The sequence below is a fragment of the Acinetobacter sp. C13 genome (assembly GCF_016809775.1).
GTDB classification, from domain to species: Bacteria; Pseudomonadota; Gammaproteobacteria; order Pseudomonadales; family Moraxellaceae; genus Acinetobacter; species Acinetobacter pittii.
The window spans coordinates 403,206-459,126 of record NZ_JAFBJL010000003.1; the positions used below are offsets into that span (position 1 = coordinate 403,206).

A 55,921-nucleotide genomic window follows, 5' to 3' on the forward strand; every position below is an offset into this window, starting at 1 on the left:
AAACAAAATGGTAGTTCTGATGAAGAAAAACACTTGTTGTCAGAAACAGCTGATATTTTAGGTAAGGTTTATGTCGCTGCTCGCAAACAGCAACTTACGGAAAAAACAATTCAGAAGTTAAAACCTGAACATAATGAATTTATTGATTATGAGATTTTCCGAGATGTTTATAAGCAGATGGTTACAGCTAAAAAATAATAGATGAGATAAAAAAAGAACCTACTTCGTGTAGGTTCTTTTTTTGACTTATAGAAAATCTTTTAATTCTGGCTTTACGCCATTCCAGATAAAGAAAGCTTCAATGGCTTGGCCAACTAGCATGCCAAAACCTTCCGCATAAGGTACATTGCGCTGTTTCGCTTGATCAAGGAAGCTAGAGCGCTTGCCATAAGCCATTTCATAGGCATATTTGAACTCTAGACTTTCTGGTAGTTGTAATGCATCACCAGACAGGCTTGCAGAAGTTGCATTAATCACAATATCAAATTTCCCTTCTAGCTCATTTAGAGAAACTGCTTGCAATTGAGCTTGAGGAACTGCTGCTTTTAGGTCATTTACAAGTTGTTCAGCACGAGCAAGAGTCCGGTTTGCAATCACAATCTTTTTAGCACCAGCCTGCACAAGCGGGTAAATAACACCGCGAGTTGCACCACCAGCCCCTAAAATTAAAATAGCTGTATTTTCTAAGTTCCAATCTAAAGCTTGAATTGCGGCAACTAAGCCTTGGCCATCTGTATTGTCACCATGCAATTTGCCATCTTCCATCCAAAGTGTATTTACAGCTTTGGCAATTTGAGCACGTTCAGTCAGTACATCACACAAAGCAAAAGCCTGTTCTTTAAATGGTATGGTAACGTTCATGCCAATCCCGCCATTTTCAAAAAAACTACGCATACTCGGCTCAAAACCATCAAGAGGGGCAAGACGTTTTTGGTAGTCTAGGTCAACACCTGTTTTTTGAGCGAAAGCATGATGCAATTCAGGAGAGCGTGATTGTTCGATGGGGTTGCCAATTACTGCAAACTGTTTGGTCATTCTTATATCCAAAATTTTAAAATGGCATGAGGCAGATAAAGTCTGTACTGAATTTTCAGCAGGCCTCACTATAAGCCAAATTTTAATAAGAAAAAATATTTGAATGAAACTCAGAAAATTGGAAATAAAAAAGGAGATTCTTTAGGGTGGAAGCCAAAGAATCTCCGAAAAGCAAAAAATTAAGCAACTTTTTCTTTTAGGTTTAACCAATCACGTGGTTTTAAGTAATAGTCGGTTAAACGTTTCTCTGGTGAGTCTTCATCCCATTCTGGACGATACGACCAACCTGCAAGGTTAGGGAGGCTGACTAAAATAGACTCAATACGTCCACCTGTTTGTAAGCCAAACAATGTTCCGCGGTCATAGACTAAATTATATTCGACATAGCGACCACGACGGTACAGCTGGAACTCTCGTTGAGCTTCGGTATAAGGCTGTTCACGATGTTTTTCAAAAATTGGCAAAATGGCATTTAAATAACCATTACCTACAGCTTGAATATATTTAAAGCAGGTTTCGAAATCCCAGCAATTTAAATCATCAAAGAATAAACCACCGACACCACGCTGTTCATCTCGATGTTTTAGATAGAAGTAATCATCACACCATTTTTTATGTTCAGCATAGACATTGTCACCAAAAGGCTGGCATAGGTCATGTGCGGCTTGATGCCAATCGATAACATCCTGTTCATCTGGATAGAACGGTGTTAAGTCAAAACCACCACCAAACCACCAAATTGGATCTTGTCCTTCAGGCTCTGCAACGAATAAACGTACATTGGCATGTGAGGTTGGAATATTCGGGTTTTTAGGGTGAATCACTAATGACACACCAAGCGCTTGTGCTTTAGCACCAGCAATTTGAGGATGTCTTTCTGTAGCAGAAGCGGGCAGTTTACTAATATTGATGTGAGAAAACATCACACCACCTTTTTCAATCACGGTGCCATTTTGTAAAACTCGAGAACGACCGCCACCACCTTCTGGACGTTCCCAATCATCAATAATGAATTCACCCGTACCACCACCAGCTTTTTCTTGTTGTTCTAAACCAGCACAAATACGAGCTTGTAAATCGAGGAGAAATTCGCGGACACGTTGAATATCTGTTGAAGTCGGATGTTGCATAGTGACCCTCAAAGATGATTGAGATAGGAGATAGATACATCAAAACACAAAACCATAAAAAAAGTAAGGGATTTTTAAGAAATGTCTTAAAAATCCCTTCCAATTATTTTTAAATTTATAATTTTGTTCTAGAAATCATCTTTTTGATAAAGGTGATCCATGCGTTCACGTTTAGTTTTTAAATATTGTTCATTAAAAGGATTACGTCCAACCGTTAATGGAACACGACCAACCACATTAATACCTTGATCCTTGAGTGCCTGAATTTTCAAAGGATTGTTAGTAATTAACTTAACTTCTTTTACTTTTAAATGATCAAGCATAATGCTACACATGTCATAACGGCGTGCATCAGCTGGCAAATTTAAAAGTAAATTTGCATCTACGGTGTCATGACCTTGATCTTGTAAGGCATACGCACGAATTTTATTTGTAAGTCCAATACCACGGCCTTCTTGGCGTAAATATAAAATAACGCCTTGACCTGCTTCGTTAATAAGCTTTTGAGTTGCCTGTAATTGAGGGCCGCAGTCACATTTTAATGACGCAAAAGCATCACCTGTTAAGCATTCTGAATGAACACGTACTAAAACAGGGCCTGTGGGTGGATTTTCTAACCCTTTAGAAAGTGCCACATGTTCTTCACCTGATACTGGATCTTGAAACACAGAAATATTGAATTCACCAAAAGCGGTCGGGAGTTTTGATGTTGCAATGAACTCTATAGGCACAGATTAACTCATCTTTTAACCGAAAACGGTTTAAAGTATAGCGTAATGCTGGGAGATTGGTCGAATTGTCATAATCATTTTGAGCACTAAGGTTTTCTTTTTTGTATAAAGAAGACGATAATAGTTGATAAATAGTCAGATTATTCAGGATAATCTGCCAACCATACCCATACTGTATGAGAGACTGCTTTGCATGACCTCGTTCGCAAATGTGGCTGATTGAAGGTGACTTCATTCGATTGTATGATCGACCCATTTTGACCCAGCTTAGGATTTGCCAGGCTTATAAAGGCTTTGCCACATATGTTGTATACCGAAATTCCAACTCAACGCCCTGTTACGCCATTGTTAGATGCAATTGATCATCCTCAACAATTACGTCAGCTCGAGCATAGCCAATTGTTTCAAGTGGCTGATGAGTTGCGTCAATATATTTTATATGCAGCAGGCCAGAGTGGTGGCCATTTCGGTGCTAACCTCGGCGTGGTTGAGCTGACGGTTGCGCTGCATTATTGCTTTAATACTCCAAATGACCGATTAGTTTGGGATGTAGGACATCAGGCGTATCCACACAAAGTCTTGACTGGTCGCCGTGAGCAAATGACAACAATTCGTGCTAAAAACGGTTTAGCAGCATTTCCAGCTAGAGAAGAATCAGTTTTTGATACTTTTGGTGTAGGGCATTCATCAACTGCAATTTCGGCAGGTTTGGGAATGTCTTTAGCACGTCGCTATCAAAATGACCCATGTGAAGTCGTTTGTATTGTGGGTGATGGCGCAATGACAGCAGGTATGGCATTTGAAGCCATGAACGATGCTGTGGCACACGATGCCGATTTAATTGTTGTACTTAATGACAATGACATGTCGATTTCTTGCAGTACAGGTGGTTTTGCTAAGCATTTAGCTGCAATTTGGGAAAAAGGCCATTTAGTTAATGTCGATGAACATGGCGAGGCGTATGTACAGCCACATCCGAAATGGACGTACAACTCTCGTTTACATCAATCGGCAACAGATGCGGCCGATAATTTATTTAAAGCGATTGGTTTTGATTACTTCGGTCCTTTCGATGGACATGATGTAAATCAACTTGTTCAAGTATTTAATGCTTTGAAAAAACGTAAAGGTCCACGCTTAGTCCACGTTTATACTAAAAAAGGTAAAGGCTTTACTCCAGCAGAAGCAGACCCTATTACCTATCATGCAATTGGCAAAATTAATGCGGCTTCTTCAGGTAAAACGCCACCAAAATATTCTGATGTATTTGGTCAATGGTTGTGTGACGAAGCTGCACAAGATGAACGTTTATTAGCGATTACTCCAGCTATGTGCGAAGGCTCGGGCATGGTTAAGTTTGCTAAAGAATTTCCAAAGCGCTTCTTCGATGTTGCAATTGCTGAACAGCATGCAGTAACACTTGCAGCAGGCATGGCGTGTGAAGGTTTAAAACCTGTTGTTGCGATCTATTCAACATTCTTACAGCGTGGTTACGACCAGCTTATTCATGATGTTGCATTACAAAATCTTGATGTAACTTTCGGGATTGATCGTGCTGGTTTGGTGGGTGAAGATGGTCCAACTCATGCTGGTGCATATGACTATGCATATATGCGTACAGTTCCGAACATGGTCATCATGGCACCAAAAGATGAAAATGAATGCCGTCAAATGCTACATACAGCCTATGCTTATAATGGGCCAGCAGCAGTACGTTACCCTCGTGGTGCTGGGGTAGGCGTTGAAATTCAGCAAGAGCTAACTGCTATTGAATTAGGTAAGGCAGAAGTCGTTGCTGAAATTAAACCTGCTTGTGATGAGCAGATTACGATTTTAGCGTTTGGTAGTCGCGTTATGGTTGCCATAGAAGCTGCTGAGCAATTTTCACAAAAACATGACGTTGGTGTGCGTGTTGTAAATATGCGTTTTGTGAAACCACTTGATGAAAAAATTATTCGTGATTTAGCTGAACATACACAATTATTTGTAACTGTTGAAGAACACGCAATTATGGGTGGTGCAGGCAGTGCAGTAAATGAGTTCATGGCACAAGAACAAATTGTTAAACCTATCATTAATTTAGGTCTGCCAGATTTGTTCTTGCAGCAAGCGTCACATGGTCAAATGCTACAAGATTGTGGGCTAGATGCTAAAGGTATTTTGAGCTCAATTGAACGAGCTTGGCTTAAGCTAAATCAGGTGGTTTAAGCCTTTAATAAAATTTTTGAAACATTTTTTCCCATAAAGCGCATTCATTTGCTAAAATGTATGCGCTTTTATGCATTATTCTTTGTCAAAATCTTCAAATTTGTATTGTAGTGGGTGTTCAATGGAACCTATGGTGGTTATGGCTGCGCGTGCGGCTCAAACAGTTGGTCAAGAGCTTTTAAAAGCGCATCAAAATCGTCATAAACTCGATTTGCAAGTTGAAGAGAAAGGCATTGATGGCCCAGTAACACGTGTAGATCGTTATTTGGAACAATTGACGATTGATACATTACGTAAAAGTTATAAAAACCATAGCTTCTTAGGTGAAGAGTTCGGTTTGCAAGAAGGGAAAGGCCACGATGCAGACTGGTGCTGGGTAATCGACCCGCTTGATGGCACGCAAAACTTTATTAATGGATTTCCTCATTTCTGTATTTCTATTGCAGTTCAGCATAAAGGCGTTACTCAGCACGGTGTAATCTACGACCCAGTGCGTGACGAATTATTCTCTGCAAGTCGCGGTCGCGGTGCAGTTATGAACCAACGCCGTATCCGTGTAAATGTAAAAGATACTTTAGAAAATACATTCTTGGCAGTAGGCCATCCTTACCGTGCTAAACGTGCTGGTGAGATTGTATCTTATGCAGAACAACACTTTGCTTCATTATTAGCTGTGACTCAAGCAGGCGCACAAATTCGTCGTGGTGGTTCAGCTGCCCTAGATTTAGCATATGTTGCTGCTGGTCGTTTTGATGGTTTCTTTGAGCTGGGTTTAAAACCATGGGATATCGCTGCTGGTGAGCTTATTATTAAAGAAGCGGGCGGTGTAGTGGTTGACGCACGTGGTGGTAATGAGTCTCTTGAAAACGGTCAAGTGCTTGCAAGTTCACTCAAAATGCTAAAACCTTTAATGCAAACTGTAGTTCCAGCTTGGGGTCAAGCCGCAAAATAATTTAATTATTTATAAATAAAACCCTCTATTATCAGAGGGTTTTATTTTTTTAAGCCACGGGTAAATTTTACTGAGTTCAATAAATATGAAGAAAGTTGATTAAAACACATGACTTTTAATTTCTTTCTGCTATAATCCGCCCACGCACTTAAATTTCCGTTCATTACCTGAACATTCTGTTCTATTCATTGTAAGCGCACGCTGTCCATAGAGAGGACCATTTCTTGCGCCCCGATCGCTCAGCGATTCTTCAGGTTCGGCCGTAATCAAGCGTGCGTTTAGTCCACATCGTCGTTACTCGGATTGCTGCTGAAAAAAACGTTTCAGCTAACTTTGCTTTGCCGCTTTGTGCCGATGTCTATTTTGTATTTATTAAAAATGGAGCACCCACTAGGGTGAAACTCTCTATGAGCAAAACTTTTGCCGAATTTTCTTTGCATGAAACCTTACAACAAGCGCTTGAAGGTTTAGGTTTTACTACCCCGACTCCTGTGCAAGAACAATCTATTCCTGCAGCTTTAGAAGGAAAAGACCTTCTAGTATCTAGCCAGACTGGTTCTGGTAAAACTGCGGCATTTTTATTACCGACATTACATAATTTAGCTGGTCAAGAAACTTTTGTTCCGTTCAAAGAACGCATGAAAGCTGTGACCCAACCTAACATTTTAGTTTTATGCCCAACACGTGAATTGGCTCAACAAGTTAGCCAAGATGCGATTGCTTTCGTACGTCACATGAAAGGTGTTCGTATTGCTGCAATCATGGGTGGTATGCCTTTTGGTAAGCAAATCCAACAACTTAAAGGCGCGCAAGTTATTGTTGCGACTCCTGGTCGTTTATTAGATTTAGTAAACCGTCGTCAATTAAAGTTAGATAAAGTTGAAGCTTTAATCGTTGACGAAGCTGACCGTATGTTAGACCTCGGCTTCTCTGAAGATTTAGAAGCGATCAGCGATTTAGCTGGTAACCGTCGTCAAACATTAATGTTCTCTGCAACTTTCGCTGACCGTATTATTCGTCTTGCTGAGCGCATGATGAATGAACCTGAGCGTATTGCAATTGAAACAGGTCACAGTACAAACACTGACATCACCCAAACTTTACACTGGACAGATGGTTTCGAACACAAGAAGAAACTTCTGACTCACTGGTTGGCTGATGAAACTCTTGATCAAGCGGTTGTATTCGCGAGCACTCAAGAAGATACAGATATGTTGGCTGAAGAACTTGCAGAAGCAGGTCACTCTGTAGTTGCACTTCACGGTGCAATGCCACAAACAGTTCGTAACCGTCGTTTACGTAGTATTCGTGAAGGTCGTGCAAAAATCTTGGTAGCGACAGACGTTGCTGCACGTGGTCTTGACGTACCGACAATTTCTCACGTAATTAACTTCGGTTTACCAATGAAACACGAAGATTATGTACACCGTATTGGTCGTACAGGTCGTGCTGGTCGTACAGGTCAAGCAATTACTTTAGCGACTTATCGTGAACGCGGTAAAATCCGTGCGCTTGAAGACTATTTAGATGCACGTTTAAGTGTTTCTGAAATTGAAGGCTTAGAGCCATCTCCACCTCCTGCTCGTTCAGGTCGTGATGGCGGTGGTCGTGGTCGTGGCGGCAACGGTGGTCGTGATGGTCGTCGTGGTGGCGGTTTTGGCGGTGGTCGTCGTTTTGAAGGCGAAAGCAACTTCAAACGCCGTGAAGGTGGTCGTGATGACCGTCCACGTCGTAGCTTTGATGACAAACCACGTGGTGAACGTCCATTCGGTGGTGAAGATCGTCCACGTCGCGAGTTCAATTCAGATCGTCCACGTCGTGAAGGTGGTTTTGAAGATCGTCCACGTCGTGAGTTCAACTCAGATCGTCCGCGTCGTGAAGGTGGGTTCAACGATAAACCGCGTTTTGACTCAAATGATGACAACCGTGGTAACCGCGTAGATTACAAACCACGTCGTGAAAATGGTTTTGGTGATCGTCCAAAACGTAGTTTCGGTGGTGAAGATCGTCCACGTCGTAGTTTTGATGATAAACCTCGTGGCGAGCGTCCATCATTTGGTGGCGAAGATCGTCCACGTCGTGAGTTCAACTCAGATCGTCCACGTCGCGAAGGTGGTTTTAACGATAAACCGCGTCGTAGCTTTGATGATAAACCACGTGGTGAGCGTCCAGCGTTTGGTGGCGAAGATCGTCCAAAACGTAGCTTCGGTGGTGAAGATCGTCCACGTCGTAGTTTTGATGATAAACCGCGTCGTAAATTCGACCGTTAATCAAAAGTTTGTTTAAAGAAAGGCCAGTAGAAATACTGGCCTTTTTTATTTTCCAGTTTTGTTATAAAATAACAAAATGTGAATTGGTTCAATTTTTTATTAAATAATGAGTAAAAGTAAACGAAAAGAAACAATAATGGCACAGTTGAAGAACTTATTAGTTCAGCACGGCTTGCCTTATCTTTTTATTGCACTTGTTTTGTGTAATGGGGTTTATTTTGCCTATGCTTTTATAACTGGAAGTTCTATTGAGCAGTTTCAAATTTCTGAATTAACCTCTTTTTACGAACATACCTCGTCTATTTCTACCAACTAACTTAGCTTTGCTTTTGTCAAAATAACAACAAGTTTGCCAATTTTCAGTGTTATAGTATGCGTGCATAAAAGTGCAGGAACGATTGCCATTATGAATAATAAAACTCCTCTCTCGACTCAACCACTTATTGAAGTGAAAAATTTGAGTTTTAATCGAGGGGAACGCGTCATTTATGACAATATTAGTTTAAATATACGTCGTGGCCAGATTACGGCCATTATGGGACCTTCTGGTACAGGTAAAACAACATTATTACGTCTGATCGGTGGACAGTTAGTTCCTGATCAGGGCGAAGTTTTGCTCGACGGTAAAGATATTGCAAAAATGTCCCGTCAGGAGCTTTTTTCAGCCCGTGCACGTATGGGAATGTTATTTCAGAGCGGTGCTTTATTTACGGATATGTCGGTCTATGAAAATGTGGCATTTCCAATTCGAGCACATACCAAACTCCCTGAAAATCTAATTGCTGAACTGGTTGCATTAAAACTGGAATCAGTTGGTTTGCGTGGTTCTGAACAATTAATGCCTACAGAACTCTCAGGTGGTATGAACCGTCGTGTTGCTTTGGCACGTGCGATAGCGCTTGACCCTGATTTAATCATGTACGATGAACCTTTTGCGGGGCAAGATCCTATTGTAAAAGGCGTGTTGACACGTTTAATTCGTTCATTGCGAGAAGCTTTAGATTTAACCACAATTATTGTTTCGCATGATGTTCCCGAAACCCTTTCTATTGCTGACTACATTTATGTTGTAGCAGAAGGAAAAATTCAAGGGGAAGGAACGCCAGAAGAGTTACAGGCATATGCTTCTCCATTTGTGCGCCAATTCTTAACAGGTTCGGCAGAAGGACCAGTTGAATACCAATTTAGTCATCAAGCCTATTTAGATAACGAGGTTCGTCCATGAATACGATTGCCTGGTTAGGTAGACTCGTTATTGAGCGGATTCGAGGGATTGGTGTTGCGGCACTAATGCTCTTACAAATTGTTTTTTCTTTTCCTTCATCTGGTGGGTTTGGACGATTTATTTACCAAATGCATCGGGTAGGAGTGATGTCTTTGTTAATTATTACTGTATCGGGCCTATTTATTGGTTTGGTACTGGGTTTACAAGGATATTCAATTTTAGTGAACGTCGGCAGTGAATCAATGCTAGGCACCATGGTGTCTTTAACATTGCTGCGTGAATTGGCACCTGTGGTTGCTGCTTTATTATTTGCTGGTCGAGCAGGTTCTGCATTAACAGCAGAAATTGGTTCAATGAAGCAAAGTGAACAACTTGCCAGCATGGAAATGATCGGGGTTGACCCATTAAAACAAATCGTATCACCACGTCTTTGGGCGGGAGTGGTCAGTTTACCGATGCTAACTGTCATTTTTGCTGCGATTGGTATTGTGGGCGGTAAAATGGTAGGTGTCGATTTTCTTGGCGTCGATGAAGGCTCATTCTGGAGCGGTATGCAAAACAACGTGCAATTTGGGCATGATGTCGTAAATGGCATTATCAAAAGTATTGTGTTTGCTTTGTTATGTACATGGATTGCGGTATATCAAGGATATGCATGTGATCCAACTCCAGAAGGAATCGCAACTGCAATGACGAGAACAGTTGTATATTCTTCATTATGTGTTTTAGGTTTTGATTTCGTGTTGACTGCGGTCATGTTCGGAGGGATTTAATGAAATCACGTAGTAGTGAGCTGGCCGTAGGTATCTTTGTTATTATCTTCGGTATTGCCTTGTTCTTTTTAGCCATGAAAGTTAGTGGCCTTGTTGGTACTAATTTAAATGATAGTTATACCATGAAGGCTCAGTTTGATAACGTCAATGGTTTAAAGCCTCGTGCTAAAGTAACGATGAGCGGTGTCACAATTGGTCGTGTTGATTCAATTACCCTTGATCCAGTTACGCGTTTGGCTACGGTAACCTTTGGTTTAGATGGAAAATTGACAAGCTTTAATGCTGAGCAGCTAAAAGAAGTTCAAAAAAATGCTTTAGATGAACTACGTTATAGTTCTGACTATACGCAGGCTTCTCCAGAGCAACAAAAAGCAATGGAACAGCAACTGATCAGTAACATGTCCTCCATCACCAGTATTGATGAAGATGCTTATATAATGGTTGCAACCAATGGTTTGTTGGGTGAGAAATATTTGAAAGTCGTTCCAGGTGGTGGTTTAAACTATCTTAAACGTGGCGATACAATTTCAAATACCCAAGGAACCATGGATTTAGAAGATTTAATTAGTAAATTTATTACTGGTGGTGGCGCAGGTAAAGTTGCCGCTGGTTCATCCTCAGCAGAAGAAAAAGCTCCTGCAAGTACCGACAGCAGTGCACAGCCGTCATTTGTTGAGTAAGAGTTTATTTGAAGGAGTGGTTCCAGGTGAATACGTTGTTTAAACAAACCCTGACAGCAAGTCTTTTGTCTACTATGATTGCAGGTACAGCTTTTGCTGCACCTTCAGAAGCACCGCCTGATTTTATTAAGCGCGTTGCTGATGGCTTGATCGCTCGTTTAAAAGCAGATCATGCTAAGTTGCAGAACAATCCTGCTTTAGTAAAATCAATTGTACGTCAGAACTTAGACCCATATGTTGATTCACAAGCGTTCACTCGTATTGTGATGGGTACTTATGCGACGAATCAGTATAGTACAGCTGCACAGCGTGCTCAGTTTGAAACAAACTTCCGTAATACATTAATTGAAAATTACGGTAGCGCATTTGCTAAATATACAAATCAAAGCTATACCATGCGTCCTTACAAGGCAACTGCGGGTAAAAACCCTGTAGTGACATTGGACTTTAATCACAATGGTGAAAAAATTCCTGTTTCTTTCCAGTTGGCTGACAAAGGTACTCAATGGAAAATCCGTAATATCAATGTCTCTGGTATTGATCTAGGATTACAGTTCCGTAATCAGTTTGCTGCAACAGTGAAACGCAATGGCGGTGATTTAAATAAAGCAATTGCTACCTTCCAACCTGATGCAGACGCTGCTGTTAATCAAAACAAAAAGAAATAAGTAGGTGACGTGTGGTTCAGTATCTCAACCAACAATTGGTTGTTTCGGGAAAAATTGATTTTGAAAATGCGGAACAACAGTATCAAGCAGGTTTGGCCATCATAAAGAAGCAGCAAAGCTTCCCACTTGTGGTGGATTTAACTGAGCTTGAGCATGGCAGTACCTTGGCATTGGCTGTTTTAGTTCAATGGTTACGAGTGACTCCAAAAAATACTGGTTTGCATTTTAAAAATGTCCCTGAAAAAATGCTGAAGATCATTCAAGCCTGTCATTTGCAGGACGATCTGCAAATGATCTGATGTTTTTGATGTAAAAAAGCACCTATATTTAGGTGCTTTTTTATACTCGAAATTAGCATTTTATTACAAAGCTTAGATCCATTTTTTCCAGCGGAAATAAATGATCGGCCCAATAAAGAAACCCATAATAATCAGCAAAACAACGAAGAAACTGGTCGTACCATGTGCAAAAGGTAATACGTCTGTGTTCATACCATAAATACTGGCAATAAGCATCGGAGGAGCTAACATACTTGGTAAGATCGAGAATCGACGAATCGTGTCATTCTGTTCTGTGTTAATGAATCCAGACGTCGTATCAAGTAAGAATCGTACTTTTTGGAATAAGAACGCATCATGTTCTACCAGTGAACGCACATCTTCACTGAGTTCTCGAATGTCTGCATCATAAATATGACTGCCTAAAGCACGTGGACGCGATAAGAAAGTAAGTACACGTCGTAAGTCAATGAGACAAAGCTGTGCTTTTCCTAGCATGTCTTCTTGTTGAGCTAGGCGTGTAATCATGTCATCGAGATCTAGAATTTTTTCACGTTGGTGGTTATTAAGAACCTCGGTGGAGTATTTTTCTAAATCTTTGTGGATATCTTCTAAGATATCCGCAAGCTCATCAAGTTTTGCTTCAAGAAGACCTAATAAAATCCACGTTGGATCTTTATAGTCCATGTCATAGTCATTTCGGCGAGCACGGGCACGAAAGGCACGAAACGCAACTAGTTTTTCTCCGCGCATCGTAAAGAGGCGGTCTTTATGTAAAATAAAAGCTACGGTTTGCACCATGGCCAGCATATGTGATGACTCTTCAGCGTCGCCATCCACCTGATAATTTTTATTTTTCGTTAAAAAATAAGTACTGATGTGCAAAATACCGTCATCATCACGGTAAAATCGTGCAGAAGATGAAATGTCTTCAAGCGACTTTAGTGTTGGTAAATTTTGGTCATAGGCATCTAATACCCATTGTTGCTCTTCTTGCGAGGGTGCAATAAGATCAAGCCAGACTAATTCGGGATGTAGATCAAATCCACCATTGATGGTGGCATCTTCCAGACTTCCGCGTTCTGTGGCATAAAAGGCTTCAAGCATGTGTCTTTTTTCCTCACGCAGTCTGATGGAAATGGATGGGTGTATTTTAGACAAGGATTTGCCGAAAAACACTTGCCAATACGCTATTTTGCAAAAAAAAACTCTATCGATAGTTTAGTTTGTCAGCATGACAGTTCAATAAAACGGTTTTTTACACTATGAAATCAATTTGTATTTTCTGTGGTTCATCTCTTGGTTCAAACCCAATTTTCCAAAAAATTGCCCAAGCTACAGGCGAGGCTATTGCAAAACAAGGGAAGACCTTGGTTTATGGTGGTGGTCGCTCAGGCCTAATGGGTGTAGTTGCCGATAGCGCCTTACAAGCAGGTGGACAAGTCATTGGTGTGATCCCTCGTGCTTTAGTTGATCGTGAGTTAGCTCATCCGGGCCTAACCAGATTATATGTGGTTGAAAATATGCATGAGCGTAAAACCAAGATGGCGGATCTTTCAGATGGCTTTATTGCTTTGCCGGGTGGCGCTGGTACATTGGAAGAAATCTTTGAACAATGGACGTGGGCGCAATTAGGGATTCATCAAAAGCCATGTGCTTTCTTAAATGTAGCGGGCTTTTATGAAGATTTACTTAAAATGATTCAAGGAACGGTGGATAATGGATTCAGCCAAGCACGGTTCGTTGATAAATTGATCGCATCAGACAAAATTGAAGATATTCTTCAACAATTCGAGCAATATCAGGCTCCTGCTCCAAAATGGACAAATGCAGATGTTCAACCATAAACGAGGTTAAATAGGTGAAAACAATTACGGTCGCTGCCGCAGTGATCTTAAATGAGCAAAATCAGTTGTTGCTTGTAAGAAAGCGTAATACACACACTTTCATGCAAGTGGGTGGCAAGCTGGAACCTAACGAGGCGCCAGAGATCACCATGCAGCGAGAAATTTTAGAAGAAGTCGGAAGCTCTTGTGTGATTGAGCAATTTATTGGTCATTTCGAAACAGCAGCTGCCAATGAGCCAGATCATATTCTGGTGAGTCATTTATATCTAGTTCAGCTCGACCAAGCACCTAAAATTGCAGCCGAAATTGCAGAAATGAAGTGGATAGATTTAAATGATTCGGAAACTCAACTTGCACCATTGACCCGAGAAATTGTCATTCCTTGGTGTGAAGAGTATTTATCTACAGTGCAATAGCTTAACTCTTCGGCGTCGCTGCTAGGCACGCCGTATGAATGGATGTGCAGCCTAATTGTTTAAGTGCCTGACTGAGCGCATGAACGGAGCTTCCTGTGGTTATCACGTCATCAATAATGAGAACGCGGCGATAACGTCGTTTCTCTTGATGATGAGGTAAAAATTGTTGTTCTATATTTTCAAAGCGTTCTAGCCGAGTAAGCCCTTTTTGAGAGTGCTCATTTAAGCGTTGGATTGGTTGCCAAACAGGTATTTTTAAGTGTCTGCTTAAGATATTGGCAAGTAATAATGACTGATTGAAACCACGTTCAATTAAACGTTGATTGGAAATAGGCATAGGTACAATAGCTTGTACCTTGGGAAATTTTAATTGTTTTAAAATTTCACCTAATAAGATTTGATAATGTAACTTTTGTTCATATTTAAACTGCTGAATAATCCGGTTAACTGGATAAGCATAATTACAGGCTACAAGGACAGATTGATTATTACGTTGAATCGTTTGTTTAAGCCAAGGTAGCTGTTCCCAACAGTCTTTACAGAGCGAGTATTTTTCTCGCATGCCTAACTCGCACAATGAGCAAGGTGAAAATAACTGAATAAGATGCTGGAAGTTTAAAAAATTAAACATACGCGTAGCGAGGCGCCTCAGGAAGCCAACGTTTTAATAGAGCATCTGCCTGTTCTGGATAATCTTTTAAAACTTGCTGTGCCACATAGTGAGCTTGACTCAGTAGGTGATCATCTCGCTCTAAACGAGCAACTCTAAATCCCATATCCCCAGTTTGTTTAGTCCCTAGTAATTCACCTGGTCCGCGTAATTCCAGATCTTTTTCCGCAATCACAAAGCCATCATTACTTTCTCTTAAAATAGAAAGTCTCTCTTGTCCATTTTGAGAGAGAGGCGTTTTATATAAAAGTACGCAAAAACTAGCTTGAGCACCTCGACCTACGCGACCTCGTAATTGGTGTAGCTGAGAAAGCCCTAAACGCTCGGCATTTTCAATGACCATAATGGAAGAGTTAGGAACGTCTACTCCAACTTCAATCACTGTCGTTGCGATAAGAAGTTGTAATTCATTATTTTTAAATGCTTGCATGACGGCTTGCTTTTCATCGGCTTTCATTTTGCCATGCACCAAACCAATATTGAGTTCAGGGAAACGTTCTTTCATCTCTTGGTAAGTTGCTTCTGCTGCTTGAGCATCTAAAGTCTCAGACTGCTCAACCAATGTGCATACCCAATACGCCTGTTTCCCATCTCTGCAATTTGAAGCAATACGTTGAAGTACTTCTTCTCGACGATCAAGAGGAATCGTAACTGTTTGAATTGGGGTACGGCCTGGAGGTAACTCATCAATTATGGATGTGTCCAAATCACCATAAGCACTCATTGCTAGAGTTCTTGGAATGGGGGTTGCCGTCATCACGAGTTGATGGGGGGTGAACTGCTCAGCACCTTTATTGCGTAAAGCTAAGCGTTGATCTACCCCAAAACGATGTTGTTCATCAATAATCACTAGCCCTAATTTAGCGAAGCCAACATTGTCTTGAAATAAGGCATGGGTACCGACAATAAGTTCCGCGTGGCCTTCTTTAATCTGTTGTTCTGCTTGGGCACGGGCTTTACCTTTTTGTTTGCCAGATAACCATGCCACGGTTACACCTAATGGTTCAAACCAACGTTTAAAGTTTAAATAATGCTGTTCTGCAAGAATTTCAGTAGGAGCCATTAATGCAACCTGCCAATCTGCTTCTAAAGCATGGCAAGCTGCTACAGCGGCAACTAAGGTCTTTCCAGCACCTACGTCGCCTTGTACTAGACGTAGCATAGGTTGGTGTTGTTTTAAGTCATTTAAAATTTCTTTAGATACACGTTTTTGTGCATTGGTCATTTGAAATGGTAAAGCTTCTAATAGTTTTTTAGCTAATACTTTACTGCTTGAAAAAGCAGGTGACGCAATTTGTCGAATATAAGCACGGCGATTAAGTAAACTAATTTGGTGCGCAACCAACTCTTCAAAAATAAGCCGTTGCTGAGCAGGATGCGAGCCTTGAGCCAATTGGAGCATATTGGCATCAACGGGAGGCTCATGAATATAATATAAAGCCTCTTTAAGCGCATAGCCATTGGTATATTGCTTTGGGAGTAGTTCTGGTAAGGCGTCGCTATGATGTTTTAAAGCTTGTTTAACGTATTCGCGTAATTTGGGTTGAGTTAACCCATCCGTACTTGGGTAAATTGCTGTAAGCTGAGTTTTTGGTAGAGGCGTATGTTCATGAATGAGCTGAATTTCAGGATGATACATCTCAAGGCCACGAGCACCTACGCGGACTTCACCAAAAATACGTAAGCGATGACCGGGTTTTATTTTATCAGTCAGGTTTTTATAAATATGATAAAAGCGTAAGGTGACTTTACCGAATTCATCTTGCACCAAGGCTGCCATAGATTTTCGTTTTCCCGGAGGGAAATCAATTGATTTGACTTCTCCTTCGAGTAAATAGCTCCGCCCAACCACCAGTTGATTCATTGGAATAATCGTACTTCGATCTTCATAATCACGTGGCAGATGAAACAGTAAATCATCTGTGGTAAAAATATTTAGTTTTTCGAGCAGGGCTGCTGAAGCCGATCCAACGCCTTGTAACTGATGGACTGAAGTCATGTCCCCTCAACGAGTTTTCTATGCATATATTATTTATCGGTTATGGTAAAACATCTCAGCGTGTTGCTAAACAACTATTTGAGAAAGAACATCAAATTACCACAATCAGCCGTAGTGTAAAAACGGATAGTTACGCAACACATCTTGTTCAAGATATCTTTAAACTTGATTTAAGTAAAATTGAACCTGTGGATGTCGTATATATTTTACTTTCTTCAAATGAGAGTACGGTTGAGGGCTATCAACATACTTATGTAGATAGTATTGAACCGATTCGAGAAGCATTAAAAATACATCCAGTAAAAAAAATAATTGTTGTCTCTTCTACGCGGGTGTATGGTGAAAATGCAGGGGAGATCATTGATGATTTTAGTGAAATTCATCCAAATGATGCACAAGGCCATATATTGCGTAATATGGAGTTACTCTGGCAAAAATATTATCCAACTCAATCTGTAATTGTTCGTCCTACAGGTATTTATGGAACTTCCATTGCCCGCTTAAAGAAAATGGCTGAAAATAATCAAAGTTATCCAAATATACATTATAGCAATCGAATACATATTGATGATTTAGCAAGATTTTTAGCTTTTATGGCTGATTACGAAAGTCATCAAGCAAGCTATATTGTGACTAATAATCAACCATTGCCTTTGCATGAAATTATTGTGTGGTTTCAAAAACAATTGGGATTGCCAGAATTAACTTTAGAATCAAACCAAATTTCAGGTAAAAGAATTTATGCAAAACATTTATCTACAACAGGTTTTCAGTTGGAACATCCAATTTGCTTTAATGACTATTTATTATGTTTAAATGTTCATAGCACTAAATGAAATTTTGATTAAACTTTAAATAAGAACATAAATACCTGATGAGGCAGTCAAATTGCCGATAAAGATAAAAAGGTTGAAAGTGAAAAAAATTTGTTTAGCTCTTATCTTGAGCGTAACAGCTGTTGCGAGTTGGGCTGAGGATCAGGTGTGGTGTGCCTATGATCCTATCGGGTCCCAAGGGGATATTACTCGCCGTTTAAATGACATTCGACTTTATGCCCAGCAATACCAAGTCAAATTTAAAGTGGTTACCTATCAAAAAGAACAGCAGGCCATACAAGCTTTTGATGATGGAAAATGTTCAGGTTTAGCTGCATCCAATTTCAATACTTATCGTTATAACCAATTTATGGGAAGTACCGCGGGTATAGGGCTTATTCCTAATAACCGTACGGCCAAAAGCTTTTTGCAGCTTTTAAATCATCCTACAATCGAGAAAAGGTTAGTTTCTAAGAATTATGAAGCTATAGGAATGATTCCAATTGGAACTGCTTACATGGTTCTAAAAAATAAGAACCTCTCTAGAGTCGCTCAATTAAGAAATCAGCGTATTGGGGTGCTACCCAACAATCCACCACAACAAGCACTGGTGCGAAGTGTAGGTGCTCAGCCAGTTTATGTCGATTTATCTAACGCGATTGCGCAGTTTAAGCAAAATAAAATCGATATTATTGCTGCCCCAGTGTATGGATTATTGCCGTATAACTTACAAAAAGAATTTGGACCAGATACTCAAGTCATTAATTTTCCTTTGGCATATTTCGGTGTTAATTTAATTATTAAGCCGCAAGCTTATCCCGCTAATTTTGGCCGGAAAATTCGAGGATGGTTCGTTCAAAATAGCCAATTGCTGACGAATCGTGCGACACAATGGGAAAATCATTTACCTGCTTATTATTGGGTAGATGTCTCTTTTTATGAGAAGCAAAGTTATGACGTAATGGTTGCCAAAATACGTAATCAGTATGTTCTTTCAGGTTATTACGATGCTTATTTTGTTCAGCTTATGAAGCGCTTACGTTGTATGGACGATCCACGTTATTTTGAATGTCCAATTCGCTAATAAAATAAAAGGCAACCGAAGTTGCCTTTTATTTTGACTAAAGACGTTAAGCTTTTTTACGTTTTAAACGGCGTTTAGCTTGTTGAGATGCCATTGCTTCAAGAGCATCTTTCAATTCTTCGTCAGTAAAGGTGGTGATGTGCTGCAACATTTGCAAGGTTACTTCATCAAGCACCAACTGTGCGCCAGCAGCCATTTGACGGAAGTTATCATCAAACTCAATTTGGCCTTGGTCATTGGTACGAATGTAATTTTGTTGTGTAAGTACTTTTAAGAAGCTTTGGAATAAAGCTTTATCGAAGAACTCTGGCGAATTAAATTCATAGAGAACTGATAAACGTTGTCCTAATAAATGACTTAATTCTTCAACTTGTTTAGCAGAGATATTACCTGAACCACGTTGAGTAATGAGCGCAAGTGTCATGTAGTAACGCTCAAGACTTTGCTTAACTGGCGTTGCTAAAACAACAAGCTGATTATGCTCTTCTGTATTTGGCGCAGAGCTAATCAAGTTACCTTCATCGTCTTGTTGAATAAGGTTAGATTGAACTAGAGCATCTGCATATTGCTCAACTTGTGCTTTAAGCTCGCTGCTCTTCCATTTAAGGAATAACTCAGCTTTCAAGAATGGATAGAGCGTATAGATGACATTAGTTAAATCTGAACGACTGATTTTTCCATTATGCTCAACAAGCGATGCTACTAGAGAAGGTAAAACAAAGGCGTGCAAGATGTTATTACGGAAGTAAGTCAGAAGAACAGCTTGGTTATCTTCAATCGCAATAATATCGCCAAGCGCATGCTGAACGCGTTTAATGAGTTTAAGCTTTAAACCATACGCAATAATTTCTTTACCAGAAAGTGGCGTTACTTCCATACGTTGGTCATATGGGAAGTTTGATGCCAAGTTGCGGTAAGCTTCAAGTTGCTTAATACAAATTTCTTCATCAAGCGTATGCTTTGGAGTCGCAAGCAAAATAATAGAAAGTAAAGAAACAGGGTTAATCACCACAGCTCGGTTAATATTTTCTAAAATTGCATGTGCAGAGCTATTTACTGCATCTGAAACAGCTTGAGGAATTGGGTCGTCATTTTTCTCGATGTAAACATTTTCTGCATTATGTTGCTTAAGCAGATCATCAAGGAAAACAGGTTCACCAAAGTTCACGTGGACTTTACCAAAAATACGTTCAATTTTTCGTAAGGTTTTCACAATACCAAAAATAGATTCGGCTTCTTTTGGCTTACCTTGCATTTCGCCTACGTAAGTTGAGCCTTCCATGAGTCGTTCATAACCAATATAAGTTGGTAAGAAAACGATCGGTTTAGCACGGCCACGTAAATGGCTGTGAACTGTCATGGCAAGCATACCGGTTTTAGGTGGTAATAAGCGTCCAGTACGTGAGCGTCCACCTTCAATAAAATATTCAAGTGGCGTGTTGCGTGACAAAATACTATATAGATATTCTTTAAATACAGTAGTGTAGAGTCCATTTCCACGGAAAGAGCGGCGAATGAAGAATGCACCGCCACCACGTAGAAGCTGTCCAACAAAAGGTAAGTTTAAGTTGTCACCCGCAGCAATATACGGAACCATTAAGCCACGTTTATAAATGACATATGACAATAATAAATAATCAATGTGACTGCGATGGCACGGTGTATAGACAACTTCATAGTCTTTAGCCAGTTCACGAACGGTACTAAAGTTATGCACTTCTACGCCGTCATAAAGCTGGGTCCATAGGCGTGTTAAGGCAAGATCGGCAAAGCGTACTGCTGAGTGTGAATAATCCGATACGATTTCATTCACATAGCCAATCGCACGGCGTTCAGCTTCAAGCATGCTCACTTTTCCGCGAATACTTTCACGGCGGATTGCTTCTTGCACATCACGAGATTTAACAACCGATTGCATGACATTGCGGCGATCCGACAAATCGGGGCCTAACACGACTTCACGCTGACGGTCTAAATAATCATTTAACGTACTTACAATATAAGTTGCTGGTGAAAGATTTGGATAATGCTGCTGTGCATATTCAACCAATTCACGTAGCGATTGTGGTTCATGAAACTCTAAATAAGACTGACGGCCATGCAAACCAATATTAACTAGTTGCTTAACTGTGCTTGGTGTTGCCCATGTGTCTGAAAATAATAATTTAAACCAAGAATCTTCTTTATCTGGCGAACGGCCCCATAAAACTGTAACCGGAACAAGCTCTATATCAAGTTCAGGATTTTCTTGTAAAACTTCAATCAGTTTTAATAAGCGTGGTGGAAAAGCATGAGGAGGCGGATTCAGTAAATTATTTTCATCATTGTGCTGTAAAAATAAAACTGATGCTTTTTCCTGATGTGTACCTACAATGAGTGGGTCTAACGCAGGTTTTAAATTTAAACGACGCGTTTCTCCATCAACCACCAGAGCATTGCTTCGAGAGTGGTTTTGTAAGACGTAACAAACCACTTTTGGGCGGTCAGTTTTTGCTTCTGTTTCTGTTGTTTCTGATACTGGTTCAGTAGGAACTTCCCCAAGAACATGTGGTGTTACCACGAGGTCAAGTAGTTTACTCGAAAGCCGACGATACATTTGACCAAACCCACTCTTGGACATAAGAACTCCTACTTCTTAAAGACAAATCCCAGCACCAAATGCAGAGGGTAATTATTTTGCGGCATTTATTAAAAAAAACAATATGCTACTTTCTTATAAATTATAATGCTTTTGGCATATTTTATCGTTAAAAATCGTATTTTTAGCTGTTATATGAGCAATCTTCATCAGAAGTTGACTGATTGTTCCATGTTCAAATAGTTTTTTATGGCACAATAGATTCTACACATCTGTACTTTAATACGATTTTTTACCTGAAATATGAAGGTATCTCTCATGAATGCGTTAACCCAAGAACTTGTCGATCTTCTTACTTTAGAGAAGCTAGAAGAAAATATTTACCGTGGCATAAGTCGTAATCTTGTCGGTAAACGTGTCTTTGGTGGGCAGGTTTTGGGGCAGGCCTTACGTGCGGCATCTTATACAACCGATCGCCCAGCGCATTCTTTGCATGCATATTTTTTATATGGCGGCGATATTAATGCCCCAATTATTTATGAAGTAGACCGTTTACGTGATGGGAAAAGTTTCGTAAGTCGTCAGGTTCGTGCAATTCAGCATGGACGAGTTATATTTTCGGCGATGGTTTCTTTTGCTAACCCCGAAGAAGGCTTGAACTATCAACATCAAGAACCAGAATATCCAGCACCAGAGACTCTTAAATCTGAAAATGAGCTCAAAGAAGGTATTTTAAACTTCGTACCTGAAAATGTTCGTGCTAGTTTCATGCGTGAGCGCCATGTTGAAATCCGCCCAATTGATCCAGTAAATCCGTTTCAGCCTCAACCTGAAGCGCCGTATAATGCGCACTATATTCGCACACATGACCGTATTCCAAAACAATTAGATGATATTGCTCTACATCAAGCGATTGTTGCGTTTTATTCAGACTTTACCTTAATGACAACCGCCTTAAGACCGCATGGTTTAAGCTATATTTCTCCAAGTTTGCAGTGTGCAAGTATTGATCATGCCATTTATTTTCATCGCCCGCTGCGTGCTGACGAATGGATGCTTTACGATATGGAAGCAACAGTCAGCGCAGCTTCTCGCGGTTTAAACTTTGGACGTATGTGGCAAAATGGTCAGTTGGTATGCAGTACCGTACAAGAGGGTTTAATTCGTTTGCGGGAAATTGAAACGCAATAAACTTATTTATAAAGCCATCTCATCAGATGGCTTTTTTATTTTTAATTGAAACGATGTGACAAAAAATTGCTCGTATGAATAGCGCGCTCATGTCATATTTGCAAAAGGATTGCCAACTGAAAAAAAATAATGCTGATATGAACTTAAACACACAAATTCTTATTGCGGCCATTTTAGGCTTAGCCTTTGGTTTTATATTAACGTTGTATCCCGATACTGCGTTTGTAAAACATAGTTTATATGGGTTAGGCATATTAAGTAGTGTCTTTATTGGACTGCTTAAAATGTTGTTGGTGCCTTTAATTTTTAACTCGATTGTTGTGGGTGTCTCTAATTTGCAGGCGGGAGGGCAGTTAGGTCCAGTCTGGAAAATTACCTTTTTATGTTGTTTGACCACAACAACATTGGCTTTAATTTTAGGTATAAGTTGTGCTCATCTATTTGAAGTAGGGCGTGGTATAGATATCTCTATTTTCCAAACGTCTATGCAAAACTATCAGGCACCAGATAGTTTAAATCCTGCAAGTTTTTTCACTAATTTTATTCAAAATACATTAATTAACCCATTTAAAGCATTTAGCGATGGTAACGTTTTAGCTGTTGTGGTGTTTGCACTATTCGTTGGTGTTGCTTTAGTCCATGGCGGTGAGCGTTTTAAAAGTATTCGCGTATTGAGTCATCAATTTTTTGAAATGATGATGATGCTAGTCGGCTGGGTAATGAAGCTAGCACCTTTGGGTATTTTTGCTTTATTAGCAAAGTTAATGGCAACGGAAGATATTTCGGTACTCAGTCGTTTGGCTGAGTTTGCTGTTGTAGTGACAGGGACTACCATTTTTCATGGTGCTGTTGTTTTACCGTTACTACTTTGGATTTTTGGCCGCATGAGTCCTTGGACTTTTTTCAAAGGAACACGTACAGCGCTAATTACAGCATTCGCAACCAGCTCTAGTTCTGCCACGATGCCACTTAGTATGAAATGCGCACAGGAAAACTTAGGTGTTCGTCCGCAAACAGCTGGTTTTGTGATTCCTTTAGGCACACAGCTTAATATGGATGGTACGGCTTTATATGAAGCAGCCGCTGCATTGTTTGTCGCAAATTTGGTGGGGCTAGACTTAAATCTGACACAACAAATTATTGTGTGCTTAACAGCAATGATTGCATCACTAGGAGCACCTGGAATTCCGAGTGCTGGTATGGTTACCATGATTATGGTTTTACAGTCTGTAGGTTTACCGGCTGAAGCAATTGCAATTTTACTTCCGATTGACCGCCTATTGGATACAGTAAGAACAGTGGTAAATGTGCAGGGTGATATGATGATTAGCGTGGTTGTTGACCGTTATACAAAAGATAAAGATATCAGTGTCTAATCTCCTAAATAAAAAAGCAGGATTTTAAATCCTGCTTTTTTATTTTTAAGCCGCTTGTAATTCAGCTCTTTTTGCTGCTGGAGATTGTGATAAATAATTTACCGCATCTTCAGTGCTACCTTCTTTTACTGGATCATACCAAGGCATGAGGTAATCAATTTGTTGGGCAATAAGCCAGATTGGATTTGGTAAAACCTGATTATCTTTTCGGCTAATTTTATACCATTCTACTGCAACCCATACTGGGAAAAATCTAGATTTAGCCGCATCTGCAAAACGTGGATCTTGTTTCATAATATGTGCAGCGCCATCTACCCATAATCCAAGCACTAGTACAATTACTGCGAGGCTTAAATAGTAGCGTGGAATATAACCACCACCCAAATGGCGGTATAAATCAAAAGCAACTGTACGGTGTTCAATTTCCTCTGAACCATGCCATTTTACCAAGTCAACCATTTCAGGGTCGGCACCTAATTCTTCCCAGCGCTTGTTATAGAGTGCATATTTACCCAACACACAGGTCATATGTTCAACAGTTGCAATAACGCCTAAACGGAAAAGATCCCATTGCTCTTGTAGAAATTGAGGAACTTCTTTGTCGAAAGGTTTATCTGCTAAGGCAGTAGTAAATAGATAATTCATAATGTCCAGATTTCGCTGGATATCAATATTACGTGCGCTTAAATATTCTTTATTGGCAGAAGTATGCGCATTGGCATGCATAGCTTCTTGGCGGATAAATGCTTGCACATCCTGTTTAAGTTTTTCATCTTTAATTTGCGGTAAAACTTTATTGTACAAACGGCAAAACCAGAATTCTCCAGCAGGTAAGATGTTATTAATTTCATTAATAAAATAACTTGCGAAAGGCTGATTTGGAATCCAGTCAACAGGGGTATCTTTCCAGTCAAATTTTACTTTACGTGGAAGAATTTTATAGTCAATAGAAGAACCTAAAGCCTTGTTCTTCAAAAAAGATAACAATTTCATCATTTAGTCCTGATTTTTAACTCGATGAAGTTATAACGAGTATAAAAAAAGCCCCTACATTTGTGTTTAGCAATAGGGGCCAATTTGAAAATAAATTTAATAAAGAAATTGTATCTGTTTTGACGATTTACTCTTCAGCATCCTCATCTGATGCTTCAGGGATCGCGTCAACGTCAAATTCCGGCTCTTGATCAAGCGTAAAATGCAGGCGTCCAGCCATAACACTTGCTAGCTCTTCTAAACCTAATTTATTAAGTGATGAGAAAAGTTGAATCGAGAAATCAAGCTTCATTTTTTTCAGTTGTTGCTTAACTTCTAATAGCACTTTGTTTGCAGGGCCACGATTAAGTTTGTCTGCTTTCGTTAAGAGAATATGAACAAAGAGATGACGTGAATAAGCCCACTCTAGCATCATCATGTCGAAATGCTGTAGAGGATGGCGAATATCCATCAGTAATACTAAGCCTTGTAAGCTTTTACGATGGATTAAATAGTTCTCTAATTCTTTTTGCCATACTCGTTTCATATCTTCAGGTACGGCTGCATAGCCATAGCCGGGAAGATCGACTAAACGTTGATCGGGGTTGCCGAGACTAAAGAAGTTAATCATCTGGGTACGGCCAGGTTTTTTAGAGGCGCGCGCGAGTTGTTTTTTGTTGGTTAGTGCATTGATAGCACTGGACTTACCGGCATTTGAGCGTCCTGCAAAAGCGATCTCGTAGCCACTATCTTCAACACAAAGTGCCAATTTAGGTGCACTCATTAGAAACTCAGCTTGGCGTAACCAGTTGAGTGATTGCACAGCATATGCCGTGATCGCTGGGTCTGGTTTCTTTTCATAGCTGATCTTTTGCTTGGGTGCGAGTCTGGCTTTGGTGTCTTTCGATTTTTCACTACGACGCATAAAAAATAACTTTTTAAATGAGAGGGCTCGCGCCTAGTATAAAGGAGCTTGGGTATTCTTGCTAATTTTCAATAAGTCGACTTATCAAAATCAGTAGAGCTTAGATTTGTAAAAATGCAATAGGGGAGTTGGCAGGAGCAGATTTTGATTGCTGCAAAACTTCTCCGAGTGTGTATTGATCTAGGCTTTGATAAAAACTCTCTAAAGCCTGATCTAAAATACCTTTTAAACCACAGTGACTACGTAATACGCAAGGTGGCGTATTACATTCAACGATTTGATTGTCGCCCTGTAATATTCGAACGATTGAACCTAAATTTGAGTTAAGTGCATTTGGATTTAAGCGAATTCCTCCGCCTTTTCCTCGAATGGTAATAATCCATTCTTGCTTGCCCATGAAGTGAACAACTTTAACTAGATGGTTTTGTGAAACATGCAAATCTTTCGCGATTTCTGCAATCGTGTAAGGTGCATCACTTGGGCGTGCAACATACATTAAGAGTCGTAATGCATAATCGGTAAATTTATTAAGCTGCATGATCACCAAAAATGGAAGAGATTAAAAGGATGATCATCTTAGCCTGAAAGTCTAAATAAGAAAACTTTCAGGCAAGAGGTTTTTACATTACAGCGTTAAAGGGGCTGAAACCTGTACTTGATCACCCACTCTATAATGCTCAAGTAAAATATTAGCAACCGAAAACTCAGTATGATTTTCTTCAGGCTGCACTTCAAAGTGATACGAGTTATCTTCTTGAGCTTCAGTAAATTTAAACGCTTTCGGTTGTTCAAGTTGTTGTTCGGGAACTTGTACTTTAACTGAAATAAAGGCATTTGCTGGGCTAGTCAGTACGTCTTCATGGTCAGTTGCTTTTAAAGTGAAGCGTTTGCCAGATTCCAGAGGATCAATTTGAGTAATTTCAAATGAACGCCAGCCAGCCCATCCACCTTTTAAGCTTTCAAGTTGCTCATATTTTTGTTTTTCAACACCAATCAAGATATCAGCCAACTGTAAGTATGCTTGCTTCCAAGCTTCGATAAGCTCTGATTCGAATGGCACGTTGAGTACTTCACTAATTGAATGAAGCAAGTTGTCTCCAACAATTGCATATTGGTCTGGTTGGATATCTAAGCTCACGTGTTTAGTGGTGATACGTTCAACAGCTTTAGCTAAAACAGTAGGGTTCTCAATATTTTCTGCATAAGCAAGCACAGCAGCTGCAAGAGCACGTGGCTGACGTAAGCTGGTTTGGTCATCTAAATTAAAAACATTTTTTAATTCGGGATTGTTATTAAGCATGCGCTTATAAAAGTATGTAGTCAGCGTAACGCCGTGTTCACGTAAAACCGGTACAGTAGATTTAACAAGTTCAATTTGTTGTGGAGTCATGACTAGACCTTATTTATCTGGCTATATAAGATGTATTTAAAATACATCTTTAAAAAATTAATGGCAATAACTTTTTATAAAAAACCATAAAAAATTAGGGGATATAAAATCCCCTAAAATTAAAGCAATTTTTTTAATATTTTTATTTACCAAATAAAGAGCCGAGCAAGCCCCTTACGAGTTTTTGGCCGGTACTTCCTCCTAAACTGCGTGCAGCACTTTTGGCAAAAGTTCCCACAATGTCTTGTGTGAGTTTAGCTCGTTCACGGGCTGCTCTTTCTTCCTCTTTTAATTGCTCACGTGCCAAACGTTCCTGCTCTTTAGCTTGCTGTTTTGCTAAAGTTTCTTGTTCTTTAGCTTGTTGTTTTGCAAGTTCGGCGTCTTGCTGCTGTTGTTCGCGTTCAGCAACTTTATTCTGTAGCATTTCATAGGCACTATCACGATCTACAGCTTGTTCATAAACCCCAGCAATAATACTTTGCGAGATTAAAGTCTGACGCTCTTCTGGAGTGATCGGTGTAAATGCAGAGTACGGAGGCATAACCCAACCACGTTCTACAATCTGTGGTGTACCTTGCTCATCTAGACAGCTAATGAGTGCCTCACCAACACCAAGTTGGGTAATAGCTTCATCAACTTTAAACTCGGGATTAGCACGGAAAGTGTCTGCTGCGGTTTTTACAGCTTTTTGATCTTTAGGGGTGAATGCACGTAATGCATGTTGAACACGATTACCAAGTTGACCAAGAACACTTTCAGGTAAGTCGAGTGGGTTTTGAGTAATAAAGTAGATACCCACCCCTTTGGAGCGGATTAAACGTACCACTTGTTCAATCTTGTCTTGGAGTGCTTGGCTGGCATTATCAAATAACAAGTGAGCTTCATCAAAGAAAAACACGAGTTTAGGCTTATCCATATCACCGACTTCTGGTAGCTGTTCAAATAACTCTGAAAGCATCCATAAGAGGAAAGTGGCGTATAGCTTAGGCGTATTCATGAGCTTGTCGGCAGCAAGAATATTGATATAGCCATGTCCGTTTGCATCGGTTTGGATAAAATCCAGAATATTTAAAGCTGGTTCCCCAAAGAATTGTTCTCCACCTTGGTCGGCAAGAGCGAGTAAGTTGCGCTGAATGGCACCTAGGCTGGCTGGAGATAAATTGCCATACTCGGCTTTAAATTCAGCTGCATGTTCACTCACAAAAGTAATCATGGCTTTTAAATCTTTAAAGTCGACTAAAAGTAAACCTTGGTCATCTGCAATACGGAATACAGCAGATAAAACACCTTCTTGGGTATCATTTAAGTTTAGTATGCGTGCTAATAAAATTGGCCCAATTTCAGAAATGGTGGTTCGGATAGGATGACCTTGCTGACCAAATAAATCCCAAAAAACAACTGGATTCGCTGAGAATGGAACACTATCAATTTGTAAAAGTTTTAAGCGTTCATTAAATTTATCCGAAGCTTCACCAGCTTTTGCAAGACTCGAAACATCGCCTTTAGCATCGGCAAGAAATACCGGCACACCGATTCGAGAGAAACTCTCTGCTAGAACTTTTAACGTAACTGTTTTACCTGTACCTGTCGCGCCTGCAATAAGTCCATGACGGTTAGCAAACTGGGGAAGTAAAACAATTTCTTTTGATGTGTCCTTAATATTTTTAGCAATAACAATCGGTGTACCCATATATTTTTATCCTATGGTTTGAGTCACTATAATCTTGTCGTTTTACAGTTGTTTCAGTGCATTTTCGATATCTTGTATCAAATCTTGCGGATCTTCTAGTCCTATACAGAATCGAACCAATAATCCTTGTTGTAAATGTGTATTCTCAAGTTTTCTCATCATTTTTAAATCATAAAGCATAATCAGGCTAACGGGTCCACCCCAGCTAAAGCCGAGCTTAAATAACTCTAATGCATCGCAGAAACGACGTACTGCTGTAATGTCATATTCAGGTTTAAAAATAACACTCACTAAGCCAGCACTTTGACCGTCTATGCAGATTTCTTGCCAATATTGATGGCCTGGTGAGGATTCATCACTTGGGTGTAGAACTTGTGCAAATTGAGGCTGGTTCTTTAGCCATTTAAGTAGAGTGTGAGCATTGGCTGACTGTTGTTCATAGCGTAAAGACATATGAGCAAGGCTGCGTTGAACTTGAGCTGCATCATCTCCAGAGATTGCGATGCCCAAAATAGCATGCGTACGGAATAAGCGGTGATGAAGTTTCTCATCACGAGTTACAATGCTACCCATTAAAATGTCACCACCACCACTTGGATATTTGGTTAGTGCGTGAACGGTTAAATCAACAGATAGATGTTCATCAGAAAAATTGAAAGCATTAAACGCAAGCCCCGCTCCCCAGGTGTTATCTAGAGCAGTCAATACACCATTTTTTTTAGCTTTTTTGACTAGATTTTTAAGATCAGGAAATTCTAAAGTAACTGAACCTGCAGCTTCTAACCATAATAGTTTACTTCTTTCGGTGGGTTGAAAACTTGCAGCGTCAATGGGGTTATATACTTTAACAATAATGCCATATTGACTTTGTAGATAAGTTAAATGCTCTAGATTTGGACCGTAAATGTTGTCTGGTACCCATACTTCATCATTAGTACTTAAAAATGCTGAGTTCACAATATTAATTGCGGATAAGCCACTCGGTGCAAGTAAACAATGCAAGCCACCTTCAATTTGCGCAATATTGTCGCCTAAGGTGAATGTGGTAGGGGTGCCATGTGTTCCATAGCTATAGTCATACTTATCAGTCCAATGACGATCAAAAAGGTGCGAAGTTGATTTGAAAATAATAGTTGATGCGCGAAATAAGGGAGGTTGCACTGTTTCAATGAATTGCGGAGCCTTTCTTGGGGCATGAATGAGACGAGTCTGGAAATCGTTATGCTTTTTCATAGTGCGTTATGTTTTAAATGATAAAGTTAGATTAAGAGAAATTTAAATTCTTCGCTAGATTTATAAAGTTTTGTAAGACGTTTCGTTACAGTAGACCTATAAAACAAAAACTTGGCTTTATTTTTGCAAAGACCACTACAACATTCTAACAACAATAGGTTTAAGCGCATGAAGTCGCATTTAAGAGTTCATTATTTTCAACATATCGCGGGTGAGGGGTTTGGGAGTTGTTATTCATTTTTAAAAGCTCACCACGCGACTATTAGTTCTACGGAGTTTTTTGCACTTCCGGTTGATCGGTCACTTGAAATAGAAGCTTTACCACAAATTGATGAGGTTGACTTATTATTAGTCATGGGTGGCACCATGAGTGTAAATGATGAGGCGAATTATCCATGGCTTAAGATAGAGAAAAGATGGTTGCGTCGTTATTTAGCAGCAGGAAAGCCTGCTATAGGTCTCTGTTTGGGTGGGCAGCTAATTGCTAATGCACTAGGCGCCGCAGTCAGTCGAAACCGCTATCAGGAACTTGGCTGGTCGACAGTTCAAAGGGTAGCAAATTTACCTCAAGACAGCTTTCCATTGCCTGAAAAGATAAAGGTGATGCAGTGGCATAGCGAAACATTTGAAATACCCAAAGGTGCTATACACTTAGCCGAGAATATAGCTTGTCGTAATCAGATGTATCAAATTGGAAAAAATGTGCTTGGTTTTCAATTTCATCCAGAAATGACACCAGCAACGTTAGAACTCTTGCTTGAAAATGAAGAAGAGCTATCTATTTTTAATGGGGAATATGTTCAGCCTGTGAGTGAACTGCAATATTCAGAAGCACAAAAATTTGAACAAGGTAATCAACTCTTAAATAAAGCGATTGAATTTGTCATAAATGCCTAGAGTGAGTTGAGAATACTAGGTTAAAGTGAGTTTTGAACAAAAAATAGAAAAAGAGAATTGCATAAGACTTAAACAATCGTTATAATGGGCGACCCTCAAAAGGAGGGGCATTTACTGCGAAGAAAGTAGTAAATGTGCATTACAGTCGTGGCATCGATCATGACCTTAGTGATTTTCACTGCCTTTGACACTTACCAATGGGTGAGATGCGTCAAGGGTGATTCTTTATATGTTTGGCTTGGAGTTTACTGGTATGTCTAACCAGAGAATTCGTATCCGTTTGAAGTCTTTTGATCATCGTCTGATTGATCAATCTGCTCAAGAGATCGTAGAAACCGCTAAGCGTACTGGCGCACAAGTTTGTGGTCCAATTCCGATGCCTACTCGCATCGAACGCTTCAACGTTCTTACTTCACCGCACGTTAACAAAGATGCGCGTGACCAGTACGAAATCCGCACCTATAAACGTTTGATCGATATCGTTCAACCTACAGATAAAACTGTTGATGCATTGATGAAATTAGATCTTGCGGCTGGTGTTGATGTTCAGATCGCTTTGGGTTAAGGCTTTCGGTTGATTAACTTCTAAGTTAATTAGGCCGCTTTTTTAGAGGTTTATGCACATGGCTATTGGTTTAGTCGGTCGCAAATGTGGTATGACTCGCATCTTTACAGATGCAGGTGTTTCTGTACCTGTTACAGTCATCGAAGTCGATCCAAACCGCATTACGCAAATCAAAACACTTGAAACTGATGGTTATCAAGCTGTTCAAGTAACTACTGGTGAACGTCGCGAATCTCGCGTAACTAACGCTCAGAAAGGTCACTTCGCGAAAGCTGGTGTTGCTGCTGGTCGTTTAGTTAAAGAGTTCCGTGTTACTGAAGCTGAGCTTGAAGGTCGTGAAGTTGGCGGTACTATTGGCGTTGATTTGTTCGCAGTTGGTCAAATTGTTGACGTAACTGGTCAATCAAAAGGTAAAGGTTTCCAAGGTGGTGTTAAACGTTGGAACTTCCGTACTCAAGACGCTACTCACGGTAACTCAGTTTCTCACCGTGTATTAGGTTCTACAGGTCAAAACCAGACTCCTGGACGCGTGTTCAAAGGCAAGAAAATGGCTGGTCACTTAGGTGACGAACGCGTAACAGTACAAGGTCTTGAAATCGTATCTATTGACGCTGAACGTTCTGTTTTAGTTGTTAAAGGTGCAATTCCTGGTGCAACTGGCGGTGACGTGATTGTACGTCCTACCATCAAGGCCTGAGGGGAAATACCGTGAATTTGAAAACTGTTTCCGGCTCTGCTGTTGAATTGTCTGAAGTTGCTTTCGGACGTGAATTTAACGAAGCTCTTGTACACCAAGTTGTTACTGCTTACTTAGCAGGTGGTCGTCAAGGTACTCGTGCTCAGAAATCACGTGCAGACGTTTCTGGCGGTGGTAAAAAGCCATTCCGTCAAAAAGGTACTGGTCGTGCTCGTGCGGGTTCTATTCGTAGCCCTATCTGGGTTGGCGGTGGTAAAACTTTTGCTGCTCGTCCACAAGATTGGTCTCAAAAAGTAAACCGTAAGATGTACCGCGGTGCAATGCAATGTATCTTAGCTGAACTTGTTCGCCAAGATCGTCTTGTATTAGTTGAAGAGTTTGCAGTTGCAGCTCCAAAAACTAAAGAATTGCTTGCAAAGCTTAACGACTTAAATGCTGCTCGTGCATTAATCGTTACTGACGCTGTAGATGAGAACTTATATCTTGCAGCACGCAACCTTCCGCATGTAGATGTGGTAGATGCAACTGCAATCGATCCTGTAAGCTTGATCGCGTTTGATAAAGTTGTGATGTCTGTAGCTGCTGCTAAGAAAATTGAGGTAGAACTCGGATGAACAACGAACGTATCTATCAAGTCCTAAAAGGACCAGTCTTCTCAGAAAAGGCACAAGTATTAGGTGATACTGTTGGTGTTCAAGTATTTAAAGTAGACATCAATGCTACTAAACTTGAAATCAAAAAAGCAGTTGAAAAACTTTTTGGTGTAGAAGTTGTTAAAGTTAACACAACTATTACTAAAGGTAAGACTAAGCGCTTTGGTCGTACATTGGGACGCCGTTCTGATGTTAAAAAAGCATACGTCACCCTGAAAGCTGGCCAAGATGTTGAAATGGCTGACTTGGGCGATACCGCTGAAAGCGCAGCGGAATAAGGACGAAAATTATGCCGATTCAAAAATGTAAGCCAACGTCTCCAGGACGTCGCTTTGTAGAGAAAGTGGTTCATGACCATCTTCACAAAGGCGCTCCTTACGCACCGTTGGTTGAAGCTAAAAAACGTACTGGTGGTCGTAATAACAACGGTCACATTACTACTCGTCACGTTGGTGGTGGTCATAAACAGCACTACCGTATCGTTGACTTCAAACGTAACAAAGACAGCATCCCAGCTGTTGTAGAGCGTATTGAATACGATCCAAACCGTACAGCACATATTGCTTTGTTGAAATATGCTGATGGTGAGCGTCGTTATATCATCGCACCTAAAGGCTTACGTGCTGGCGATAAAGTACAATCTGGTAACGATGCTCCAATTCGTCCAGGTAACTGCTTGCCACTTCGTAATATGCCTATCGGTTCTACACTTCATAACGTTGAACTTAAAATTGGTAAGGGTGCGCAATTAGCGCGTTCTGCTGGTGCTTCTGTTCAGTTGTTGGGTCGTGATGGTTCTTACGCAATTATTCGTCTTCGTTCAGGCGAAATGCGTAAAGTACATGTTGAATGCCGCGCTGTAATTGGTGAAGTTTCTAACCAAGAAAACAACCTTCGTTCATTGGGTAAAGCTGGTGCTTCGCGCTGGCGTGGTGTTCGTCCTACCGTACGTGGTATGGCGATGAACCCGATTGATCACCCGCACGGTGGTGGTGAAGGGCGTAACAAAGGTATTCAACCTGTAAGCCCATGGGGTCAAAAAGCTAAAGGGTACAAGACACGTACCAATAAGCGTACGACTAAGATGATTATTCGCGACCGTCGCGTCAAGTAAAGGAATCTGACTAATGCCTCGTTCTCTGAAAAAAGGCCCATTCGTCGATGCGCACTTGTTCGCTAAGGTTGAAGCGGCTGTTGCTAGTAACTCTCGCAAGCCGATTAAAACTTGGTCTCGTCGTTCGATGATCCTTCCAGATTTTGTTGGTTTAACAATTTCTGTTCATAATGGTCGTAACCACGTTCCAGTAATTGTTACTGAGCATATGGTTGGTCATAAACTCGGTGAATTCGCGCCAACTCGTACCTATCGTGGTCACGGTGTTGACAAGAAATCTAAACGTTAATAGGTGTCATGATGGAAGTAACTGCTAAATTACGCGGTGCCGCTATCTCGGCACAGAAAGCACGTTTGGTTGCAGATCTTATTCGCGGCAAATCTGTTGCGCATGCTTTAAATATTTTAAACTTCAGCAATAAAAAAGCTGCTGTTTTAGTAAAAAAAGCATTGGAATCTGCGATTGCAAACGCTGAACACAATAACAGTTTAGATGTTGACGATCTTAAAGTATCTACGATTTACGTTGACGAAGGCATGAGCCTTAAACGTATTATGCCACGTGCTAAAGGCCGTGCAGATCGTATTACTAAGCGTACTTGTCACATCACCGTTAAGGTAGGGGTTTGATATGGGTCAGAAGGTTCATCCAATCGGTATCCGCCTAGGTGTTGTGAAACGTCATAACGCTAACTGGTATGCGAATCCGAAACAATACGCTGAATACTTGCTTAAAGATCTTCAAGTTCGTGAGTTTTTAACTAAAAAACTTAAGAATGCGATGGTAAGCAACATTCTTATCGAACGTCCATCAGGCGCTGCTAAAGTAACTATTAGCACAGCTCGTCCTGGTATCGTAATCGGTAAAAAAGGCGAAGATATTGAGAAATTACAGCGCGAACTTACCAGCATTATGGGTGTTCCAGCGCAAGTAAGTATCAACGAAATTGATCGCCCAGACTTAGATGCGCGTTTAGTTGCTGAAGCAATCGCTTCTCAATTAGAAAAGCGTGTAATGTTCCGTCGTGCTATGAAGCGTGCGGTTCAAAACACTATGCGTGCTGGTGCTAAAGGTATCAAAGTTGAAGTGTCTGGCCGTTTAGGTGGTGCAGAGATTGCTCGTACAGAATGGTATCGTGAAGGTCGTGTACCTTTACATACGCTACGTGCAGACATTGACTATGCAACTATGCGTGCAGAAACAACTTACGGTACGATTGGTGTTAAAGTTTGGATTTTCCGTGGCGAGATTTTAGGTGGCATGAAACAAGTCATGAACCCTGCTCCTGCTGAAGATCGTCCAGCTAAACGTGGTCGTGGTCGTGGTGAAGGTCAAGAGCGTCGTGGTCGTCGCGGTGACCGTGCTGCTGACAAGGGAGAATAATCCATGTTGCAACCTAAACGTACCAAATTCCGTAAGGTGCACAAAGGCCGTAATACTGGTCTAGCGCATCGTGGTAGTACAGTATCATTTGGTTCGATTGCAATCAAAGCAACTGAACGTGGTCGTATGACTGCTCGTCAGATTGAAGCTGCACGTCGTACTATTAGCCGCCGTATTAAGCGTGGTGGTAAAATCTTTATTCGCGTATTCCCGGATAAACCAATTACTCAAAAGCCTCTTGAAGTGCGTATGGGTAAAGGTAAGGGTAGCGTGGAGTACTGGGTTTGCCAGATCCAACCAGGTAAGATCCTGTACGAAATTGAAGGTGTGAACGAAGAATTAGCGCGTGAAGCATTTGCTTTAGCTGCTGCTAAACTTCCGTTTAAAACCACTATCGTGACTCGGACGGTAATGTAATGAAAACTAAAGATCTACGTGAAAAATCGGTAGAAGAGTTGAAAGCTTTGCTTGATGAGCAACAGCTTAATCAATTCCGTCTTCGTATGGCGAAAGCAACTGGTCAGTTGGGTAAATCGCATGAAGTGCAAGTTGCTCGTAAGACAATTGCTCGTATTAAGACACTCCTTACCGAAAAACAGGGGAACGGACAATGAGTGAAAAAACAGTCCGCACGTTAACCGGCAAAGTAGTAAGCGACAAAATGGACAAGTCTATTGTTGTTCTTATCGAACGCCGCGTTCAACACCCGTTGTATGGCAAATCAATTCGCCGTTCAACTAAGTTACACGCTCATGATGAGAACAATGTTGCTAAACTTGGCGATGTTGTGACCATTAAAGAAAGCCGCCCAATTTCTAAAACTAAAGCTTGGACTTTAGTGGAAGTAGTTGAAGCAGCTGCTGAGTAATTCGACGTTCTTGTTGCATCATCGGTCAATTTCGAGTACTCTTTGAGCCTTTCGAAATTGTGACCGGTGATGCTCGGTTTTGGAGTAGGGCAATGATTCAAACCGAAACTATGCTCGACGTAGCAGACAACAGTGGTGCTCGCCGCGTACAATGTATTAAAGTACTTGGTGGTTCACATCGTCGTTATGCTTCTGTTGGCGACATTATTAAAGTTACTGTAAAAGAAGCAATCCCACGCGCACGTGTTAAAAAAGGTGACGTGATGAATGCGGTTGTAGTTCGTACTAAATTCGGCATTCGTCGTCCAGATGGTTCTGTGATCCGTTTTGATGATAATGCTGCAGTTATCCTGAACAACAACAAAGCTCCGATTGCTACTCGTATCTTCGGACCAGTGACTCGTGAACTTCGTACTGAACAGTTCATGAAAATCATTTCATTGGCTCCTGAAGTTCTATAAGAGGCAATCATGGCTAAGATTAAAAAAGGCGATCAAGTTATCGTGATCGCAGGTAAAGAAAAAGGCAAACAGGGTACTGTATTGTCTGTTTCTGAAGACCGCGTTAAGGTTGAAGGCCTTAACTTAGTGAAGAAGCATCAAAAGCCGAATCGTGTAACTGGCGCTGAAGGCGGTATCGTTACTCAAGAAGCTTCGCTTCATATTTCAAACGTGGCAATTTTAAATGCTACAACCCAGAAGGCTGACCGTGTTGGTTACCAAGTGATTGATGGCGTGAAAACTCGCGTTTATAAATCAAATGGTGAATCAGTGGCGGTAGCGAAGTAATAGGTTGAAAAGGCAATGGCCAGACTTAAAGCACGTTACAACGAAGAACTTAAAGCGAAGTTACAAGAAGAACTTAGCATTAAGAACGTGATGGAAATTCCACGCATCACAAAAATTACCCTAAACATGGGTGTAGGCGCAGCTGCAACTGATAAGAAATTATTAGATGGCGCTGTAGTCGACATGCAATTAATTGCTGGTCAAAAACCAGTAATTACACTTGCTCGTAAATCTATCGCTGGTTTCAAAATCCGTGATGGTTGGCCGATTGGTTGTAAAGTTACTTTACGTGGCGACCAAATGTACGAATTCTTGGACCGTTTGATCTCAATCGCAATCCCTCGTATCCGTGACTTCCGTGGTTTCTCTTCGAAATCATTTGATGGTCGTGGTAACTACTCAATGGGTTTGAAAGAGCAAATCGTTTTCCCTGAAATCGATTTCGATAAGATTGATCGTATTCGTGGTATGGATATTACTATTACTACGACTGCTCGCACCGATGACGAAGGCCGTGCGCTTATGCGTGCATTCGGCTTCCCGTTCAAATAAGAGGTCGATATGGCTAAGAAAGGTATGATTAATCGCGAATTGAAACGCGAAAAAACAGTTGCTAAATACGCTGCAAAACGTGCTGAATTAAAAGCTACGATTGCAAACGTAAATGCAAGTGAAGAAGAGCGTTTCGAAGCGATGTTAAAGTTACAAGCATTGCCACGTAATGCATCTCCGGTACGTCTTCGTAACCGTTGTGGTTTAACTGGTCGTCCTCATGGTTACTTCCGTAAGTTCGGTTTAAGCCGTAACAAATTACGTGACACAGTAATGCAGGGTGATGTACCAGGCGTTGTTAAGGCAAGCTGGTAAGGAGCGACTAAATGAGTATGCAAGATACCGTTGCCGACATGCTAACACGTGTTCGTAACGCACAAATGGCTAAGAAACAAACTGTTTCTATGCCTTCTTCTAAGTTGAAAGTTGCAATTGCAAACGTACTTCAACAAGAAGGTTATATTTCAAATGTAGAAGTTGCTCAAGAAGAGACAAAATCTACTTTGACAATTACTTTAAAATATTTCGAAGGCAAACCAGTTATCGAAATGGTTAAACGCGTAAGCCGTCCAGGTCTTCGCCAATACCGTGGTAAAGATAAACTTCCAAGCGTTAAGCAAGGTTTAGGTATTGCAATTGTTTCTACAAGCAAAGGCATCATGACTGATCGCGCTGCACGTGCTGCGGGCGTTGGTGGTGAAGTTATTGCTTTTGTTTCTTAATAGGTGATTCCTCATGTCTCGTGTGGCTAAAGCCCCAGTAACTGTACCTAATGGTGTAGCAGTTACTCAGAACGGCCGGCAGGTCGAAGTGAAAGGCAGCAAAGGTACATTGTCTTTCAACCTGCATGCGCTGGTCGAGCTAAAACAGGAAGAAGGTAAACTTCAACTTGCTCCAGTTAAAGAATCGAAAGATGCTTGGATGCAAGCTGGTACTGCTCGCGCTGTATTGAATAACCTTGTTAAAGGGGTTAGTGAAGGCTTCGAACGTAAGTTGCAGCTAGTTGGTGTTGGTTATAAAGCTGCGGTTAAAGGTACTGTTGTAAACCTTAACCTTGGTTTTTCACACCCAATTGACTACGCTTTACCTGAAGGTGTAACAGCGGAAACTCCAACTGCTACTGAAATCATTTTGAAATCAGCAAACAAGCAGTTGTTAGGTCAAGTAGCGGCAGAAATCCGTGCATATCGTTCTCCTGAACCATATAAAGGTAAAGGTGTTCGTTATTCGGATGAAGTCATTCTTCGTAAAGAAGCTAAGAAGAAATAAGGCGCGAGGTTCTTATGAACGAAAAGAAACAATCCCGTTTGCGTCGTGCGAAAAGCACACGCTTGCACATTCGTGCATTGGGTGCGACTCGTTTGTGTGTAAACCGCACTCCGCGTCACATCTATGCTCAAGTTATTTCAGCAGATGGTGGCAAAGTTTTAGCACAAGCTTCAACTTTGGATGCATCTTTACGTAGCGGTACTACAGGTAATGTAGATGCGGCTACTAAAGTAGGCGCTTTAATCGCAGAGCGTGCGAAAGCAGCTGGTGTAACTAAAGTTGCATTTGACCGTTCTGGTTTTAAATATCATGGTCGTATCAAAGCCTTGGCTGATGCTGCTCGTGAAAACGGCTTGGAGTTCTAATCATGGCTAAAGTTGAACAAAACGAAGGTCTTGTTGAAAAGCTGGTTGCCGTTGATCGTGTAGCCAAAGTTGTTAAGGGTGGTCGTATCTTCTCTTTCACAGCATTAACTGTTGTGGGTGATGGTAATGGTCGTGTTGGTTTTGGTCGTGGTAAAGCTCGTGAAGTTCCAGCTGCTATTTCTAAAGCACTTGAGGCTGCACGTCGCAACATGATTACTGTAGACCTTGCAGGTACTACTTTACAACACCCTGTGAATGCTCGTCATGGTGCAAGCCGTGTATATATGCAACCTGCTTCTGAAGGTACTGGCGTAATCGCTGGTGGCGCTATGCGTGCTGTTCTAGAAGCTGCAGGTGTACATAACGTACTTGCTAAATGTTATGGTTCTACTAATGCTGCAAACGTAGTAAACGCAACTTTCAAAGGTTTGCGTGATATGACTTCTCCTGAGAAAGTCGCTGCGAAACGTGGTAAATCAGTAGAAGAAATTCAAGGGTAATCAATCATGAAAACGATTAAAGTTACCCAGACTAAATCTTCTTCACATCGCTTGAAAAATCACAAGCTTTGCTTACAAGGTTTAGGTCTGCGTCGTATTGGTCATACTGTAGAAGTGCAAGATACGCCTTCTAACCGCGGTATGATCAACAAAGTCTACTATATGGTTAGTGTAGAGGAATAAGCCATGACTCTGCGTTTAAATGAACTTGCGCCTGCAGAAGGTGCAAAACGTGAACACCGTCGTTTAGGCCGTGGTATCGGTTCTGGCGTTGGTAAGACTGGTGGCCGTGGTGTCAAAGGTCAAAAATCACGTAAAAGTGGTGGCGTTCGTCCAGGCTTTGAAGGCGGTCAAACAGCGATTTATCGTCGTTTACCTAAATTCGGTTTCACTAGCCAAATCGCTTTAAAAACTGCTGAAGTACGTTTATCTGAGTTAAGCAAAGTTGAAGGCGACATCGTTAGCCTAGAAACTTTGAAAGCTGCGAATGTTGTTCGTCGTGACCAAATTCGTGCTCGTATCGTACTTTCTGGTGAAATCACTCGTGCATTCACTGTTCAAGGTGTTGCATTGACTAAAGGCGCTAAAGCTGCGATTGAAGCAGCTGGCGGTAAAGTCGAGGAGTAATCTCGAGTGTCTATGTCTCCTAGTTCTTCAGGTCATGTCAACATGATGAAAGGTCAGCCATTTCATGTGAAATACCGTGAAATTATTCGCCGGATGAGTTTTCTAATCGGTGCATTGCTGGTCTTTCGACTAGGAGCGCATATTCCAGTACCAGGCATTAATAATGCTGCGTTAGAAAATTTATTTCATGCGAACCAAGGAACTATTCTTGGGCTATTCAATATGTTTTCTGGCGGTGCTTTAGAGCGAATGTCTATTCTTGCTTTAGGAATTATGCCTTACATTTCTGCATCAATTATTGTGCAGTTAATGTCTACTGTAATTCCATCACTTGAAGCCTTGAAAAAGGAAGGTGAGCAAGGTAAGCGTAAAATTAATCAATATACGCGTCAGGGTACATTACTACTTGCTGTGGTTCAGGCTGTTGGTATGTGTGCTGGCTTAATTGGTCAAGGTATTACTTTGACAAATGGCCTTGCATTTTACGTACCTGCTGTTACTTCTTTAGTTGCGGGAACAATGTTCCTAATGTGGCTAGGTGAACAGATCACAGAAAGAGGTATCGGTAATGGTATCTCAATGATTATTTTTGCAGGTATTGTTGCTGGTTTGCCTAATTTAATTATGCAATCTATCTCTTCTGTAGATAATGGTCAGACAAGTTTGATTGGTCTTGTAATCTTTGGTCTTTTGTCTCTCGGTGTATTGGCAGCTATTGTGTTTATTGAAAAAGCACAACGTCGCATTCCAGTAAACTATGCGCAAAAGCAACAAGGGCGTCGTATATTTACAGCACAGCAGACGCATTTGCCATTAAAAATTAATATGGCTGGTGTTATTCCTGCGATTTTTGCAAGTTCTCTACTCTTGTTCCCAGCAAGTCTTGGTCAATGGGTGGGAAGTGCAGATCCAAATGCTGGTTTTATTAAAAGCAGCTTACAAGATTTAGCTTTAGTATTGTCGCCTGGACAGCCTTTGTATTTGGTGCTCTTTGGTGCGTTAATTATCTTTTTCTGTTACTTTTATACGGCTTTAGTATTTAGCCCTAAGGAAGTATCAGAAAATCTAAAACGCAGCGGAGCTTATGTGCCTGGTATTCGCCCAGGTGAGCAAACTGCTCGTTACTTAGATCATATTCTTAATCGTTTGACGTTTATTGGTGCGATTTATATTACGGTCATTTGTTTAATGCCAATGATTCTACAAAGTTCTTTTGGGATTCCATTCTATTTGGGTGGTACCTCACTATTGATCGTAGTTGTCGTGGTTATGGACTTTATGGCTCAGCTACAAGCGCATTTAACATCTCATCAATATGATAATCAAACATTAATGAGAAAAACGACTGCTCATCCTAAGGGATAAGCGCACTTAGAGGTTTCATCATGAAAGTACAAGCTTCTGTAAAGAAAATTTGTGGTAGCTGTAAAGTTATCCGTCGTAATGGGGTTATTCGCGTAATTTGTAGCGCAGAACCTCGTCATAAGCAGCGTCAAGGTTAATCTAATCAAGACCTGTTGATTTCAGTAGGCGAATTGGGTTAATATCCGCCCCTCAAGATTTTTGTGGGGCGGTTGATTATCTCTACTGCCTTTTTGGAGAAAGTGAATGGCTCGTATTGCCGGTGTAAACATTCCGGATAACAAGCATGCTGTTATCTCCCTCACTTACATCTTTGGTATCGGTCGCCACACTGCTAAGAATATCTTAGCTACAGTTGGTATTACTGAAACTACTAAGATCCGTGAGTTGGACGATGCTCAGCTTGATGCGATTCGTGCAGAAGTTGCTAAGGTTCCTACCGAAGGTGACTTACGTCGCGAAATTTCCATGAACATTAAACGTTTAATGGATTTGGGTTGCTACCGCGGCCTTCGCCATCGTCGCAGCTTGCCTGTCCGTGGTCAACGCACCAAAACTAACGCACGTACCCGTAAAGGTCCGCGCAAACCGATTAAAAAGTAAGATTTCTGGAAGCTAAAAGATGGCTAAAGATACTCGCACACGCAAGAAGGTCACTCGTACCGTCTCTGAAGGTGTTGCACACATTCACGCGTCTTTTAATAACACCATTGTTACGATTACTGATCGTCAAGGTAATGCATTGGCTTGGGCCACCTCAGGTGGACAAGGCTTCCGTGGTTCACGTAAATCAACTCCGTTTGCTGCTCAGGTAGCTGCTGAAGTTGCTGGTAAAGCAGCTTTAGATTACGGTTTGAAAAATCTGGATGTCCTTGTAAAAGGTCCTGGTCCAGGTCGTGAGTCTGCGGTTCGTGCATTAGGCGCAGTGGGTTATAAGATTAACAGCATTACCGATGTGACTCCAATTCCTCACAACGGTTGCCGTCCACCTAAAAAACGTCGCGTGTAAGGAGAAACATTCATGGCTCGTTATATTGGTCCAAAATGCAAACTCTCTCGCCGCGAAGGGACAGACCTGCAACTTAAATCTGGCGTTAAACCATTTGACGTCAAAACTAAAAAAGCTAACAAAGCACCTGGTCAACATGGTCAGGCACGCGGTGGTAAGCAATCTGAGTATTCACTACAATTACGTGAAAAACAAAAAGTCCGTCGTATTTACGGTGTGTTAGAACGTCAATTTAGTAACTACTATAAAGAAGCAGCTCGTGTTAAAGGCGCAACAGGTGAGAACTTGTTGAAATTGCTTGAAAGCCGTCTTGATAACGTTGTTTATCGCATGGGTTTTGGTTCTACACGTGCAGAAGCTCGTCAGTTAGTAAGTCACCGTAGCATTACTTTGAATGGTCGTCGTGTAAACATCGCATCTATTCAAGTTAAAGCTGGTGATGTAATTGCGGTTCACGAAGGTGCTAAACAACAATTGCGTATTAAAAACGCGATTGAGTTAGCTGCACAACGTGGTATTCCAGCTTGGATCGAAGTTGATCATTCTAAGCTTGAAGGTACGTTTAAAGCTGCACCAGATCGTTCTGATTTACCTGCTGAAATCAACGAAAGCTTGATTGTAGAATTGTATTCTAAATAATCCTTGAGGTAGCAATAATGACGCGTACTGCAAACGAGTTTCTAACTCCGCAAGCGATCAAGGTCGAAGCGGTAAGCGGGACCTCGGCAAAAGTGATTCTAGAACCTTTAGAGCGTGGTTTTGGCCACACTCTAGGTAATGCTTTACGTCGCATTCTATTGTCTTCTTTACCTGGCGCTGCTGTGGTTGAAGTTGAGATAGAAGGTGTCGAGCACGAGTACAGTACTTTAGAAGGCTTGCAGCAGGACATCGTCGAGCTCTTGCTGAACCTAAAAGGATTGTCTATTAAGCTGTTCGATCAAAATGAAGCATATTTAACATTAGAGAAACAAGGTCCTGGCGATATTACTGCTGCTGACCTTCGTTTACCTCATAATGTTGAAGTGGTTAACCCAGAACATTTAATCGGTACTTTAAGTGCTTCAGGCTCATTAAAAATGCGCTTGAAAGTTGCTCAAGGTCGTGGTTATGAAACATCTGATTCTCGTTTCCCTGAAGGCGAAACACGTCCTGTTGGTCGTTTGCAATTAGATGCTTCTTATAGCCCGATTAAACGTGTTTCTTACACCGTTGAAAATGCGCGTGTAGAACAACGTACCGATTTAGATAAACTGGTAATCGACCTCGAAACAAATGGAACGGTTGATCCTGAAGAAGCAATCCGTAAAGCGGCAACAATCTTGCAACAACAAATTGCAATTTTTGTTGATCTTCAGAAAGACCAAACTCCAGTTGCTCAAGAGCCTCGTGAAGAAGTTGACCCAATCTTGCTTCGCCCAGTAGATGATCTAGAGCTTACTGTTCGTTCTGCTAACTGTTTGAAAGCAGAAAATATTTACTACATTGGTGATCTTGTTCAACGTACTGAAGTTGAGTTGTTAAAAACTCCTAACCTTGGTAAAAAATCGTTAACAGAGATCAAAGATGTTTTGGCATCGAAAGGCTTACAACTCGGTATGCGTCTTGAAAACTGGCCACCAGCTAGTCTTCGTATGGACGACCGTTTTGCCTATCGTAGCCGTTAATTAAGTAGGACTATCACCATGCGTCATCGTAATAGTGGTGTGAAATTAGGCCGTACAAGCAGCCATCGTAAAGCGATGTTCCAAAACTTGGCTAATTCTTTATTTGAACACGAGTTGATCAAAACAACTGTGCCTAAAGCTAAAGAATTACGTCGTGTTGCTGAGCCTTTAATCACTCTAGCAAAAAACGATACTGTAGCAAATCGTCGTTTAGCATTTGCTCGTACTCGTAATGCTGCAACTGTTGGTAAATTATTTACCGTACTCGGCCCTCGTTACAAAGAACGTAACGGCGGTTATCTACGTGTTCTTAAAGCGGGCTTCCGTGCTGGTGATGCAGCACCGATGGCTTACGTTGAGCTTGTAGATCGTGAAGTAAACACTTCAGCTGAATAATTGATTTTATTCAAAAAAGACCGGTTTTATGCCGGTCTTTTTTATTTCTACTCACAAAATAAATTATAAAAATGTCCTCAAGTGACATAAAAAAGTAGATAAACGGTCAAACTTGACATTGTGTATTGTCAAAATTGTGTTTTAATAAACTTATATTCTCAACAATGGGTATAAAAATAAAATGGAAAAGCAAGTTGATATTTTAATCATTGGCGCAGGTATTTCAGGAATCGGAATTGCTGCCCATTTGTCAAAAAATTCACCACAACGACAATTCGAGATTTTAGAACGTCGTGAGTCTTTTGGTGGAACATGGGATCTTTTCCGTTATCCTGGTATCCGTTCAGATTCAGATATGTCTACCTTTGGTTTTAACTTTAAACCATGGTGTAAAGCGAATGTATTAGCTGATGGTGCTTCTATTAAAGGATATTTAGGAGAAGTAATTAATGAATTTAAATTAAAAGAAAAAATTCATTTTGGTCATCGCGTACTTTCTGCTAATTATGATTCGACTTCAAAAAAATGGCAGGTTGTAGTCGAAGATAGCAAAAAAAAACAGCAGACTTGGATTGCTAACTTTGTGGTCGGTTGTACAGGTTACTATAATTATGATCAGGGTTATGCGCCTTCTTTCCCAAATCAAGAAGCATTTAAAGGGCAACTCATTCACCCACAGCATTGGCCTGAAAACTTAGATTACACAGGTAAAAAGGTGGTTATTATTGGTAGTGGTGCAACAGCGATTACTTTAGTACCAGCAATGGCTAAAGGTGGGGCAGGTCATGTGACCATGTTGCAGCGTTCACCAACATATATTGCTAGCGTTCCTTCTATCGATTTTATCTATGAAAAAACGCGTAAATTTATGTCTGAAGAGGCAGCTTATAAATTTACTCGAGCTCGCAACATTGGTATGCAGCGCGCTATTTATGCGCTGTCTCAGAAACATCCTAAAACTGTACGTCGTTTACTTTTAAAAGCAATTGAAGTGCAGCTTAAAGGTAAGGTTGATATGAAGCATTTTACACCTTCATACAATCCTTGGGATCAGCGTTTATGTGTAGTGCCAGATGGGGACTTGTTTAAGATTTTACGTGAAGGCAAAGCGAGCGTAGAAACTGATCAAATCGAGAAATTTACTGAAAAAGGTATTTTACTTAAATCTGGCAAACATCTTGATGCTGATATCGTTGTTTCTGCAACAGGATTACAAGTTCAGATTATGGGCGGAGTTCAGGCGACTCTTGATGGGAAACCAATCAACTCATCTGAACATATGCTTTATAACGGCATAATGCTAAGTGATGTACCGAATATGGCTATGATTATTGGCTATGTAAATGCCTCATGGACACTCAAAGTAGATATCGCTGCCGAATATATTTGTCGCTTATTAAACTATATGGACAAAAATAGTTATGATGAAGTGATTCCATCGGGTGATAAGACTGTGATGGAAGAAGATACTGTAATGGGTAAATTATCTTCAGGTTATATTAACCGTGCAGCACATGAACTTCCTAAACAAGGTAAGCGTGCTCCATGGCAGGTGACTAATAACTATTTAGAAGATAGAAAGTCTTTGAAAAATGCAAAATTTGAAGATGGCATTCTTCATTTTCATAAGCGTTCTGAAGCGAATGAGCGTAAACCAAAATTAGTATCTTAAGTCCTGTTAAATAAAAAAAGGGGCGTAATGCCCCTTTTCTTGTAAAGGTATTAAAGTGTTCTTGAAATTAATTCTTTCATGATTTCATTTGTACCTGCATAAATTCGATTTGCTCGATGATCAATGTATGCACGTGCAATTGGATATTCAAGCATATAGCCATAACCACCATGTAACTGAAGACATTCATCTACAATCTTTGAGAACATATCAGAAATTTTATATTTAGCAGCAGCAGCAGCTTCGACACTCAATTTTTCTTCAAGTTGTAATTCCATACAACGATCTAAATATGTCCGGCAGAAATCGATTTCTGTTCTGAGTTCCGCAAGTTTGAAGCGCGTATTTTGAAATGCGCCAATAGGTTTACCAAATGCCTTGCGATCTTTTGTATATTGGACGGTATGTGCAAATGCTGCTTCAGCACCTGCCTGACAAATAATAGCAACTAACATTCGTTCCCATGCTAATTCTTTCATGAGCATGATAAAGCCCATACCTTCCATGCCTAAAAGGTTTTCTTTAGGAACGCGAACGTTATCAAAGAATAATTCGCAGGTATCTTGGCCTTTCATACCAATTTTGTTTAGTGGTTTACCTTTACTAAAACCAGCTCTGTCTGCTTCTACAATAATTAAGGATAAGTTCGCCGAACCTTTCTCACTATTACCAGTCTTACAAACAACCACGGCCATGTCGCATAAGTAGCCATTTGTAATAAAAATTTTAGAACCATTAATGACATATTCATCACCCTCAAGTACGGCGGTGGTTCTTACCGCTTGTAAATCTGAACCAGTGCCTGGTTCCGTCATTGCAATAGCAGTAACAACTTCTCCAGTTGCCATTTTGGGTAACCATTTTTGTTTTTGCTCTTCATTACCAAAATTATTAACGTAATTAGCAACAATATCGGAATGTAGAGAGAAACCAGTACTTGAGTCCATCGCATACGCTTGTTCTTCAATAAGAATCATACTGTATAGGCGATCTACCCCAGAGCCACCATATTCCTCTGGCATTGTGGTACAAAGAAGACCCAGTTCTCCAGCTTTATTCCAAAGATCTCGGTCAACATGTTGCTGTTTTTCATATTTCTCTATATTGGGAACGACTTCCTTTTCATAGAATTTACGCACTGTCTCACGGAAGGCTTCGTGTTCTTCATTGAATAATTGTCTTGGTAACATATTTGGAATAGGACGGATGGCACCAGATTGCATTTGTATTTCTTCCTTGGTTCAGGTGTGATGTTATGCCCTAAACATACGTAAGCATTTCATGCCTAACAATGTGATGAATGCTCAATTATGCGGATAAGATGATAAATTTGGTCAATTTGATATTTTTAGCGATCTTTAGGATGTGATCAGGTAAACTAGGCGCACTATCAACACAGATGGGGACGTAAATGTCTGACGAAATGACCTTGGAAGAACGTAAAGTAATTTATCGAGCACGCCGCGGCTTAAAAGAAATTGACGTCTATTTTGACCCGTATGTAAAAAACTATTATTTAAAAGCTGATCCAGCAGAAAAAGCATTATTTGCAGAGTTAGTCGATCAAGAAGATCCGGATTTATTAGATTGGTTCATGGAAGTTTCTGAACCTCCACGTACTGAGTTACGTGAATTTATTTATAAACTAAAACAGTATGTACATGGCTAAACTGTTTTGATAAAAGAATTAAATTTTGAGCTGAAATATAGCCGTATCTCGGTAATATTTCAGCTTTTTGTTGGTTTGGGTTTAGCAATCCTGCTTTATCAGTTATTAACACCGATATGGTGGCTATGTGCTGTTATTCTTCTATTTATTGGTTTTATTTTCTTTTTAAAGCAAGCACAAATATCTCAAATTGAATATTTAGATCAAAAATTATGGTCGGTTGCATATTTCTCAAAAAAAGAAATTTACCGTGCAGAAATTACTAAAATAATTGATTATCAGTTATTTGTAGTTATTTATTTTGAAGAGACTCCTACGAATATAGCTATTGTTTGGTTCGATCAGCTTCCTATTCAGCAGTGGAAAAGATTAAAAGTTTTAGAAAAACTCTATTAATTGTTCGACAATTCTACAATTGTATATTTATTTAAAAACCATAAAAAACAAAAACTTAATAATTTTTTTCTTCATTAAACTTCGGATTGTCTAATTAGAATATAGAAAAAAGCCAAGGAAAGACAATTGTCTGACAATTTCACCTATAGGTAGCTATTTGATCGGTTAAAGTACAAACACCAACGTAAAGTGTGTCGGAGGTCTCAAAATGGAGATGCCAACATGGTCGTTCTTGGTCATTGCCATAATTCTGGCAGTGGTGATAGGAAGAGCAGGAACTTTACTCAGGGAACATCTTAACAAAGTTAGTTTTAACAAGGTTAAGAGACAGAGGATGCAAGGTCGTCGATCAGTCAATTATTAAAATTGGTTAATCGATTAATTTCATCAAGTGTCCAGTTTATAACTGGGTGCGATTGTAGTAAGGAGGTCTCTCATGGAGATTTCAATGTGGATGTTTCTGTTAATTGCAGTTGTTATGGCTGTAGTAGTAGGAAGAGCAGGAACTTTACTTAAGGATTATATAGAACAAAAATAATATAAGCCGTTAAAAGCTTATCCCAGTTAATAAGTAGCATGTGCTGAACCGTCGCAATGCTACTTTTTTTTGCCTAAAATTTCTGTTTCCTCGAAAAACTGTCAATTTTATCTGCTGTGAAGTGTGTCAAAGTATAAGCGCTACAATTAGAGTAATTACTCTTTTATTCAAGATATGCATCTGCTAATGTACATCTGAAAAGGAAAAAACAAATTACATAGAGGACAGGAAGATGTCTAAAGTCCAAAAAATAAGCCAAGGTTTGGCGGTGAGTTTTCTTGCAGCTTCAGTTTTATCAGGTTGTTCATACGTCGTGAAAACCGGAGCAAATGTTGCTCTAGGTTTTACGGAAAAGCACGTCGTTCCACCTATTTTGGCAATGCAAGATGCTGAAATGGTATGTAATACCGGTAGTGCGTTAACACCTGCAATCATGTCTACTAAAGGGATGGGTGCAGATCCGACACGTGTTGCAGTATTAATGTATGCAGCATCAGGTGTATGTGCGGAAAATCAGGCTTTAGAAGCAGAATTACGTTATTTGCGCGCATCAAAAGCTGGTCAAGTGACAGAAGCCCAAGATGCACGTATTGCACAAAAGCGTTGGGCAGCAATTGCTGCTGAACGTCAATATACGGGTTATAAGTTATTTGCTGATCGTTGGGAATCTAAATATAAATATCACTTAGGTGATTCTTGCCCAACGATGCGTAATGATACTGATCAAACTGTTTATTTACTTGGCATGATCAGTGGTCTTCAGGCTGTGACCAACGATATTAACTCAGGGGGTGCAGTCAATGTTCCTAAAGATATCGCTGCTATTGTAGAGCGTGGCATGGTTTGTCTAGATAATGAAAAATTCTGGGGCGCACCTAACGCAACGCGTGCTGTTATCTGGACTTTATTGCCAGGTGCTGATGAAGGGAAACCTGATCCGTACCAAACTTTAAAACAGTCAATTCAGATTGGTGAGAAAAAAGGTGTTCGCCTATCTCATGCCTTATATGCTGTAGCTGCTCAAGCAAGCGGTGATGATGCAAAAATCCGTGATGCATTAAGAACCTATGCAGCATCTCAAGCTGATGACAAACCTGTCAATCCGAACTTTAAGTTAATCGATAGTATGGCTGGTCTTATTGTACGTGGTATCTCTGACCGTTACTGGACTGAGCATACTGGTGTACGTACCGGAGATGATGGTATGTCTCATTTCTGGGATGATAAAAATGAAGGTGCAGCAGAGCTAGATGAGTTGTTTGATGGGGGAGCCGCTTCTGAGGTTCCTGCGGATTCATCTGCTCCACCAGCAGCGCAGTAACGAATATTTGAAAGACTAACTTCTTGCGAGTCTATTGTTAAGTTCTACAATAATTGTAAGAAGTTTAATTTCAAGGAGTGTGCCATGAAGGATCATGTACTGAATAGTAAAGTGCTTTTGGTCGCAGTGTGCATTTCCATATCTGCATGTCTACAGGTGTTTCCTGATACTTTTATTTATTGGCGCGAAAGTTTACTTGGCGAATTCTGGCGTTTGTGGACTGCACATTGGGTACACGTTGGATGGGTTCATTTCCTTTTAAATATGATGGCATTCGCTTGTTTACCCTTTATTTTTCCACATACAAAAGCATGGCATCTTCTAAGTCTACTTTTGCTGTTGCCACCCTTTATTAGTTTGGTGTTTTACTTTTATTTACCTTATATCGAAGCTTACGCAGGTCTGTCTGGTGTCTTACATGGACTATATACAGCGGTTGCTTTGGTCTATCTGCAATATCGTAAAGAGCGAAATTTTGCTTTGCTGGTTTTAGGGTTAATTATTGCCAAACTCATATGGGAAAACACTTTTGGGCAAACAGGAACTGCTCAACTAATAGGGAGTCCAGTTTTAACTGAAGCTCATCTATATGGGGCAATTGGTGGAGCAATCTTTGGAGGATGTTATTGGATTTTCCAGAGATTAAAAAAGAAACATTGACAATACAAACTGTTAAAAAAGAGATTTTAGTCATTCTTTATTAACAAAGTTTGATGCAAATTTGATCGTTGAATAAAGGGATTGGTAGAAGGGGGATGGATTTAACCCCTGACCAAGAAAAATTGCATGACTCAAATCCTTATTTTTTAGGGATTTGAGAGAACAAAATTGGAATATTTATGCAAGAACATCAAGAAAAAAGATCTGGATTAGGTCTGCTGGGTTATATCTGGAACGAATGGATCTCAACATTCGTCATCCTCATTTTGCTATTAATGACGCTAATTATTGGTACCGGGGAAATGATCCACGGACAATTATTACGTATCGGGGAACGTCTTTATGGCGACCCTGCTACAGGTATGCAATATTCTTTTTTGCGTGCTGAGCCTGAAAAGCCAACTTGTGATCGACATCCAAATATCGAGGCTCAAGTAAAAGAACAAATGAAAGCGAATGCGTCTGATGATTTCGCGAGTTTCTTTGGTGCAGCATCGGAAAGTGATGTCCGTGCATCACTACTCGCAGCGCAGCAACAATGTGATGAAAAATATCAGGCATATGATAAAACTATTAAATATATCGAAGCTAACCCTGGGGTACGTACTTATCGTGCTATCGAGACTGGTTTCTTTGGTATTTTTAAATTTGGTACAGAAAACCGTGCCATTTTACTGGTCTTTATGGTTCTGATTTCTGCGATTACTGCATCGTTGAAATATCACCATATTGGCTTGCGTAACCCAGCAACAAAAATAGATTACAAAGTGTATTCCTTGTTTATGTTGATTGGTAATGCGCTGCTTAGTACCTCTGTCATTAGTCAGTATCGTTCAGTCATAAATTCTGGGGTAACACCTACCTATGAAACAGTAACGATTTACTGGATCTGGATGATTCTATTTGTTGTTCTGACTTTAATTAGTTTGTATCAATTATTTGTTTCACCTCCACCAAAGCGTGAAGGCGGAAATATAGGCTTAGCCTTATTATCGGTGCCTTTATACGCTTACATGGCCCTAATTACAGGCATCGTATTTACATTCTTTATGGATTACCCAATGGGGCAAGGTATTTACCTTGGTTTATTGGTTGAGTTCTCAGGCATCTTCTTAAACCTTGCCTTGTTCATTTGGGCAGGTATGCTTTTAACTCAAACACGCGTTATGGACTTGTTCCTTAATGTGCTTCGTCCATGGAACTTGGCACCAGAAACTTTAACTTGGTTAATTCTAATTGCTGCTGCTGTACCAACAGCTTATACAGGTGCATCAGGTATTTTCGTTATCGCAGCAGGTGCAATTATTTATAAAGAAGTCTGGAATGCGGGTGCTCGCCGTCAATATGCTTTGGCTGTGTCTGCAATGTCAGGTTCTTTAGGGGTAGTTGTACGTCCATGTCTACTGGTCGTTTTAATTGCAATGCTTGATAGCCGTCATGTTACATCGGATGAGCTGTTTGGGCATGGTATTTATGTATTTTGGTTAACTGCATTTATTTTCTTGGGCGTTTCACTACTTTTGGCTGAAGAAAAATTCCGTGTGAATTCACCAAAAGTTGCGATTCCGGGCATGATGCGTGCCTTTGTACCTGTAATTCCATATATTCTGATCACTGCTGTTGTTCTTGCGATCTATAAATATGCATTAGATACAGGAATGAACGAATTTACTGCACCAGTAATTTTGCCATTAGTCCTGATCGCAATGATCTTGTACGACAAATTGGTTGCGACCAAAGAAGCGCCTGCAATCAATATTCATGAAGCGATTGTTCGTGAACACGAACAAAAATCACCATTTCTTCGTGCACATGATCCGCATAGCTCTCAATACCGTCTCGGTTTTGGTGGAGCACTTCGTTTTGCGACCTCAGAAACTGTAGGTCATATCGGTGCTTTAATTATCTTGATGGCATTGTCCGCAAGTGTAGGTGGTTTAATTGAACGCTCTGAAGTGGTCGAATTATTACCGACTCATTTGGGCAGTATTTACATTTCACTCGCATGTATTGCGCTATTACTTGCCATTATTGGTATGTGTACAGATCCATTTGGTGCTGTAATTTTAGTTGCTGCAACTATTGCACCTGTGGCATACGAAAATGGTATTCATCCAATTCATTTCTGGATGATTGTGTTGGTTGCATTCGAATTTGGCTACGTAACACCACCAGTTGCCTTAAACCATCTACTTACGCGGTTGTCCGTGGGAGATGATGAGGTGAACGCTGCTGATGCTGAAGCGAAAGAGAAATATACAAGCTTCTACTTCCGTTATGAGCGCTGGTTGTTACCAATTATTGTCTTGTTCTCATCATTGGTATTAGTGACTTATGTGCCATACGTATTTAAGTTATTCGATTGGTATAAATAACTTAAATCAAAGTATTGGTTATACAAAAAAGCCTTCCTAAATGGAGGGCTTTTTTAATAAGTAGATTGAGTAAATTGAGAAAAAGCTAATTAGTACTATTTTTAAATCCGAACAAAAAAGCTAAAGATGGATAGCTTTAGCTTTTTTAAGAGTTCGTTGAAAAACTATTGCTGTTTAAGCTGAGCTTCCAGCAATTTAACTTGTTCTTCTTTGAGTTTAGTTAATTGATCAGCATCTGCATGCTGAGCTTTTAAGGTGGCTTCCTGATCTTTTAGCTGGCGATGAATATCTTCAAGTTTAGATACTTCTTCTTTTGCTAAAGACTCCTGTGCTGGGACAGGCTCTTTAAGCACATTTTCACTGACAAGTTGCTGAGAGCTTGCATTTTCAGCTAAGGGTTCAGAACTTGGTAATGGCTCAGCTGGTTTCGGTTTAGCAGGAGCAGGAGTCGAGACAGGTTGTGGATCAACCAGTGGTGCTGACGACTCGGTTTTTTTAAAAAACCATTGCGCTGCAAAAAAAAGCACTACGAGAATGCTTAAGCCCCCAATTAAAATCCATAATAATTTTGAGTTTTGTTTTCTTTGTAGTGGCATGTTTAAGACCTTTAGTCGGGACGACGTGGCTTGAACTGTATTACCCCAATTTCATCCGGTTCAGCAGGTGTTTCAGGCTCATCAACATGAGTCGGACGATTTTCGCTATAACCGCATTCGATACATTCAATCCATTCGTCTTCTGCGGTGGTTAGCATGATAATCCGATCCATGGCTTCACATTTTGGACATTTTGCCCCAGCAATGAAACGTTTTTTCATCTTTATCACCCTAACCACACGATCAATTTAGGCCCATAGTTTAAGCGGTTTTGTTGTCATTCGTCCAACCTTGATGACGTAACAATGCGTCAATTTTAGGCTCGCGTCCACGGAAATTAACAAATGCCTCAAGCGCAGTGTCTTTTCCACCCACAGCTAGAATTGCCTGACGGAATTCTTTACCCGTTTGAGTGTTGAAAATGCCTTCATTTTCAAAACGATCAAATGCATCGCTCGCTAAGACTTCTGCCCATTTGTAAGAGTAATAACCTGCGGCATAACCGCCAGCAAAAATATGACTAAAACTATGTTGGAAACGGTTGTAGTCGACAGTAGGAACGACCGCATATTGCTTACGAATATCGTTTAAGGTTTGCTGAATTTGCTCACTGTTTAGTGCAGGTGTTTTTGTGTGAATGGTCAAGTCAAATAATGCAAATTCAAGCTGACGTAAAGTTTGCATACCAGATTGGAAGAATCGAGCATTTAATAAAGCATCTAGTAATTCTTGTGGCAAAGTCTGTTTACTATCGATGTGTTCACTTAATACATCTAGGCTTTCTTTATCCCATGACCAGAATTCCATAAACTGGCTTGGTAATTCTACTGCATCCCAAGCAACACCATGAGTTCCTGCAACCGAGATATTATCTACTTCGGTCAACATATGATGTAAACCATGTCCGAACTCATGGAACAAAGTAATCACTTCGTCATGAGTCAATAAAGCAGGTTGGTCACCTACTGGAGGAGTAAAGTTACACACCATATAGCAAATTGGTTTTTGTAAGCCATGAAGTGTTTGCATGCGCGAGCGGAAGCCGTTCATCCATGCGCCACCACGTTTACCTGTACGTGCATAGATGTCAAAAAAGAAGCCACCAATCACTTGACCTTGGTCTTCTAATTCAAAATAACGTGCATCTGGATGCCAGACAGGTGCTTGTCTTTCGATAATATTAATACCGTATAGGCGCTGCACAATCTGGAATAATCCCTGAACAACTTTAGGTGCAGGGAAATAAGGTTTTAAAGCTTCTTGAGATAGGTTGAATTGTTGCTGTTTCAGCTTTTCAGAATAGTAAGTTGTATCCCAAGGTTTAAGCTCATCCACACCATCTTGTTTAGCAATATCTTGAAGTTCGGCAACTTCTTGAAGCGCAGGAGCGCGCGCATGCTCTGCTAGGTCAACCAAAAACTCATGTACTGTTTTTACGTCTGGTGCCATTTTGCTTGCAAGAGAATATTCAGCATAGTTATTGAAACCAAGTAGTTTCGCCATTTCCTGACGAAGGCTCAAAATTTCTTCCATAATTTTGCTGTTATCAAACTCAGTTGGTTCAGACTGATCAGATGCTCGAGTCACATAAGCTCTATAAAGCTCTTCTCGCAATGCACGGTCATCTGCATAAGTCATGATTGCAAAATATGCTGGGAAATCTAGGGTTGCTACAGCTTGGTCAAGTTCACGTTGTTTGCCGTACTGTTTTAATAACTCAATATTACTTGCTGGAAGACCTTTTAGCTGATCTTCGGTAAGTGGTTTAAAGTAAGCTTGTGTTGCATCAAGTACGTGGTTTGAAAAATCAGAAGAAAGCTGTGAAAGACGCGCAGAAATCTCTGCATA

67 protein-coding genes and 2 pseudogenes (2 of these 69 only partly in view) are annotated in these 55,921 nt (G+C 40.4%); 51 read left to right on the forward strand and 18 right to left on the reverse strand.

Annotation, left to right across the window (positions count from 1 at the left end; genetic code table 11):
* Positions 1-198 carry the 3' end of a hypothetical protein gene (locus tag JGE69_RS11735; protein ID WP_199113550.1) on the forward strand. The gene continues 2,142 nt to the left of window position 1, outside the view, so only the last 198 of its 2,340 coding nucleotides appear in the window; the start codon falls outside the window, past its left edge; the stop codon is at positions 196-198.
* Positions 199-246: 48 nt separating this feature from the next.
* Here JGE69_RS11735 and aroE read toward each other — a convergent pair whose 3' ends face one another.
* The 3 genes from aroE to ribA form a co-directional block, all read right to left on the reverse strand.
* Complete coding sequence (gene aroE / locus JGE69_RS11740) at positions 247-1,035, reverse strand: shikimate dehydrogenase (protein ID WP_086394049.1); 789 nt, start codon at positions 1,033-1,035, stop codon at positions 247-249.
* Positions 1,036-1,214: 179 nt separating this feature from the next.
* Positions 1,215-2,165 carry an oxygen-dependent coproporphyrinogen oxidase gene (gene hemF, locus JGE69_RS11745; protein WP_064786485.1) on the reverse strand — a complete coding sequence of 317 codons (951 nt, stop codon included), beginning with the start codon at positions 2,163-2,165 and terminating at the stop codon, positions 1,215-1,217.
* Positions 2,166-2,293: 128 nt separating this feature from the next.
* Positions 2,294-2,896 (reverse strand): GTP cyclohydrolase II, encoded by a 603-nt coding sequence (gene ribA, locus JGE69_RS11750; RefSeq protein WP_002116908.1) that lies wholly within the window; start codon positions 2,894-2,896, stop codon positions 2,294-2,296.
* Positions 2,897-3,199: 303 nt separating this feature from the next.
* Here ribA and dxs point away from each other — a divergent pair, with 303 nt between their 5' ends.
* From dxs to JGE69_RS11795, 9 genes are all read left to right on the forward strand, one after another.
* The gene (dxs, locus tag JGE69_RS11755) at positions 3,200-5,104 is read left to right on the forward strand and encodes a 1-deoxy-D-xylulose-5-phosphate synthase (RefSeq protein WP_199113552.1); all 1,905 of its coding nucleotides are present in this window, start codon (positions 3,200-3,202) and stop codon (positions 5,102-5,104) included.
* Between the two features lie 121 nt (positions 5,105-5,225).
* The gene (locus JGE69_RS11760; protein WP_002117045.1) at positions 5,226-6,056 is read left to right on the forward strand and encodes an inositol monophosphatase family protein; all 831 of its coding nucleotides are present in this window, start codon (positions 5,226-5,228) and stop codon (positions 6,054-6,056) included.
* A gap of 407 nt (positions 6,057-6,463) precedes the next feature.
* On the forward strand, positions 6,464-8,326 hold the full coding sequence (locus JGE69_RS11765; protein WP_016143582.1) for a DEAD/DEAH box helicase: 1,863 nt from the start codon (positions 6,464-6,466) through the stop codon (positions 8,324-8,326).
* A gap of 106 nt (positions 8,327-8,432) precedes the next feature.
* Positions 8,433-8,642: a hypothetical protein gene (locus JGE69_RS11770; protein ID WP_005067237.1), complete on the forward strand. Its 210-nt coding sequence runs from the start codon at positions 8,433-8,435 to the stop codon at positions 8,640-8,642.
* Between the two features lie 90 nt (positions 8,643-8,732).
* The gene (locus tag JGE69_RS11775; protein WP_002116999.1) at positions 8,733-9,551 is read left to right on the forward strand and encodes an ABC transporter ATP-binding protein; all 819 of its coding nucleotides are present in this window, start codon (positions 8,733-8,735) and stop codon (positions 9,549-9,551) included.
* Positions 9,548-10,324, forward strand: coding sequence for a lipid asymmetry maintenance ABC transporter permease subunit MlaE (gene mlaE / locus JGE69_RS11780; RefSeq protein WP_002117010.1), 777 nt, complete (start codon positions 9,548-9,550; stop codon positions 10,322-10,324). Before JGE69_RS11775 ends, mlaE begins: the two co-directional genes overlap by 4 nt.
* On the forward strand, positions 10,324-11,004 hold the full coding sequence (locus tag JGE69_RS11785; RefSeq protein ID WP_005067241.1) for an outer membrane lipid asymmetry maintenance protein MlaD: 681 nt from the start codon (positions 10,324-10,326) through the stop codon (positions 11,002-11,004). The genes mlaE and JGE69_RS11785 overlap by 1 nt, the downstream gene beginning before the upstream one ends.
* 26 nt (positions 11,005-11,030) lie before the next feature.
* A complete protein-coding gene (locus tag JGE69_RS11790) occupies positions 11,031-11,672 on the forward strand; it encodes a phospholipid-binding protein MlaC (protein WP_002116826.1) in 642 nt (213 codons plus the stop codon).
* A gap of 11 nt (positions 11,673-11,683) precedes the next feature.
* Positions 11,684-11,971 (forward strand): lipid asymmetry maintenance protein MlaB, encoded by a 288-nt coding sequence (locus JGE69_RS11795; protein ID WP_069121990.1) that lies wholly within the window; start codon positions 11,684-11,686, stop codon positions 11,969-11,971.
* 72 nt (positions 11,972-12,043) lie between these two features.
* On the opposite strand, the gene JGE69_RS11800 is transcribed toward JGE69_RS11795, so the two are convergent.
* Positions 12,044-13,057, reverse strand: a complete 1,014-nt coding sequence (locus tag JGE69_RS11800) for a magnesium and cobalt transport protein CorA (protein ID WP_002116978.1) — start codon at positions 13,055-13,057, stop codon at positions 12,044-12,046.
* A 158-nt stretch (positions 13,058-13,215) separates the two neighbouring features.
* Between JGE69_RS11800 and JGE69_RS11805 the strand changes: the two genes are divergently transcribed.
* Together JGE69_RS11805 and JGE69_RS11810 are read left to right on the forward strand one after the other, a co-directional pair.
* On the forward strand, positions 13,216-13,797 hold the full coding sequence (locus JGE69_RS11805) for a TIGR00730 family Rossman fold protein (RefSeq protein ID WP_005067248.1): 582 nt from the start codon (positions 13,216-13,218) through the stop codon (positions 13,795-13,797).
* Between the two features lie 14 nt (positions 13,798-13,811).
* Positions 13,812-14,213 (forward strand): NUDIX hydrolase, encoded by a 402-nt coding sequence (locus JGE69_RS11810; protein ID WP_033848810.1) that lies wholly within the window; start codon positions 13,812-13,814, stop codon positions 14,211-14,213.
* Position 14,214: 1 nt separating this feature from the next.
* On the opposite strand, the gene JGE69_RS11815 is transcribed toward JGE69_RS11810, so the two are convergent.
* Together JGE69_RS11815 and recG are read right to left on the reverse strand one after the other, a co-directional pair.
* Positions 14,215-14,844: a ComF family protein gene (locus tag JGE69_RS11815; RefSeq protein WP_199113554.1), complete on the reverse strand. Its 630-nt coding sequence runs from the start codon at positions 14,842-14,844 to the stop codon at positions 14,215-14,217.
* Positions 14,837-16,882 carry an ATP-dependent DNA helicase RecG gene (recG, locus tag JGE69_RS11820; RefSeq protein WP_046811835.1) on the reverse strand — a complete coding sequence of 682 codons (2,046 nt, stop codon included), beginning with the start codon at positions 16,880-16,882 and terminating at the stop codon, positions 14,837-14,839. Before recG ends, JGE69_RS11815 begins: the two co-directional genes overlap by 8 nt.
* A gap of 20 nt (positions 16,883-16,902) precedes the next feature.
* On the opposite strand from recG, the gene JGE69_RS11825 reads away from it, so the two are divergent.
* Both JGE69_RS11825 and JGE69_RS11830 read left to right on the forward strand, forming a co-directional pair.
* A complete protein-coding gene (locus JGE69_RS11825) occupies positions 16,903-17,718 on the forward strand; it encodes an NAD(P)H-binding protein (protein ID WP_199113556.1) in 816 nt (271 codons plus the stop codon).
* 79 nt (positions 17,719-17,797) lie between these two features.
* Complete coding sequence (locus JGE69_RS11830; RefSeq protein ID WP_025468463.1) at positions 17,798-18,781, forward strand: putative solute-binding protein; 984 nt, start codon at positions 17,798-17,800, stop codon at positions 18,779-18,781.
* Between the two features lie 46 nt (positions 18,782-18,827).
* Here JGE69_RS11830 and plsB read toward each other — a convergent pair whose 3' ends face one another.
* Positions 18,828-21,401, reverse strand: coding sequence for a glycerol-3-phosphate 1-O-acyltransferase PlsB (gene plsB, locus JGE69_RS11835; protein ID WP_199113566.1), 2,574 nt, complete (start codon positions 21,399-21,401; stop codon positions 18,828-18,830).
* Between the two features lie 276 nt (positions 21,402-21,677).
* Here plsB and JGE69_RS11840 point away from each other — a divergent pair, with 276 nt between their 5' ends.
* Together JGE69_RS11840 and JGE69_RS11845 are read left to right on the forward strand one after the other, a co-directional pair.
* On the forward strand, positions 21,678-22,550 hold the full coding sequence (locus JGE69_RS11840; RefSeq protein ID WP_002116924.1) for an acyl-CoA thioesterase: 873 nt from the start codon (positions 21,678-21,680) through the stop codon (positions 22,548-22,550).
* A gap of 89 nt (positions 22,551-22,639) precedes the next feature.
* Complete coding sequence (locus JGE69_RS11845) at positions 22,640-23,926, forward strand: dicarboxylate/amino acid:cation symporter (protein WP_199113568.1); 1,287 nt, start codon at positions 22,640-22,642, stop codon at positions 23,924-23,926.
* 45 nt (positions 23,927-23,971) lie between these two features.
* Here JGE69_RS11845 and JGE69_RS11850 read toward each other — a convergent pair whose 3' ends face one another.
* From JGE69_RS11850 to JGE69_RS11880, 7 genes and pseudogenes are all read right to left on the reverse strand, one after another.
* Positions 23,972-24,922 (reverse strand): metal-dependent hydrolase, encoded by a 951-nt coding sequence (locus JGE69_RS11850; RefSeq protein ID WP_130119849.1) that lies wholly within the window; start codon positions 24,920-24,922, stop codon positions 23,972-23,974.
* A gap of 124 nt (positions 24,923-25,046) precedes the next feature.
* Entirely contained in the window at positions 25,047-25,823 is a 777-nt protein-coding gene (yihA, locus tag JGE69_RS11855; protein WP_005067265.1) for a ribosome biogenesis GTP-binding protein YihA/YsxC, read from the reverse strand.
* Positions 25,824-25,923: 100 nt separating this feature from the next.
* Positions 25,924-26,361: an RrF2 family transcriptional regulator gene (locus JGE69_RS11860; RefSeq protein ID WP_086265773.1), complete on the reverse strand. Its 438-nt coding sequence runs from the start codon at positions 26,359-26,361 to the stop codon at positions 25,924-25,926.
* Positions 26,362-26,448: 87 nt separating this feature from the next.
* A complete protein-coding gene (locus JGE69_RS11865; RefSeq protein ID WP_014207751.1) occupies positions 26,449-27,213 on the reverse strand; it encodes a globin domain-containing protein in 765 nt (254 codons plus the stop codon).
* 2 nt (positions 27,214-27,215) lie between these two features.
* A pseudogene (locus tag JGE69_RS11870) lies at positions 27,216-27,366 on the reverse strand (hypothetical protein).
* Positions 27,356-28,903 carry a helicase HerA-like domain-containing protein gene (locus JGE69_RS11875; RefSeq protein ID WP_017403247.1) on the reverse strand — a complete coding sequence of 516 codons (1,548 nt, stop codon included), beginning with the start codon at positions 28,901-28,903 and terminating at the stop codon, positions 27,356-27,358. The pseudogene JGE69_RS11870 and the gene JGE69_RS11875 overlap by 11 nt, the downstream one beginning before the upstream one ends.
* Before the next feature lie 42 nt (positions 28,904-28,945).
* On the reverse strand, positions 28,946-30,136 hold the full coding sequence (locus JGE69_RS11880; RefSeq protein WP_032036725.1) for a PLP-dependent transferase: 1,191 nt from the start codon (positions 30,134-30,136) through the stop codon (positions 28,946-28,948).
* A gap of 168 nt (positions 30,137-30,304) precedes the next feature.
* On the opposite strand from JGE69_RS11880, the gene JGE69_RS11885 reads away from it, so the two are divergent.
* The 30 genes and pseudogenes from JGE69_RS11885 to JGE69_RS12030 all read left to right on the forward strand — a co-directional run bounded on the left by JGE69_RS11885 (position 30,305) and on the right by JGE69_RS12030 (position 46,518).
* Positions 30,305-31,033: a type 1 glutamine amidotransferase gene (locus JGE69_RS11885; protein ID WP_002116949.1), complete on the forward strand. Its 729-nt coding sequence runs from the start codon at positions 30,305-30,307 to the stop codon at positions 31,031-31,033.
* A gap of 253 nt (positions 31,034-31,286) precedes the next feature.
* Positions 31,287-31,598 (forward strand): 30S ribosomal protein S10, encoded by a 312-nt coding sequence (gene rpsJ, locus JGE69_RS11890; RefSeq protein ID WP_000070912.1) that lies wholly within the window; start codon positions 31,287-31,289, stop codon positions 31,596-31,598.
* 58 nt (positions 31,599-31,656) lie between these two features.
* On the forward strand, positions 31,657-32,295 hold the full coding sequence (gene rplC, locus JGE69_RS11895) for a 50S ribosomal protein L3 (protein WP_014207747.1): 639 nt from the start codon (positions 31,657-31,659) through the stop codon (positions 32,293-32,295).
* An 11-nt stretch (positions 32,296-32,306) separates the two neighbouring features.
* Entirely contained in the window at positions 32,307-32,909 is a 603-nt protein-coding gene (gene rplD, locus JGE69_RS11900) for a 50S ribosomal protein L4 (RefSeq protein ID WP_002049755.1), read from the forward strand.
* Entirely contained in the window at positions 32,906-33,226 is a 321-nt protein-coding gene (gene rplW / locus JGE69_RS11905; RefSeq protein ID WP_002049693.1) for a 50S ribosomal protein L23, read from the forward strand. Before rplD ends, rplW begins: the two co-directional genes overlap by 4 nt.
* Before the next feature lie 11 nt (positions 33,227-33,237).
* Positions 33,238-34,062, forward strand: a complete 825-nt coding sequence (gene rplB, locus JGE69_RS11910) for a 50S ribosomal protein L2 (protein WP_002049686.1) — start codon at positions 33,238-33,240, stop codon at positions 34,060-34,062.
* A 13-nt stretch (positions 34,063-34,075) separates the two neighbouring features.
* Complete coding sequence (gene rpsS, locus JGE69_RS11915; protein ID WP_001138119.1) at positions 34,076-34,351, forward strand: 30S ribosomal protein S19; 276 nt, start codon at positions 34,076-34,078, stop codon at positions 34,349-34,351.
* Positions 34,352-34,362: 11 nt separating this feature from the next.
* On the forward strand, positions 34,363-34,692 hold the full coding sequence (gene rplV / locus JGE69_RS11920; protein ID WP_001982638.1) for a 50S ribosomal protein L22: 330 nt from the start codon (positions 34,363-34,365) through the stop codon (positions 34,690-34,692).
* Position 34,693: 1 nt separating this feature from the next.
* A pseudogene (gene rpsC, locus JGE69_RS11925) lies at positions 34,694-35,510 on the forward strand (30S ribosomal protein S3).
* Complete coding sequence (gene rplP, locus JGE69_RS11930) at positions 35,450-35,863, forward strand: 50S ribosomal protein L16 (protein ID WP_002049688.1); 414 nt, start codon at positions 35,450-35,452, stop codon at positions 35,861-35,863. Before rpsC ends, rplP begins: the two are co-directional and overlap by 61 nt.
* Positions 35,863-36,060: a 50S ribosomal protein L29 gene (rpmC, locus tag JGE69_RS11935; RefSeq protein WP_000849928.1), complete on the forward strand. Its 198-nt coding sequence runs from the start codon at positions 35,863-35,865 to the stop codon at positions 36,058-36,060. The genes rplP and rpmC overlap by 1 nt, the downstream gene beginning before the upstream one ends.
* Entirely contained in the window at positions 36,057-36,314 is a 258-nt protein-coding gene (gene rpsQ, locus JGE69_RS11940; protein WP_002116661.1) for a 30S ribosomal protein S17, read from the forward strand. The genes rpmC and rpsQ overlap by 4 nt, the downstream gene beginning before the upstream one ends.
* Positions 36,315-36,406: 92 nt before the next feature.
* Positions 36,407-36,775, forward strand: a complete 369-nt coding sequence (rplN, locus tag JGE69_RS11945) for a 50S ribosomal protein L14 (RefSeq protein ID WP_001982634.1) — start codon at positions 36,407-36,409, stop codon at positions 36,773-36,775.
* Positions 36,776-36,784: 9 nt separating this feature from the next.
* Complete coding sequence (gene rplX, locus JGE69_RS11950) at positions 36,785-37,102, forward strand: 50S ribosomal protein L24 (RefSeq protein WP_002116820.1); 318 nt, start codon at positions 36,785-36,787, stop codon at positions 37,100-37,102.
* A gap of 15 nt (positions 37,103-37,117) precedes the next feature.
* Entirely contained in the window at positions 37,118-37,654 is a 537-nt protein-coding gene (gene rplE / locus JGE69_RS11955) for a 50S ribosomal protein L5 (protein WP_002116961.1), read from the forward strand.
* A gap of 9 nt (positions 37,655-37,663) precedes the next feature.
* Positions 37,664-37,969: a 30S ribosomal protein S14 gene (gene rpsN / locus JGE69_RS11960; RefSeq protein ID WP_002049689.1), complete on the forward strand. Its 306-nt coding sequence runs from the start codon at positions 37,664-37,666 to the stop codon at positions 37,967-37,969.
* An 11-nt stretch (positions 37,970-37,980) separates the two neighbouring features.
* Positions 37,981-38,376, forward strand: a complete 396-nt coding sequence (rpsH, locus tag JGE69_RS11965; RefSeq protein WP_002049732.1) for a 30S ribosomal protein S8 — start codon at positions 37,981-37,983, stop codon at positions 38,374-38,376.
* A gap of 13 nt (positions 38,377-38,389) precedes the next feature.
* A complete protein-coding gene (gene rplF / locus JGE69_RS11970; RefSeq protein WP_002116801.1) occupies positions 38,390-38,923 on the forward strand; it encodes a 50S ribosomal protein L6 in 534 nt (177 codons plus the stop codon).
* 14 nt (positions 38,924-38,937) lie between these two features.
* On the forward strand, positions 38,938-39,288 hold the full coding sequence (rplR, locus tag JGE69_RS11975; protein ID WP_002049741.1) for a 50S ribosomal protein L18: 351 nt from the start codon (positions 38,938-38,940) through the stop codon (positions 39,286-39,288).
* Positions 39,289-39,290: 2 nt separating this feature from the next.
* Positions 39,291-39,788 (forward strand): 30S ribosomal protein S5, encoded by a 498-nt coding sequence (gene rpsE / locus JGE69_RS11980; RefSeq protein WP_001141025.1) that lies wholly within the window; start codon positions 39,291-39,293, stop codon positions 39,786-39,788.
* A gap of 6 nt (positions 39,789-39,794) precedes the next feature.
* A complete protein-coding gene (gene rpmD, locus JGE69_RS11985) occupies positions 39,795-39,971 on the forward strand; it encodes a 50S ribosomal protein L30 (RefSeq protein WP_000849088.1) in 177 nt (58 codons plus the stop codon).
* 3 nt (positions 39,972-39,974) lie between these two features.
* The gene (gene rplO / locus JGE69_RS11990) at positions 39,975-40,415 is read left to right on the forward strand and encodes a 50S ribosomal protein L15 (RefSeq protein WP_002116985.1); all 441 of its coding nucleotides are present in this window, start codon (positions 39,975-39,977) and stop codon (positions 40,413-40,415) included.
* Between the two features lie 45 nt (positions 40,416-40,460).
* Entirely contained in the window at positions 40,461-41,780 is a 1,320-nt protein-coding gene (secY, locus tag JGE69_RS11995; protein ID WP_170249219.1) for a preprotein translocase subunit SecY, read from the forward strand.
* A 20-nt stretch (positions 41,781-41,800) separates the two neighbouring features.
* The gene (rpmJ, locus tag JGE69_RS12000; RefSeq protein WP_000867907.1) at positions 41,801-41,917 is read left to right on the forward strand and encodes a 50S ribosomal protein L36; all 117 of its coding nucleotides are present in this window, start codon (positions 41,801-41,803) and stop codon (positions 41,915-41,917) included.
* A 106-nt stretch (positions 41,918-42,023) separates the two neighbouring features.
* Positions 42,024-42,380, forward strand: a complete 357-nt coding sequence (gene rpsM / locus JGE69_RS12005) for a 30S ribosomal protein S13 (protein ID WP_000090816.1) — start codon at positions 42,024-42,026, stop codon at positions 42,378-42,380.
* 19 nt (positions 42,381-42,399) lie between these two features.
* The gene (gene rpsK / locus JGE69_RS12010) at positions 42,400-42,786 is read left to right on the forward strand and encodes a 30S ribosomal protein S11 (RefSeq protein WP_001040166.1); all 387 of its coding nucleotides are present in this window, start codon (positions 42,400-42,402) and stop codon (positions 42,784-42,786) included.
* A gap of 12 nt (positions 42,787-42,798) precedes the next feature.
* A complete protein-coding gene (gene rpsD, locus JGE69_RS12015; protein ID WP_000135204.1) occupies positions 42,799-43,425 on the forward strand; it encodes a 30S ribosomal protein S4 in 627 nt (208 codons plus the stop codon).
* A 17-nt stretch (positions 43,426-43,442) separates the two neighbouring features.
* Positions 43,443-44,450, forward strand: a complete 1,008-nt coding sequence (locus tag JGE69_RS12020; protein WP_002116730.1) for a DNA-directed RNA polymerase subunit alpha — start codon at positions 43,443-43,445, stop codon at positions 44,448-44,450.
* Positions 44,451-44,468: 18 nt separating this feature from the next.
* Complete coding sequence (gene rplQ, locus JGE69_RS12025; protein WP_002049717.1) at positions 44,469-44,846, forward strand: 50S ribosomal protein L17; 378 nt, start codon at positions 44,469-44,471, stop codon at positions 44,844-44,846.
* 181 nt (positions 44,847-45,027) lie between these two features.
* On the forward strand, positions 45,028-46,518 hold the full coding sequence (locus JGE69_RS12030; RefSeq protein WP_199113570.1) for a flavin-containing monooxygenase: 1,491 nt from the start codon (positions 45,028-45,030) through the stop codon (positions 46,516-46,518).
* A gap of 50 nt (positions 46,519-46,568) precedes the next feature.
* Here JGE69_RS12030 and JGE69_RS12035 read toward each other — a convergent pair whose 3' ends face one another.
* Positions 46,569-47,741 (reverse strand): acyl-CoA dehydrogenase family protein, encoded by a 1,173-nt coding sequence (locus JGE69_RS12035; RefSeq protein WP_002116790.1) that lies wholly within the window; start codon positions 47,739-47,741, stop codon positions 46,569-46,571.
* Between the two features lie 188 nt (positions 47,742-47,929).
* On the opposite strand from JGE69_RS12035, the gene JGE69_RS12040 reads away from it, so the two are divergent.
* The 5 genes from JGE69_RS12040 to JGE69_RS12060 all read left to right on the forward strand — a co-directional run bounded on the left by JGE69_RS12040 (position 47,930) and on the right by JGE69_RS12060 (position 53,477).
* Complete coding sequence (locus tag JGE69_RS12040; RefSeq protein ID WP_002117064.1) at positions 47,930-48,187, forward strand: succinate dehydrogenase assembly factor 2; 258 nt, start codon at positions 47,930-47,932, stop codon at positions 48,185-48,187.
* Between the two features lie 6 nt (positions 48,188-48,193).
* Complete coding sequence (locus tag JGE69_RS12045; RefSeq protein ID WP_199113572.1) at positions 48,194-48,583, forward strand: hypothetical protein; 390 nt, start codon at positions 48,194-48,196, stop codon at positions 48,581-48,583.
* A gap of 770 nt (positions 48,584-49,353) precedes the next feature.
* Complete coding sequence (locus JGE69_RS12050; RefSeq protein WP_069119507.1) at positions 49,354-50,442, forward strand: hypothetical protein; 1,089 nt, start codon at positions 49,354-49,356, stop codon at positions 50,440-50,442.
* 84 nt (positions 50,443-50,526) lie between these two features.
* The gene (gene rrtA, locus JGE69_RS12055) at positions 50,527-51,102 is read left to right on the forward strand and encodes a rhombosortase (RefSeq protein ID WP_005067290.1); all 576 of its coding nucleotides are present in this window, start codon (positions 50,527-50,529) and stop codon (positions 51,100-51,102) included.
* 179 nt (positions 51,103-51,281) lie between these two features.
* Positions 51,282-53,477, forward strand: coding sequence for a TRAP transporter large permease subunit (locus JGE69_RS12060; protein ID WP_017400431.1), 2,196 nt, complete (start codon positions 51,282-51,284; stop codon positions 53,475-53,477).
* A gap of 164 nt (positions 53,478-53,641) precedes the next feature.
* Here JGE69_RS12060 and JGE69_RS12065 read toward each other — a convergent pair whose 3' ends face one another.
* The 3 genes in view from JGE69_RS12065 to JGE69_RS12075 are tightly spaced (at most 40 nt apart) and all read right to left on the reverse strand, a layout consistent with a single transcriptional unit that may run on beyond the window.
* Positions 53,642-54,073, reverse strand: coding sequence for a hypothetical protein (locus JGE69_RS12065; protein WP_005067294.1), 432 nt, complete (start codon positions 54,071-54,073; stop codon positions 53,642-53,644).
* A gap of 11 nt (positions 54,074-54,084) precedes the next feature.
* Entirely contained in the window at positions 54,085-54,294 is a 210-nt protein-coding gene (locus JGE69_RS12070) for a YheV family putative zinc ribbon protein (protein ID WP_002117042.1), read from the reverse strand.
* A gap of 40 nt (positions 54,295-54,334) precedes the next feature.
* Positions 54,335-55,921, reverse strand: partial view of a M3 family metallopeptidase gene (locus JGE69_RS12075; protein ID WP_199113573.1) — the 3' portion only. It continues 468 nt past the right edge of the window; 1,587 of the gene's 2,055 nt are visible here — the last part of the coding sequence; its start codon lies beyond the right edge, outside the window; the stop codon is at positions 54,335-54,337.

Bases quoted from the DNA above. Each gene is read 5' to 3' on its own strand.
- aroE (WP_086394049.1), bottom strand. From the start codon at position 1,035: ATGACCAAACAGTTTGCAGTAATTGGCAACCCCATCGAACAATCACGC.
- rplE (WP_002116961.1), top strand. From the start codon at position 37,118: ATGGCCAGACTTAAAGCACGTTACAACGAAGAACTTAAAGCGAAGTTA.
- JGE69_RS11865 (WP_014207751.1), bottom strand. From the start codon at position 27,213: ATGACTCCACAACAAATTGAACTTGTTAAATCTACTGTACCGGTTTTA.
- rplQ (WP_002049717.1), top strand. From the start codon at position 44,469: ATGCGTCATCGTAATAGTGGTGTGAAATTAGGCCGTACAAGCAGCCAT.
- JGE69_RS11760 (WP_002117045.1), top strand. From the start codon at position 5,226: ATGGAACCTATGGTGGTTATGGCTGCGCGTGCGGCTCAAACAGTTGGT.
- rpsQ (WP_002116661.1), top strand. From the start codon at position 36,057: ATGAGTGAAAAAACAGTCCGCACGTTAACCGGCAAAGTAGTAAGCGAC.
- rplP (WP_002049688.1), top strand. From the start codon at position 35,450: ATGTTGCAACCTAAACGTACCAAATTCCGTAAGGTGCACAAAGGCCGT.
- JGE69_RS12065 (WP_005067294.1), bottom strand. From the start codon at position 54,073: ATGCCACTACAAAGAAAACAAAACTCAAAATTATTATGGATTTTAATT.
- JGE69_RS11805 (WP_005067248.1), top strand. From the start codon at position 13,216: ATGAAATCAATTTGTATTTTCTGTGGTTCATCTCTTGGTTCAAACCCA.
- rpmC (WP_000849928.1), top strand. From the start codon at position 35,863: ATGAAAACTAAAGATCTACGTGAAAAATCGGTAGAAGAGTTGAAAGCT.
- JGE69_RS11875 (WP_017403247.1), bottom strand. From the start codon at position 28,903: ATGGGTACACCGATTGTTATTGCTAAAAATATTAAGGACACATCAAAA.
- rplF (WP_002116801.1), top strand. From the start codon at position 38,390: ATGTCTCGTGTGGCTAAAGCCCCAGTAACTGTACCTAATGGTGTAGCA.
- rpsJ (WP_000070912.1), top strand. From the start codon at position 31,287: ATGTCTAACCAGAGAATTCGTATCCGTTTGAAGTCTTTTGATCATCGT.
- JGE69_RS11775 (WP_002116999.1), top strand. From the start codon at position 8,733: ATGAATAATAAAACTCCTCTCTCGACTCAACCACTTATTGAAGTGAAA.
- rplO (WP_002116985.1), top strand. From the start codon at position 39,975: ATGACTCTGCGTTTAAATGAACTTGCGCCTGCAGAAGGTGCAAAACGT.
- JGE69_RS12050 (WP_069119507.1), top strand. From the start codon at position 49,354: ATGTCTAAAGTCCAAAAAATAAGCCAAGGTTTGGCGGTGAGTTTTCTT.
- rpmD (WP_000849088.1), top strand. From the start codon at position 39,795: ATGAAAACGATTAAAGTTACCCAGACTAAATCTTCTTCACATCGCTTG.
- JGE69_RS11770 (WP_005067237.1), top strand. From the start codon at position 8,433: ATGAGTAAAAGTAAACGAAAAGAAACAATAATGGCACAGTTGAAGAAC.
- dxs (WP_199113552.1), top strand. From the start codon at position 3,200: ATGTTGTATACCGAAATTCCAACTCAACGCCCTGTTACGCCATTGTTA.
- JGE69_RS12020 (WP_002116730.1), top strand. From the start codon at position 43,443: ATGACGCGTACTGCAAACGAGTTTCTAACTCCGCAAGCGATCAAGGTC.
- secY (WP_170249219.1), top strand. From the start codon at position 40,461: ATGAAAGGTCAGCCATTTCATGTGAAATACCGTGAAATTATTCGCCGG.
- rpmJ (WP_000867907.1), top strand. From the start codon at position 41,801: ATGAAAGTACAAGCTTCTGTAAAGAAAATTTGTGGTAGCTGTAAAGTT.
- JGE69_RS12070 (WP_002117042.1), bottom strand. From the start codon at position 54,294: ATGAAAAAACGTTTCATTGCTGGGGCAAAATGTCCAAAATGTGAAGCC.
- JGE69_RS11825 (WP_199113556.1), top strand. From the start codon at position 16,903: ATGCATATATTATTTATCGGTTATGGTAAAACATCTCAGCGTGTTGCT.
- rpsN (WP_002049689.1), top strand. From the start codon at position 37,664: ATGGCTAAGAAAGGTATGATTAATCGCGAATTGAAACGCGAAAAAACA.
- mlaE (WP_002117010.1), top strand. From the start codon at position 9,548: ATGAATACGATTGCCTGGTTAGGTAGACTCGTTATTGAGCGGATTCGA.
- rplC (WP_014207747.1), top strand. From the start codon at position 31,657: ATGGCTATTGGTTTAGTCGGTCGCAAATGTGGTATGACTCGCATCTTT.
- plsB (WP_199113566.1), bottom strand. From the start codon at position 21,401: ATGTCCAAGAGTGGGTTTGGTCAAATGTATCGTCGGCTTTCGAGTAAA.
- JGE69_RS11785 (WP_005067241.1), top strand. From the start codon at position 10,324: ATGAAATCACGTAGTAGTGAGCTGGCCGTAGGTATCTTTGTTATTATC.
- JGE69_RS11880 (WP_032036725.1), bottom strand. From the start codon at position 30,136: ATGAAAAAGCATAACGATTTCCAGACTCGTCTCATTCATGCCCCAAGA.
- rpsK (WP_001040166.1), top strand. From the start codon at position 42,400: ATGGCTAAAGATACTCGCACACGCAAGAAGGTCACTCGTACCGTCTCT.
- JGE69_RS12040 (WP_002117064.1), top strand. From the start codon at position 47,930: ATGTCTGACGAAATGACCTTGGAAGAACGTAAAGTAATTTATCGAGCA.
- yihA (WP_005067265.1), bottom strand. From the start codon at position 25,823: ATGCGTCGTAGTGAAAAATCGAAAGACACCAAAGCCAGACTCGCACCC.
- JGE69_RS11845 (WP_199113568.1), top strand. From the start codon at position 22,640: ATGTCATATTTGCAAAAGGATTGCCAACTGAAAAAAAATAATGCTGAT.
- JGE69_RS12060 (WP_017400431.1), top strand. From the start codon at position 51,282: ATGCAAGAACATCAAGAAAAAAGATCTGGATTAGGTCTGCTGGGTTAT.
- JGE69_RS12030 (WP_199113570.1), top strand. From the start codon at position 45,028: ATGGAAAAGCAAGTTGATATTTTAATCATTGGCGCAGGTATTTCAGGA.
- recG (WP_046811835.1), bottom strand. From the start codon at position 16,882: ATGACTTCAGTCCATCAGTTACAAGGCGTTGGATCGGCTTCAGCAGCC.
- rplN (WP_001982634.1), top strand. From the start codon at position 36,407: ATGATTCAAACCGAAACTATGCTCGACGTAGCAGACAACAGTGGTGCT.
- JGE69_RS11850 (WP_130119849.1), bottom strand. From the start codon at position 24,922: ATGATGAAATTGTTATCTTTTTTGAAGAACAAGGCTTTAGGTTCTTCT.
- JGE69_RS11765 (WP_016143582.1), top strand. From the start codon at position 6,464: ATGAGCAAAACTTTTGCCGAATTTTCTTTGCATGAAACCTTACAACAA.
- JGE69_RS11840 (WP_002116924.1), top strand. From the start codon at position 21,678: ATGAATGCGTTAACCCAAGAACTTGTCGATCTTCTTACTTTAGAGAAG.
- rplB (WP_002049686.1), top strand. From the start codon at position 33,238: ATGCCGATTCAAAAATGTAAGCCAACGTCTCCAGGACGTCGCTTTGTA.
- rpsD (WP_000135204.1), top strand. From the start codon at position 42,799: ATGGCTCGTTATATTGGTCCAAAATGCAAACTCTCTCGCCGCGAAGGG.
- rpsS (WP_001138119.1), top strand. From the start codon at position 34,076: ATGCCTCGTTCTCTGAAAAAAGGCCCATTCGTCGATGCGCACTTGTTC.
- rplW (WP_002049693.1), top strand. From the start codon at position 32,906: ATGAACAACGAACGTATCTATCAAGTCCTAAAAGGACCAGTCTTCTCA.
- rplV (WP_001982638.1), top strand. From the start codon at position 34,363: ATGGAAGTAACTGCTAAATTACGCGGTGCCGCTATCTCGGCACAGAAA.
- rpsE (WP_001141025.1), top strand. From the start codon at position 39,291: ATGGCTAAAGTTGAACAAAACGAAGGTCTTGTTGAAAAGCTGGTTGCC.
- rplR (WP_002049741.1), top strand. From the start codon at position 38,938: ATGAACGAAAAGAAACAATCCCGTTTGCGTCGTGCGAAAAGCACACGC.
- JGE69_RS11885 (WP_002116949.1), top strand. From the start codon at position 30,305: ATGAAGTCGCATTTAAGAGTTCATTATTTTCAACATATCGCGGGTGAG.
- JGE69_RS11815 (WP_199113554.1), bottom strand. From the start codon at position 14,844: ATGTTTAATTTTTTAAACTTCCAGCATCTTATTCAGTTATTTTCACCT.
- rplX (WP_002116820.1), top strand. From the start codon at position 36,785: ATGGCTAAGATTAAAAAAGGCGATCAAGTTATCGTGATCGCAGGTAAA.
- JGE69_RS12035 (WP_002116790.1), bottom strand. From the start codon at position 47,741: ATGCAATCTGGTGCCATCCGTCCTATTCCAAATATGTTACCAAGACAA.
- rpsH (WP_002049732.1), top strand. From the start codon at position 37,981: ATGAGTATGCAAGATACCGTTGCCGACATGCTAACACGTGTTCGTAAC.
- rpsM (WP_000090816.1), top strand. From the start codon at position 42,024: ATGGCTCGTATTGCCGGTGTAAACATTCCGGATAACAAGCATGCTGTT.
- rrtA (WP_005067290.1), top strand. From the start codon at position 50,527: ATGAAGGATCATGTACTGAATAGTAAAGTGCTTTTGGTCGCAGTGTGC.
- JGE69_RS11800 (WP_002116978.1), bottom strand. From the start codon at position 13,057: ATGCTTGAAGCCTTTTATGCCACAGAACGCGGAAGTCTGGAAGATGCC.
- JGE69_RS11860 (WP_086265773.1), bottom strand. From the start codon at position 26,361: ATGCAGCTTAATAAATTTACCGATTATGCATTACGACTCTTAATGTAT.
- hemF (WP_064786485.1), bottom strand. From the start codon at position 2,165: ATGCAACATCCGACTTCAACAGATATTCAACGTGTCCGCGAATTTCTC.